The sequence below is a fragment of the Oribacterium sp. NK2B42 genome (assembly GCF_000424445.1).
Lineage (GTDB): Bacteria > Bacillota > Clostridia > Lachnospirales > Lachnospiraceae > Oribacterium.
The window spans coordinates 1-57,671 of sequence record NZ_AUJX01000020.1 but is presented as its reverse complement, the minus strand read 5'-3'; the positions used below and the strand labels follow the sequence as shown (position 1 = coordinate 57,671).

45 protein-coding genes, 2 tRNA genes and 1 other annotated feature (1 of these 48 running past the window's edge) are annotated in these 57,671 nt (G+C 44.7%); of the genes, 1 reads left to right on the top strand and 46 read right to left on the bottom strand.

Features of this window, described 5'->3' with window-relative positions; translation table 11 throughout:
• The 38 genes from plsX to G625_RS0107650 form a co-directional block, all read right to left on the bottom strand.
• Positions 1 to 939 carry the 5' portion of a phosphate acyltransferase PlsX gene (gene plsX / locus G625_RS0107840; protein ID WP_029200686.1) on the bottom strand. It extends 108 nt beyond the left edge of the window, so only the first 939 of its 1,047 coding nucleotides appear in the window; the start codon lies at positions 937 to 939; the stop codon falls past the left edge of the window.
• Positions 940 to 1,124: 185 nt separating this feature from the next.
• Positions 1,125 to 3,218 carry an elongation factor G gene (locus tag G625_RS0107835; RefSeq protein ID WP_029200685.1) on the bottom strand — a complete coding sequence of 698 codons (2,094 nt, stop codon included), beginning with the start codon at positions 3,216 to 3,218 and terminating at the stop codon, positions 1,125 to 1,127.
• A 423-nt stretch (positions 3,219 to 3,641) separates the two neighbouring features.
• Positions 3,642 to 4,739, bottom strand: coding sequence for a prephenate dehydrogenase (locus tag G625_RS0107830; protein WP_029200684.1), 1,098 nt, complete (start codon positions 4,737 to 4,739; stop codon positions 3,642 to 3,644).
• A gap of 184 nt (positions 4,740 to 4,923) precedes the next feature.
• Positions 4,924 to 9,513, bottom strand: coding sequence for a PolC-type DNA polymerase III (locus G625_RS0107825; protein WP_029200683.1), 4,590 nt, complete (start codon positions 9,511 to 9,513; stop codon positions 4,924 to 4,926).
• Positions 9,514 to 9,734: 221 nt separating this feature from the next.
• Positions 9,735 to 10,799, bottom strand: a complete 1,065-nt coding sequence (gene ispG, locus G625_RS0107820; RefSeq protein ID WP_029200682.1) for a flavodoxin-dependent (E)-4-hydroxy-3-methylbut-2-enyl-diphosphate synthase — start codon at positions 10,797 to 10,799, stop codon at positions 9,735 to 9,737.
• Entirely contained in the window at positions 10,799 to 11,995 is a 1,197-nt protein-coding gene (locus G625_RS0107815) for a M50 family metallopeptidase (RefSeq protein WP_029200681.1), read from the bottom strand. The genes ispG and G625_RS0107815 overlap by 1 nt, the downstream gene beginning before the upstream one ends.
• A gap of 14 nt (positions 11,996 to 12,009) precedes the next feature.
• On the bottom strand, positions 12,010 to 13,167 hold the full coding sequence (locus G625_RS0107810; protein ID WP_029200680.1) for a 1-deoxy-D-xylulose-5-phosphate reductoisomerase: 1,158 nt from the start codon (positions 13,165 to 13,167) through the stop codon (positions 12,010 to 12,012).
• A gap of 16 nt (positions 13,168 to 13,183) precedes the next feature.
• Positions 13,184 to 14,038 carry a phosphatidate cytidylyltransferase gene (locus G625_RS0107805; protein WP_044932010.1) on the bottom strand — a complete coding sequence of 285 codons (855 nt, stop codon included), beginning with the start codon at positions 14,036 to 14,038 and terminating at the stop codon, positions 13,184 to 13,186.
• A gap of 184 nt (positions 14,039 to 14,222) precedes the next feature.
• Entirely contained in the window at positions 14,223 to 14,975 is a 753-nt protein-coding gene (locus G625_RS0107800; protein ID WP_044932008.1) for an isoprenyl transferase, read from the bottom strand.
• A 1-nt stretch (position 14,976) separates the two neighbouring features.
• Positions 14,977 to 15,531: a ribosome recycling factor gene (gene frr / locus G625_RS0107795; RefSeq protein ID WP_029200677.1), complete on the bottom strand. Its 555-nt coding sequence runs from the start codon at positions 15,529 to 15,531 to the stop codon at positions 14,977 to 14,979.
• Between the two features lie 48 nt (positions 15,532 to 15,579).
• The gene (gene pyrH, locus G625_RS0107790) at positions 15,580 to 16,284 is read right to left on the bottom strand and encodes a UMP kinase (protein WP_044932005.1); all 705 of its coding nucleotides are present in this window, start codon (positions 16,282 to 16,284) and stop codon (positions 15,580 to 15,582) included.
• Between the two features lie 272 nt (positions 16,285 to 16,556).
• The gene (locus G625_RS0107780; RefSeq protein ID WP_029200675.1) at positions 16,557 to 18,215 is read right to left on the bottom strand and encodes a peptide ABC transporter substrate-binding protein; all 1,659 of its coding nucleotides are present in this window, start codon (positions 18,213 to 18,215) and stop codon (positions 16,557 to 16,559) included.
• Positions 18,212 to 19,222: an ABC transporter ATP-binding protein gene (locus G625_RS18920; protein WP_044932004.1), complete on the bottom strand. Its 1,011-nt coding sequence runs from the start codon at positions 19,220 to 19,222 to the stop codon at positions 18,212 to 18,214. Before G625_RS18920 ends, G625_RS0107780 begins: the two co-directional genes overlap by 4 nt.
• Positions 19,222 to 20,286 carry an ABC transporter ATP-binding protein gene (locus G625_RS18915; protein ID WP_084152812.1) on the bottom strand — a complete coding sequence of 355 codons (1,065 nt, stop codon included), beginning with the start codon at positions 20,284 to 20,286 and terminating at the stop codon, positions 19,222 to 19,224. The genes G625_RS18920 and G625_RS18915 overlap by 1 nt, the downstream gene beginning before the upstream one ends.
• A 10-nt stretch (positions 20,287 to 20,296) precedes the next feature.
• Entirely contained in the window at positions 20,297 to 21,352 is a 1,056-nt protein-coding gene (locus tag G625_RS0107765) for an ABC transporter permease (RefSeq protein ID WP_029200674.1), read from the bottom strand.
• Between the two features lie 76 nt (positions 21,353 to 21,428).
• Complete coding sequence (locus G625_RS0107760) at positions 21,429 to 22,346, bottom strand: ABC transporter permease (protein WP_029200673.1); 918 nt, start codon at positions 22,344 to 22,346, stop codon at positions 21,429 to 21,431.
• A gap of 407 nt (positions 22,347 to 22,753) precedes the next feature.
• A complete protein-coding gene (locus G625_RS0107755) occupies positions 22,754 to 24,238 on the bottom strand; it encodes a DUF1846 domain-containing protein (protein ID WP_029200672.1) in 1,485 nt (494 codons plus the stop codon).
• Positions 24,239 to 24,307: 69 nt separating this feature from the next.
• Positions 24,308 to 25,684, bottom strand: a complete 1,377-nt coding sequence (locus tag G625_RS0107750; RefSeq protein WP_029200671.1) for an MATE family efflux transporter — start codon at positions 25,682 to 25,684, stop codon at positions 24,308 to 24,310.
• Entirely contained in the window at positions 25,681 to 26,301 is a 621-nt protein-coding gene (locus G625_RS0107745; protein ID WP_029200670.1) for a hypothetical protein, read from the bottom strand. Before G625_RS0107745 ends, G625_RS0107750 begins: the two co-directional genes overlap by 4 nt.
• The gene (fliB, locus tag G625_RS21170; RefSeq protein ID WP_049895800.1) at positions 26,298 to 27,329 is read right to left on the bottom strand and encodes a flagellin lysine-N-methylase; all 1,032 of its coding nucleotides are present in this window, start codon (positions 27,327 to 27,329) and stop codon (positions 26,298 to 26,300) included. Before fliB ends, G625_RS0107745 begins: the two co-directional genes overlap by 4 nt.
• Before the next feature lie 115 nt (positions 27,330 to 27,444).
• Positions 27,445 to 28,452: a tRNA dihydrouridine synthase gene (locus G625_RS0107735; protein WP_029200669.1), complete on the bottom strand. Its 1,008-nt coding sequence runs from the start codon at positions 28,450 to 28,452 to the stop codon at positions 27,445 to 27,447.
• 15 nt (positions 28,453 to 28,467) lie between these two features.
• A complete protein-coding gene (locus tag G625_RS18905; protein WP_049895798.1) occupies positions 28,468 to 29,283 on the bottom strand; it encodes a L,D-transpeptidase family protein in 816 nt (271 codons plus the stop codon).
• An 88-nt stretch (positions 29,284 to 29,371) separates the two neighbouring features.
• Complete coding sequence (locus tag G625_RS18900; protein ID WP_049895797.1) at positions 29,372 to 30,739, bottom strand: L,D-transpeptidase family protein; 1,368 nt, start codon at positions 30,737 to 30,739, stop codon at positions 29,372 to 29,374.
• A 99-nt stretch (positions 30,740 to 30,838) separates the two neighbouring features.
• The gene (gene truA / locus G625_RS0107720; protein ID WP_029200668.1) at positions 30,839 to 31,621 is read right to left on the bottom strand and encodes a tRNA pseudouridine(38-40) synthase TruA; all 783 of its coding nucleotides are present in this window, start codon (positions 31,619 to 31,621) and stop codon (positions 30,839 to 30,841) included.
• 22 nt (positions 31,622 to 31,643) lie between these two features.
• On the bottom strand, positions 31,644 to 31,997 hold the full coding sequence (locus G625_RS0107715) for an acylphosphatase (RefSeq protein WP_084152811.1): 354 nt from the start codon (positions 31,995 to 31,997) through the stop codon (positions 31,644 to 31,646).
• Positions 31,998 to 32,183: 186 nt separating this feature from the next.
• Positions 32,184 to 33,128: a translation elongation factor Ts gene (gene tsf / locus G625_RS0107710; RefSeq protein WP_029200666.1), complete on the bottom strand. Its 945-nt coding sequence runs from the start codon at positions 33,126 to 33,128 to the stop codon at positions 32,184 to 32,186.
• Positions 33,129 to 33,254: 126 nt separating this feature from the next.
• A complete protein-coding gene (gene rpsB / locus G625_RS0107705) occupies positions 33,255 to 34,001 on the bottom strand; it encodes a 30S ribosomal protein S2 (RefSeq protein WP_029200665.1) in 747 nt (248 codons plus the stop codon).
• Between the two features lie 341 nt (positions 34,002 to 34,342).
• The gene (gene topA, locus G625_RS0107700; RefSeq protein ID WP_029200664.1) at positions 34,343 to 36,337 is read right to left on the bottom strand and encodes a type I DNA topoisomerase; all 1,995 of its coding nucleotides are present in this window, start codon (positions 36,335 to 36,337) and stop codon (positions 34,343 to 34,345) included.
• A 110-nt stretch (positions 36,338 to 36,447) separates the two neighbouring features.
• Positions 36,448 to 38,334, bottom strand: coding sequence for a threonine--tRNA ligase (locus G625_RS0107695; protein ID WP_029200663.1), 1,887 nt, complete (start codon positions 38,332 to 38,334; stop codon positions 36,448 to 36,450).
• A gap of 84 nt (positions 38,335 to 38,418) precedes the next feature.
• Positions 38,419 to 38,620, bottom strand: a binding site (T-box leader).
• Positions 38,621 to 38,698: 78 nt separating this feature from the next.
• Complete coding sequence (gene dprA, locus G625_RS18895; RefSeq protein WP_242826614.1) at positions 38,699 to 39,601, bottom strand: DNA-processing protein DprA; 903 nt, start codon at positions 39,599 to 39,601, stop codon at positions 38,699 to 38,701.
• Positions 39,598 to 41,298, bottom strand: a complete 1,701-nt coding sequence (locus G625_RS18890) for a YifB family Mg chelatase-like AAA ATPase (RefSeq protein ID WP_084152810.1) — start codon at positions 41,296 to 41,298, stop codon at positions 39,598 to 39,600. Before G625_RS18890 ends, dprA begins: the two co-directional genes overlap by 4 nt.
• Before the next feature lie 156 nt (positions 41,299 to 41,454).
• Positions 41,455 to 42,600 carry an RluA family pseudouridine synthase gene (locus tag G625_RS22730; RefSeq protein ID WP_044932002.1) on the bottom strand — a complete coding sequence of 382 codons (1,146 nt, stop codon included), beginning with the start codon at positions 42,598 to 42,600 and terminating at the stop codon, positions 41,455 to 41,457.
• Positions 42,601 to 42,686: 86 nt separating this feature from the next.
• Positions 42,687 to 43,475: an SDR family NAD(P)-dependent oxidoreductase gene (locus G625_RS0107675; protein WP_029200662.1), complete on the bottom strand. Its 789-nt coding sequence runs from the start codon at positions 43,473 to 43,475 to the stop codon at positions 42,687 to 42,689.
• A gap of 173 nt (positions 43,476 to 43,648) precedes the next feature.
• Positions 43,649 to 43,732, bottom strand: a tRNA-Leu gene (locus G625_RS0107670).
• Between the two features lie 130 nt (positions 43,733 to 43,862).
• On the bottom strand, positions 43,863 to 45,740 hold the full coding sequence (locus G625_RS21165) for a PIN domain-containing protein (protein WP_049895796.1): 1,878 nt from the start codon (positions 45,738 to 45,740) through the stop codon (positions 43,863 to 43,865).
• Between the two features lie 174 nt (positions 45,741 to 45,914).
• Positions 45,915 to 45,999 (bottom strand) — tRNA-Ser (locus tag G625_RS0107660).
• A 416-nt stretch (positions 46,000 to 46,415) separates the two neighbouring features.
• A complete protein-coding gene (locus G625_RS0107655) occupies positions 46,416 to 48,287 on the bottom strand; it encodes an ABC-F family ATP-binding cassette domain-containing protein (protein WP_029200661.1) in 1,872 nt (623 codons plus the stop codon).
• Positions 48,288 to 48,290: 3 nt separating this feature from the next.
• Positions 48,291 to 49,421 carry an MBL fold metallo-hydrolase gene (locus G625_RS0107650; RefSeq protein ID WP_029200660.1) on the bottom strand — a complete coding sequence of 377 codons (1,131 nt, stop codon included), beginning with the start codon at positions 49,419 to 49,421 and terminating at the stop codon, positions 48,291 to 48,293.
• Positions 49,422 to 49,546: 125 nt separating this feature from the next.
• Here G625_RS0107650 and G625_RS0107645 point away from each other — a divergent pair, with 125 nt between their 5' ends.
• Positions 49,547 to 49,951 (top strand): type II toxin-antitoxin system HicB family antitoxin, encoded by a 405-nt coding sequence (locus tag G625_RS0107645; protein ID WP_029200659.1) that lies wholly within the window; start codon positions 49,547 to 49,549, stop codon positions 49,949 to 49,951.
• A gap of 98 nt (positions 49,952 to 50,049) precedes the next feature.
• Here the strand turns inward: G625_RS0107645 and G625_RS0107640 are convergent, their stop codons facing one another.
• From G625_RS0107640 to G625_RS0107600, 8 genes are all read right to left on the bottom strand, one after another.
• On the bottom strand, positions 50,050 to 50,859 hold the full coding sequence (locus tag G625_RS0107640) for a tyrosine-protein phosphatase (RefSeq protein ID WP_198014878.1): 810 nt from the start codon (positions 50,857 to 50,859) through the stop codon (positions 50,050 to 50,052).
• Between the two features lie 50 nt (positions 50,860 to 50,909).
• Positions 50,910 to 52,199 (bottom strand): STAS domain-containing protein, encoded by a 1,290-nt coding sequence (locus tag G625_RS0107635; RefSeq protein ID WP_029200657.1) that lies wholly within the window; start codon positions 52,197 to 52,199, stop codon positions 50,910 to 50,912.
• Positions 52,200 to 52,761: 562 nt separating this feature from the next.
• Positions 52,762 to 53,418 carry a M15 family metallopeptidase gene (locus G625_RS0107630; protein ID WP_044932000.1) on the bottom strand — a complete coding sequence of 219 codons (657 nt, stop codon included), beginning with the start codon at positions 53,416 to 53,418 and terminating at the stop codon, positions 52,762 to 52,764.
• Between the two features lie 150 nt (positions 53,419 to 53,568).
• Positions 53,569 to 54,780, bottom strand: a complete 1,212-nt coding sequence (locus G625_RS0107625; protein ID WP_029200655.1) for a MalY/PatB family protein — start codon at positions 54,778 to 54,780, stop codon at positions 53,569 to 53,571.
• 357 nt (positions 54,781 to 55,137) lie between these two features.
• On the bottom strand, positions 55,138 to 55,395 hold the full coding sequence (locus G625_RS0107615; RefSeq protein ID WP_029200654.1) for a type II toxin-antitoxin system RelB/DinJ family antitoxin: 258 nt from the start codon (positions 55,393 to 55,395) through the stop codon (positions 55,138 to 55,140).
• 303 nt (positions 55,396 to 55,698) lie between these two features.
• Positions 55,699 to 56,058, bottom strand: coding sequence for a DUF5640 domain-containing protein (locus G625_RS0107610; protein WP_029200653.1), 360 nt, complete (start codon positions 56,056 to 56,058; stop codon positions 55,699 to 55,701).
• 41 nt (positions 56,059 to 56,099) lie between these two features.
• Positions 56,100 to 56,246, bottom strand: coding sequence for a hypothetical protein (locus G625_RS22345; protein WP_156885067.1), 147 nt, complete (start codon positions 56,244 to 56,246; stop codon positions 56,100 to 56,102).
• A gap of 86 nt (positions 56,247 to 56,332) precedes the next feature.
• Complete coding sequence (locus tag G625_RS0107600; RefSeq protein WP_029200652.1) at positions 56,333 to 56,623, bottom strand: hypothetical protein; 291 nt, start codon at positions 56,621 to 56,623, stop codon at positions 56,333 to 56,335.
• Positions 56,624 to 57,671 lie beyond the last annotated feature (1,048 nt).

Sequence of the window (57,671 nt, the reverse complement as noted above, 5' to 3'; positions counted from 1 at the left end):
GATCTCGACACCGTCTGTATTGCCATGAACCTTTACAACCAGTCCCTTTAATCCGAGAACCGGTGCTCCACCGTACTGTTTTGCGTCAAATCTTTGCATCGTTCCCTTGAGGGCTTTTTTAATGAGGAGCCCTCCGATCATTGAGATAAAGCTTGACTTTAGGGCAGTCTTTATTTCTCCGAGAAGCATTTTACCGGAACCCTCATAGGTTTTAAGGATACAGTTACCTACAAATGCATCGCAAATTATTACATCACAGGCTCCGAAAGGAACTTCCCTTGCTTCACAGGAGCCTATAAAGTTTATATCCTTTACAGCCTTAAGAAGCGGCATGGTCTCTTTAACCAGCTGGTTTCCCTTTTCTTCTTCTGCACCGACATTTACAAGACCGACAGAGGGATTCTTTATACCCACAACTTCCTTCATATATATGGTGCCCATCTTTGCATACTGGACAAGCCATTCGGGCTTGGCGTCAATATTGGCACCGCTGTCCAGAAGCAGGCTCACACCGTTCTTTGTCGGAATGAGGGCTCCGAAAGGAGGACGCGGAACACCCTTTGCGCGGCCTACTATAAGCTGACCTCCGGCAAGCACTGCTCCGCTGGAGCCGGCTGATATAAAGGCATCAGCATTACCCTCTTTTACAAAATGAAGAGCCTTAACGATACTGGACTCTTTTTTTCTTCGTATGGCGATGACCGGAGCCTCGTGAAGAGAGATGACATCCGGAGCATCGACTATCTCCACCCTCTCTTTAAGGTCTGACTCACTGATACCCCATTCCTTTGCGTGGGAAAGCTCAGACTTTACTGCAGCCTCCGGACCGAAAAGAAAAAGCTTTGTATCCGGAGTGACACTTAAAGACTTAAGAGCACCCTTGACAATGGCAGAAGGCGCGTTGTCTCCGCCCATACAATCTATTGCAATCTTAACCATTATATTACTTAAATGAATCCTTTCATAATAATGCATTCTGAAGGAAATTCTGATAAAAACAGAATTAGCCGAACACTAGCATATTCTAATATGCGTGATGATTCGAGTCAAGTGTATAGGCAGGCAAGAGCCGGAGGGCGCCCTGATTATAATGGATGCCCTCCGGCTCTGAATCATACTATATTTTACTTTTCAGCTTCAGCTGCATTCTCGTCAACAATCTGCTTCTGAACATCGCCCGGAGCCTGCTCGTATCTTACGAACTCATATTCGTAATCGCCGGCACCGCCGGTCATGGAACGAAGATCTGTGCTGTAGCCATAGAGACTTGACATAGGAGCTTCAGCCTGGATGACCTGCTTGCCCTGTCCGATGGACTCCATACCGAGTACTCTTCCGCGGCGCTTTGTCATATCGCCCATGATGTCACCGGTATTGGCATCGGGAACAGTGATCTTTACTGCTGCGATAGGCTCAAGAATTACAGGCTGACACTTCATGAAGGCATCCTTAAATGCCATATTGGCAGCTGTCTTGAAAGCCATATCGGAAGAATCAACAGGATGGTATGAACCGTCCAGAAGAGTTGCCTTGATACCAACTACAGGATAGCCTGCAAGAGGTCCCTTCTCGGTTCCTTCCTGAATACCCTTTTCAACGGCAGGGAAATAGTTCTTTGGAACTGCTCCTCCGAATACCTTCTCTTCGAAGATGTAAGGCGTCTCAAGATCGCCTGACGGCTCGAACTGCATGATAACATCACCGAACTGACCGTGTCCGCCGGACTGCTTCTTATATCTGCCCTGAACCTTGGCAACCTTCTTGATGGTCTCCTTATAAGCAAATCTTGGCTTTTCAAGGATAATGTTTACATTGAAACGCTCCTTGATCATGGAAGCAACAACCTCAAGCTGCTGATCGCCGATACCGTAAAGCAGTGACTGACGGTTGCCCGGATCCGCAACAACCTTAAGGGTCTTGTCTTCATCCATCATACGTGAAAGAGCTGTTGAAAGCTTATCTTCGTCAGTCTTGTTCTCTGCACGGTATGCCTTATAGGTATATGGCTTGGAGATCTGAGGACCGTGATAGATGATAGGCGCGTTTCTGTCAGCCATGGTATCACCGGTTCCGGTAACTGTAAGCTTTGCTACTGCGCCGATGTCTCCGGCCTTGAGCTCATCAACTTCGATATTCTCTTTTCCGCGGAGGATATAGATCTTTCCGATCTTCTCCATCTGCTCTTTATTTACATTGTAAACTTCTGTGTTGGGTTTAAGGGTTCCGGTGCATACCTTAAGGAGTGAATATTTGCCCATGAAAGGATCTGCGATGGTCTTCCAAACCTTAGCGGTAAGTGTTGCATCGGAATTGTATTTTGCTGTGAAACGCTCGCCGTTTGATGCGTCTATACCGACTGTTTCGAACTCGTCAGGAGCCGGGAAGTACTTGTCGATAACCTGAAGAAGGACATTGAAGCCCTGGATATTGATGCCTGAACCCATAAGAACAGGAACCATCTCACAGGTTCTGACACTCTTTCTGAGGGCTGCCTGAATCTCTTCTACGGTAAACTCTTCTCCGCCGAAATACTTCTCCATAAACTCGTCAGAGGTTTCTGCAACCGCCTCAAGAAGAGCATTTCTTGCGATACCGAGGTTCTTCTGAACATAGTCAGGAATCTCTGCAGCTTCATACTGGTTAAGCTTGGTGAACTTACGTCCTTCCATCTTGACTACGTTTACGAAACCTACGAATTTTTCATTTTCTCTGATCGGAATCTGGAAAGGTGCGACAGATCTGCCGAAACGCTTCTCAAGATCGAGAACCAGCTGACGGAATGAAGCATGATCATCGTCCATGTTGGTTACGAAGAAAAGACGTGGAACGTGGAACTTCTCGCATATATCCCAAGCCTTTACTGTACCGGGTTCGATACCTGCTTTACAGTTAACAACTATGATAGCTGCGTCGGCAACTGAGATAGCCTCCTCTATTTCGCCCACGAAATCGAAGTAGCCCGGAGTGTCAAGTATATTGATCTTTAAATCTCCGCTCTCGCCCTTGTATTCTACAGGAATTGTTGATGTGGAGATTGAAAACTTTCTCTTTATTTCCTCTTTGTCAAAATCTGAAACTGTGTTGCCCTCAGGGATGCTGCCCATACGGCTTGTTGTGCCGGTTACGTAAGCAAGTGCCTCGGCTACGGTTGTCTTTCCTGCGCCGCCATGTCCCAAGAGAACAACATTACGTATGTTGCCGGTGTCAAATACCTTCATAAGTCTTACCTCCTGTCTTCTCAAACGCCGGTCACTTATTTATTTTGCCTTAGGCAAGTGATCAGGCGCTGCAATCCGTTTTCACGTTTCCCGGATCCGCTGTATGCATACGAAGTATGTGATATGTAGATATTTTACTAAAAAAGAGCTCACAATACAAGAAAATTGGAAAATATGTATAAAGAATATAAAAAGAAAATGAAGTAATAATCCTTACTGATTATTTTGAAGAGTTCAAAGCTGCATGGCTTTCATGATCGGAAATCGCGGGTAGAAATGAAAAACCTTCGGGCGAAGTGCCCGAAGGTTGATGATGAAATCATGAATGAATAAAGCCAATGGCACAATCACATCATGAACGGAAACCGGGAGGGACGGTTCTCGACGGCGGGAACTGTCCCTCCCGGTTGTAATAGGTTTTTATCATCTTATGTCATACATATATCTCTTCAGTGTGGTAAGGGCTTTTTCCTTTGCCTCTTCCTCATAGAAGGAAATGCGGAGAGCGCCCTCGCCATGGTCACGGGCATTGTTGATGCCGATGTTCTTAATGGATATGCCTTTCGAAGCAAGGATGACTGATATGGTGGAGATGGCACCTACCTCATCCGCGATATCAACTGAGAAGCTGTAATCCGGTGTAAGGGCACCCTTATTCTTTGAGTCAATGGAATTCCTGTAGGCACGGGAGCTCTCGAACATATGGAGGATCTTCTGGTCGGAAACCTCTTTTTTGAGTGAAGTCGAAATGTCCTGCAGGGACTCAATGTAGCTGTCCAGAAGTGTCACAAGTGGAACTGAGTTTGTATCACAGATCTGTTCCCACATCTCGGGGCTTGAGCTTGCGATACGGGTAATGTCTCTGAAGCCGCCGGCTGCGATGGTCTTCATAAGATGGGATTCGTCATCGGAATCCTTTACGATATTTACCAGTGAGCTTGCGATGATGTGCGGCAGGTGTGAAACCGCAGCCACTGCCCTGTCGTGACGCTCCGCAGGAACTATGATGGGGATGGCTCCGAGAGATGTTGCCACCTCTCTGAGGCTGTCCACCAGTCTCGGATTACGGTCGGATATCGGTGTGATGATATAGTAAGCATTGGAGAAAAGATAATCTGTAGCAGCTTTATAGCCGGTCTGTTCTGAGCCTGCCATGGGATGTCCGCCGATGAACTTGTCTTCGAGACCAAGCTCGAGAGCTTTATTGCAAACCGCTGTTTTTGTGGAGCCAACGTCTGTAAGGACCGCTCCGTCCTTCAGAAGCTTACCGATGTTTTCCATGTAGGAAATGTTGGTCTCTACAGGTGCGCAAAGGAATACTATGTCGGCCTCGGAAAGTCTCTCGCTGTCGGGAGCATCCAGAACCACATTTACGATTCCTTCCTCCTGGGCTACTTCAAGATTGGACTTGTTCCTTGCGTAAGCCATGATACGCATGGTTGGATCCTTTTTCTTGAGTCCCTTTGCTATCGAGCCTCCGATGAGGCCAAATCCTATAAATGCTGCTGTTTTCATAATCATCTTCCTCTTCTCATAATAATTTAAAACACTCACACACTTTAACGCGTTTAAGTGCAAAAGTCAATGTCTGAATATATACTCGTTAAGGAAAAACTCTCCGTCACATTTATTGTATAACGAGTAAACGCACGCTGAACATATTTAGAAACGGCAGTATATAGCGTTTACGAGTCTAGAAGTTCTCTTAGTTCATGAAATCGAAAATACTCATCTGGTTCGACTCCGGTATATCTCCCAGAAGTCCAAGCTCGCTGAACTTCTCTACGAAGCCCTTCGGGCAGTGTGTCCTGTTAATGAAGTCGTCCTTACTGAGATATCTGACTCCGCTCTTACCGCCGTCCTCGATGCCCTGGGCAACGGCTTCACCGAGACCTGCCATGGAGGTGAAGCTAGGCATGATCTTTTTGTCAGGAGTGATGGTGAAGTCCTTCGCCTTTGCTTTATAAATGTCAAGAGGCGCGAACTCTATGCCTCGGGCATACATTTCCTCGCAGATACGCATGTCCCGGAGACACACGGCTTCCGTGTTGGTAGGCTTCGGGATCTTCAGATATTCATCCATATGATATCTTAGCTTATCTATTCCTCCGCACATCTTGTCATAGTCGAAGCCGTCTGCACGGATACTGAAGTAGGCGGTATAGTACTCAATAGGGTGGAATACCTTACACCAGGCAACACGCCAGGCCATCATAACGTAGGCTGCGGCATGAGCCTTCGGGAACATGTACTTTATTTTTTTGCAGGCGTCAATGTACCACTGAGGCACATCGTGATCCAGCATGTCCTGACACCATTCGTCCTTAAGAGGCTTATGCTTACGGGTGGCCTCCATGATGCTGAAGGATTCTCCCGGATCCATGCCCTTATGCATAAGGTAAACCATGATATCGTCTCGACAGCAGATCGCCTGCTGCAGAGTGGTTATGCCATCCTTAATGAGATCCTGGGCGTTGTTGAGGTATACGTCAGTTCCGTGGGACAGGCCTGAAATCCTGATGAGATCGGAAAAATACTTCGGTTTTGTATCCTCAACCATCTGCATGGCAAATGAGGTACCGAACTCAGGGATTCCGAGACAGCCCAGCTTCACTCCGTGAATATCTTCCGGCTTAATGCCGAGGACTTCCGTTGACTGGAACAGGCTCATTACCTCTTTACAGTCAAGAGGGATATCCTTTACAGGGTCTATGCCGATAAGATCCTGGAGGCGACGTATCATGGTGGGATCGTCGTGTCCCAGGATATCCAGCTTCAAAAGGTTATGGTCGATTTTATGATAATCGAAATGGGTGGTGATGATGGGGGATTGCATATCATTAGCCGGATGCTGTACCGGTGTAAATGTATTGATCTCCTCACCGTGAGGAAGTACTACGATTCCTCCGGGGTGCTGACCGGTGGTACGGCGCACTCCCACGCACCCCTGAACCAGACGGTCTATTTCTGCGGTTCGTTTTTCAATTCCCTTTTCTTCATAGTATTTTTTGACCATTCCGTAGGCTGTTTTATCTGCAAGGGTACCTATGGTTCCTGCCTTAAAGGTGTGGCCCTCTCCGAAAATGACTCCGGTGTAGGCATGAGCTTTTGCCTGGTATTCTCCCGAAAAGTTAAGGTCGATATCCGGCTCCTTGTCACCTTTGAATCCAAGGAAAGTCTCGAATGGTATATCATAGCCCCAGCGATTTAACTCGGCTCCGCACTTCGGACACTTTTTCGGTGGCATGTCACAGCCTGCCATACCTGAGAACTGCTTTACCTCAGGTGAATCAAAATCATACCAGAAGCATTCCGGGCAGACATAGTGCGGACTCAGAGGGTTAACCTCCGTGATATGTGACATGGTGGCTGCGAAGGAAGAACCTACGGAACCACGGGAACCAACCAGATAGCCATCCTCGTTTGATTTGTCAACAAGCTTCTGGGCGATAATGTACATAACGGAGTAACCGTTTGAAATGATTGAATTAAGCTCCTTTTCCAGTCTGTCTGAAACAATCTGAGGGAGGTCCGGTCCATACATTTTATGGGCGGTTTCATAACAGATCTCTCTCAGAGTTTCATCAGAGTTTTCGATAACCGGCGGGCACTTGTCGGGACGCACCGGCTTTATCATGTCACACATATCCGCTATGAGATTCGGATTGTCAATAACTATTTCCTTTGCTTTCTGCGGCTCAAGGTATGAGAATTCCCGAAGCATTTCATCGGTTGAACGGAAGTAAAGCTTGGCATCGCTCTCTTCTTCGTCAAAGCCACGTCCTGCCTGTATGATGGCTCTGTATATATCATCCTCAGGGTTAATGTAATGACAGTCACAGGTTGCACATACCGGTTTTCCCAGCTGGTCCGCAATGGATATGATCTTATTGTTGTAATCTATGAGATCCTGCTCTGTGGTTGCAGTATACTTTTCATTTCCCAGCATAAAGCTGTTGTTTCCGAGAGGCTGGATCTCAAGGTAATCGTAAAATGAAGCAACATCCAGAAGCTGCGCATCGTCCACACCTCGTATCATGCTCTGGAACACCTCTCCCATGACACAGGCGCTTCCGATGATAAGTCCCTCTCGGTATTTCCTTAGTAAGGACTTGGGAATACGGGGCCTTGACTTAAAGTAGTTAAGATGACTTTCGGATACCAGTCGATACAGGTTTATGCGTCCGATGTCATTCTTTGCCAAAAGGATGATATGGTAGGTGGGAAGCTTCATTACATTGGCGGCATGGTCAAATTCCAGCTTGTCGATGTCTGAAAGCCTTGTGCAGCCACGCTGCTTTACCATGTCCATCTCTTTGATATAGATTTCGGCAGTACATCCCGCATCATCCACAGCGCGGTGATGATGCTCGAGGGAGACATTAAGCTCCTTCGCAACGGTATCAAGCTTGAATCTGTTGAGCTTAGGAAGCAGCAGTCGGCTGAGGCTTACCGTATCGATGATGGTAGGGTCATAGGAAAGCCCGAGACGTTTTGCATTTTTGCTTATAAAGCCGGTATCGAAGGAGGCATTGTGAGCGACTATCACTGCGTCTCCGCACCACTCCAGAAATTTCGGCAGCACCACTTCTATGGGATCCGCATCCATGACCATGGAATCGTCGATGGAGGTGAGCTGTGTGATACGGAACGGAATAGGAACACCGGGATTTATGAAAACGTCCATGCGGTCCACGATCTCGTTGTTGTGAAGCTTTATAGCACCGATCTCGATGATATGGTCTGTCTCGGCATTGAAGCCTGTGGTCTCGATATCGAAAACCACGGTGTCATGGAAAAGCTCCTGACCTTTATCATTGACAACTATGGTCTCCTGATCATCCACCAGGTATCCTTCGCAGCCGTAAATTATCTTGAAATCTTTATCACGGCCCAGTTTTTTCAGATAAATGCTTGCATCCGGGAAGGCCTGGACCACACCGTGATCTGTGATGGCCATGGCATTCATTCCGAAGGAAATGGCGGTGTCGATATAATCGCAGACATCTGAAACTGCGTCCATATCTGACATTTTTGTATGGAGATGGAGCTCCACTCGCTTTTCCGGATGGCTGTCGGTCCTTTTGGCGCGGCTTATCTGATGTTTCAGGATACCGTCGATAAAGCTCATTTCCACCTGCTTGTCAAAGGAGTCAAAGGACACCGATCCCTTTATGAGAAGGTCTGTTCCGGGCTTTATAAATGAGGCTGCAAGCTCCATATCTTCGTCATCTACGAATATCTTGCAGGTTATGGAATCAGTGTAATCTGTTATATCAAACTTAAGTATATTTTTGCCGGTTTTGGTATGAACCGGATCATGTACCAGGAAGATGGTTCCTGCCATGATGATGTTTCCGGATCCGGCGTCCACATCCTTTAGAGAGACAGGTTCTCCCTCAAAGTATCTTCCGTAAAGGACTTCGGCATTTTCAGACATTTTGAAGGCGCGCTTTTTACGCTGGAACTGGGTATTGCCTACTCCGAAACGACTGCTGCCATTCTGAGATCCCTGGTTTTGAGCCTGGTTTCCTCTGTAGGATCCCGAACTCTGGTTAGCCATATTGAGGTCGGCACTCATGCGGGCATTTTGTGCTTCTAAAGCTGCAGCGGCTGCGTCACGGTCGTTGGCATTGGCAGAACTATCCCTGTCGGGAATTGCGAAGCTGTGGTCACCCTTCATGAAGCCTTCTGATTTCTGCAGCTCTGCTCTCCGGCGTCTTGACTCGTCGGTGTCTCCCCTGAGCTCCGGAGGAATGTAGTTATAGCCGGGATCCTTTGATGCGGGAGTCTGCTTTTCTTCATAAAGCATGTTGAGATTAAAGGCTATGGAACAACGATCTTCAAAAAGGCGTTTAAGGGCATGAAGAAGTTCCCTGCTTGCCTCTTTGTATAAGTGGGTATTTGGTACCTTGAGATCCATGGTGTCATCGTCCTGCCATGAAATCTGACCGGTAGTCATCATGTTATAGAGGATGATGTTGAAGTTCCTGAGCTCTATCAGGATACTGTCACGGTACATGTCAAACAGAGTTCTGGCGTTGTACTGTGCGCTGAGACGGAAATTCTCTTTGATACTTACAGCTACCTTCTTTTTGCCGAAAAGCTGGTCTTTGATGAGTTTTTCCATACGAAAAACAGTCCTCTTATCAATAAGATGAGGACTTGAGAGGTAGATTCGTATCTGTGTATGATCTTTTGTGATGGTGACACGGGTTACAAAGGTGTCACGAAATAATCCCTCGAGGTCATCGCTGACCTCCAGAGTTTCAAAAACTTCAAAAAATTTCTTCATTTTTGGTGCACCGCCCTCGCATTCCACGGTATCTGCGGCACAACCCCCTCTCTGATATAAAAGTTCAAAGGGAAACACCGATACTATCGGCATTCCCTGAAGATTAATGGATAGATAACTGTTTCATTCAGGAAAATTCTGTCACATCTTCTTGGATTCTGTTACATCTTCTCGAATTCTGTCACATCTTCTTGAATTTTGTCATATCATCTCGGATTCTGTCACATCTTCTCGATCTCAGCCTTAAGGGTAGACAGAAGCTCTGCCTCCGTGACTTTACGGATGATCTCACCCTTCTTTATAAGGAGACCTTCGCCTTTTCCTCCCGCGATTCCGATATCTGCTTCCTTCGCTTCTCCGGGACCGTTTACAACACAGCCCATAACAGCAACCTTCAGATTTTTATAGTCATACTCCTCCACAAGAGTCTGTACTTCATTTGCAAGGCTTATAAGGTCAATGTTGGTTCTTCCGCAGGTCGGGCAGGAAACAACTTCTATGCCTCCGGTTCTTAAACCGAGGGTCCTTAAAATAAGCTTTGCTGATTTGATCTCTTCCACAGGATCCGCGCTCAATGAAACACGGATGGTGTTGCCGATGCCCCGGCCCAGGATCAAGCCGAGACCTATTGAAGATTTAATGTTTCCGGACCACACGGTACCGGCCTCTGTGATTCCTACATGAAGAGGATGGCGGGTCTTGTCAGCGATAAGCTCGTGAGCCCTTGCACACATGAGAACATCCGAGGACTTAATGGAAATCACCAGATTGTCATAGCCCATATCTTCGATGAGCTTTACCTTCTGAAGAGCTGACTCCACAATGCCCTCTGCCGTCACATGACCGCCGTACTTTTCGATGAGGTCCTTTTCAAGAGATCCGGAATTCACTCCCACACGGATGGGAACGTTGTGGGATTTAGCACAGTCAACAACAGCCTGTATCTTTTCGTTTGAGCCGATATTTCCTGGATTAATACGGATTTTGTCGGCACCGTTTTCAATGGCGGCTATGGCCATCTTGTAATCAAAATGGATATCCGCCACAATGGGGATATGCACCTGCTGCTTTATCTCCTTAAGGGCCAATGCTGCCTCATTTGTCGGGACAGTACATCTGATTATCTCGCATCCTGCTTTTTCAAGTCTCAGAATCTGATCAACAGTTGCTTTTACATCTTCTGTTTTGGTATTGCACATGGACTGGATCGCAACGGGATTGTTCCCGCCGATCTTTACGTTTCCAATGTTTACAACTTTAGTGTTCTCTCTTGGTAACATTTTCATTAACCTCCAAGTATAGAAGCATAGGCTCCGGAAATGATATTCCAGATATCGTTTGACAATATGACAAGCATCAGCATAAGCAGGGCTGCCATGCCGATCTGGTTGATGCGTTCCTCGATGGAAAAAGGAAGCCTGCGCCTCGAGATCATCTCGAAAAGTATAAATAGCAGTCTTCCTCCGTCAAGGGCAGGTATGGGCAAAAGGTTCATGATGCCGAGATTCGAGGACAGCATGCTTAAAAGCTCCAGGAAAACCAGGAAGGCATTGAAAATACCGTATTTAGAGGACTTCTCAACAGTAGTACTCATGACGCTGACGGTACCAACGGGTCCCATGACTTCATTTCTGTGTACTTTTCCTTTGGCAATGAGTTTCAGGCTCTGGATCACGATGGTGAGATCATACCGGAATTCATAGTAGGAATACTTTATGAACTCCATGGGGGTTGATGCAAGCATCCGACCACCGTAAAATGCAAGCCCAAGCTTGTAAGCTTGCTGCTCTTCATTGTAGTAGGGCTTAAAGGTGATAGTTTCTTTTCTGCCATTACGGAGAACCACAACGTCAAGCAAGGTGTTTTCATCAAAGTCCTCAGCATTGATATACATCCACATGAAAAGATCCCTGTATCCGGGCATCCTGGATAAGTGTTTATCATGAAGACCGAGATATATGAGATTGTCATCCTGTTGGAAACCTGCTTCTGCAGCAGGAACATTTTCAACTGTATCGGTTATATACAGAGGATCAAAACCGCAGAAAAAAACCAGCACAGCTGCAAAAACTGCAGCCAGTATAAAGTTGTTCATTACTCCTGCGATACAAATGAAAAATCGCTGTATGGCAGGCTTCTGCTGGAAACTGTATTTAACGATTTCGGATTTTCTGAAACGGACACCGTCATAGTCGATCCATGGATCACCGGTATTTTCACGGTCCGGCAGTTCTTCCCCATATGCTGTAGAAAAATCACCGGAACCGGCTGAGTCTTCCCCCAGCATGGCACAGCTTCCGCCGAGGGGCAAAAGCTTCAGTGAATATCGGGTATTGTTTTTTACCCGGCTTATAAGTCTCGGCCCCATGCCTATGGAAAACTCCAGGACACCCACATGGCAGAGCTTGGCAGCCAGAAAGTGTCCGAGTTCATGGAAAAATATTAAAAAACTCAAGCCCAGAAGGGCGACAATTATTCCCAAGTTTATATCTCCTGTCAGCGTACTATTTTTGAATTATTCTTTACATAATCTCTTGCCCATTTTTCGATGGAAAGGATCTCTTCCACAGAGGGAGAAGCCACTACGTGTGCTTCGTGAGCATTCATGGCCTCTTCGATAACATCGGCTATTTCGAGGAAATCTATTCGGTCCTCAAGGAACATGGCCACCGCTTCCTCGTTGGCTGCGTTGTAAACAGTCGGCATGGATCCGCCTGTTCTTCCGGCACGGAAGCCAAGGGCGAGACCCTTAAAGGTATCCATGTCCGGATCCTCGAAGGTGAGCTGACCTAGTTTTGCCAGATCCAGCCGCTGATCCTCCGGAAGTGCACGGCGGTCAGGTGCATAAAGGGCATATTCAATCGGGATCCTCATGTCCGGAAGACCAAGCTGTGCCTTAACAGAACCGTCCACATACTGAACAGCTGAATGGACGATGGACTGAGGCTGTACAACAACCTTTATCATATCCACAGGAACATCAAAGAGCCAGTGGGCTTCCAGTACCTCCAGACCTTTGTTTACCATGGTGGAGGAATCTATGGTGATCTTTCTTCCCATAGCCCAGTTAGGATGCTTAAGGGCATCCTCTTTCGTCTTCCCTCTGAGTTCCTCACGCTTTTTGCCTCTGAAAGGACCGCCTGACGCTGTCAGAAGGATCTGCTCTATACGTTCATGAGGTTCTCCGGTGAGGGACTGCCATATGGCACTGTGCTCCGAGTCTATAGGCTTAATGTCTATACCGCACTCTGCTGCCAGGGGCATGATGATATGTCCTGCGCATACAAGAGTTTCCTTATTGGCGAGAGCCACCTGTTTATGGGCTTTAAGGGCTGCGATGGTAGGCTGGATTCCTATCATTCCCACAACGGAAACAACAACCTCATCACAGTTTTCCATGGTTGCAATCCCGATAAGTCCTTCCATTCCGGAAAGAACCTTCACAGGTAAGCCGAAGCCTTTGAAGGTCTCAGCTTTTTTCTCGTCATATATGCAGACTACTTCGGGATGAAGTGTCTCTACCTGCTCTTTTAATTTATCAATGGAACCGTAAACAGCGAGACCTGTGACTACTATCTCCGGGTCACCATTTATGACATCGATAGTCTGGGTTCCTATGGAACCTGTGGAACCAAGTATTACCAATCTTCTCATAAACATTAATCCTCTTTCAGATATTTAAAAATGTTAAGGCAAAATAAACTGCAGGTGCAGTGAAAATCAGTGAGTCAAATCTGTCCATGATACCGCCGTGACCGGGGATCAGGGTGCCGTAATCCTTTACCTCATAATCTCTTTTGATGCCGGAAGCGGTGAGGTCTCCCACCATGGAGATGAGTGCTCCGATCGCGCAGGCAATGGCACATGTTGCTCCCGGATTAAGGATATAGGTGAAACGGCTCTGAAGGATCGTGGCATAAACAAAACCAAGGAGCGCAGCTCCTATGACACCTCCGACTGCTCCTTCCACGGTTTTTTTGGGACTCAGTATAGGAGTCATTTTGTGCTTTCCTATGAGCATCCCCGTGCAATAAGCAAAGGTGTCGGAACCCCAGCTGGCAATAAAAATGAGCCATACAAGATACACTCCGTCAGGCATGGCACGGGTCTGATACAGATAACTCATCATGATACCGGCATAGCAGACGCACATAAAGGCTTTTGCCACTGCTGTGATCTTATAGGTCGGATAAGTAATGACATAGAAAGACATGAGGGCCATAAGGCTCAGCACAACCATAAGCGTAAAGTATTTATCCAGATTGAACCAGACAATAACATAATAGGCTATGGTAGTGAGGTATCCCACAAGTCCCAGTGAATTTTTTTCTATTCCGAAAACCCTGTACAGTTCAAAAAGACCTATCATGGAAATGAGGAAGGTCAGAAGAAACAGGGGCAGACCTCCCATGGGCACTATTATTGCCGCGAGAATAACCAGAATTATACCGCTTATAAGTCTCGTGATGAAGGAACCGGGTTTCTTTTCATTATGATCTTTTTTTAAATTATCTGTAGCTGACATATGTATTCCCATTGATCATATAAGGTTCCGCAGGCTGCAATATGCAGAACGGCAGAACTTTATACAACAAAGACAGGCTTCTTTTCTATCGCAGGTGCGTCGAAATAAGCTGTCGACACATCGCGGGCAGGTAAAGGGATATCATTGCCCGAACCCGATTGGTAAAAGAAGCCTGAGTCAAAATTTATTTTTTTAATCTGCCGCCAAAACGACGTTCGCGGCTGTTGAAGTTATCGATGGCCTTCAATAACTCTTCTTTGTTGAAGTCGGGCCAGAGAACCGGAGTTATATAATATTCCGCATAGGCACTCTGCCAAAGAAGGTAGTTTGAAATCCTGAATTCACCTGAAGTCCTTATGACGAGATCCGGATCAGGCATCCCGCTTGTATCGAGATAACCGGAAAATGCCTGTTCTGTCAGAGCTTCGATCTCCTCTTCGGATTTACCTTCTCTTATAGCCTGAAGGGTATACTTTCTTACTGCACGGACAATTTCATCCCTGGAACCGTAGTTTACCGCAAAGACAAATGTCATTCCGGTGTTTTGAGCGGTTTCCTGCTCAAGCTTTTCTATGCCTTCCCGGATGTCGGGGGCAAAGCGGCTTCTTTCGCCTATCATACGGGCCTTGACATTGTGCTCGTTGGCAACCTTTATGAGCTTCACCATATACAGGCGGAAAAGCTTCATCAGGGCGCCCACTTCCTCCTCCGAACGTTTCCAGTTTTCAGTGGAGAAGCCATAGACGGTCAGATACTTTACTCCCAGTCTTGCGCAGTCCGCAACGATGGTTTCAAGAGTTTCGCAGCCCTGCTTGTGCCCCATGGCTCTGGGAAGTCCCCGCCTTTCGGCCCATCTTCCGTTTCCGTCCAGTATGATGGCGATATGGGCAGGTATATTGCGGCCTTCGTTGTTAATGATATCGTTATTGTTTTCCATATTAAACTGTTAAGAGTTCCTTGTTCTTTGCTTCAACAGACTTGTCGATCTTCTCGCACATGTGGTCTGTAAGCTCCTGAATGTCCTTTGTGGCACGGGTAAGGTCATCCTCTGTCATCTCAGATGACTTCTCAAGCTTCTTTGCAAGATCCATGGCATCACGACGGATATTTCTGATGGCGATCTTCGCCTCTTCGCCTTTCTTCTTAACATCCTTTGTGAGTTCCTTACGTCGCTCCTCTGTAAGCTCAGGGAAAACGAGACGGACAACAGTTCCGTCGTTTGTCGGGTTGATACCAAGATCAGACATATTTATAGCCTTCTCGATCTCTTTAAGTAAGCTCTTGTCCCACGGCTGGATCTGGATAAGACGAGCCTCGGGAACGGAAATGTTACCTACCTGCTGAATAGGTGTAGGTGTGCCGTAGTAATCTACCATGATACGGTCCAGAACATGAGGGTTTGCACGTCCTGCACGGATAGTTGCAAGCTCTGACATGAGGTTATCATGTGTTTTGTGCATCTTCTCGATATAAATGGTAAATTGATCATCCATAATTAAATCCTCCTGTTTAAACCCGATTTTTCGGGATAATGTATAAATTTATGTAGTAACTCTGGTGCCGTTTATCTGACCCTTAAGAGCATTGGCGATACCATTTTCCTCGTTAAGAGAAAAGATAGCCAGCGGCATATGGTTTTCCATGCAGATAACTGATGCAGCCAGGTCTATAACACCTAAACGCTTGTCTACCACTTCCTGTATGGAAAGCTCATCAAACTTCTTTGCGTCAGGGTTTATCTTTGGATCTGAGTCATAGACACCGTCGATGGCCTTGGCAAGAAGTATCTCGTCACATTCAAGCTCAACTGCACGGAGCACTACGCCGGTATCTGTTGAAAAGTAAGGGTGACCAGTTCCGCCTGCGCAGAATACAACTGTTCCCTCTGCCATGGCATTGAGAGCTTTGTCTTTATTGAAAAGATCTGCCATATCCCCAATCTGTATCGAGGACATGACCATGGTTTTCATACCCTGTGTTCGGAATATTTCAGATACATATATACAGTTCATGACTGTGGCAAGTATTCCCACCTGATCGGCTTTATAGCGGTCTACAGCCTCGGACTGGCGGCCTCTCCAGAAATTTCCGCCGCCGATAACTATGGCGATCTGTACACCTTCGTCTACTGCTGACTTAACTTCTCTGGCAACTTCCCTGATGGTATCATCATCAAAACCGAAATGTTTTTCACCGGCAAGTGCTTCGCCGGAAAGCTTCAGCATAACTCTGCGTTTATCTGACATAAAAATAATCTCCATTCTGCCGATTCTCAGGCATATGGTTATGAAGGGGCTCCTTCATACCTGTATAAGTGATTTTAGATAAAATGAGACAGCTTTAATAGCGTCTGCATTAGATTTTATTCTAGCATATTACAATGTCATGGGCAACAGAACTGAATCATACAACTCCTATAATGATATCAGAAGCAGTAACAGTTCAGCCGATTCATACAATTCTGAAAGAAAAAAACCCTGCGGTTTTTGCCGCAGGGGAAAATATAAAATATCAGATTTTACTCAAGTGAACCGTACATGAAGTACCAGTAACCGTAAGGTGAATGCCATGTTCCCTTGAGGTTTGGCTTCTGGAGCCAGAACTCATTGTAGTATGCGATAGGAGCCATAGCAGCGTCCTTAAGAAGAACCTGCTCTGCCTGATGAAGAAGATCGTAATGCTTGTCAATGTCAGTTGTGCTTCTTGCTTCATCTACAAGCTTATCAAACTCTGCTGATGAGTACTTACCATCGTTGTTTCCGTTGGTGGTCTCAAGAAGGTTGATCATGTTTGAAGGATCATCCCAGTCATATACCCAACCGTTACGTGCAACGTCGAAGTTGCCTGAACGACGGTCAGCTGTAACAGTCTTCCACTCCTGGATGTTTACATTCATGGTTAATCCAAGCTCAGCCCATGCAGACTGGAGATACTCGGCAACTGCCTTGTGGTATCCGGCATCATTTGTAAGGTAGTCAAATGCAGGGAAACCTTCACCATTTGGATAGCCTGCCTCTGCAAGAAGCTCCTTTGCCTTTTCAAGGTTGGCGTCGTAGTTCTCGATATCAAAGTGATCGCCGTACTTTTCCTTTGTTACATCTACAAAAGAAGAACCTTCAGCTGCATCAGATACGCCGGCACCTACAAAGTTTGTAGCAGGTGAATATGTACCCTGCATGATGGTATCTGCAACATACTTACGGTCGATGGCAAGTGAAAGTGCCTCACGCACCTTGGCGTCATTGAAAGGCTCCTTCTGTGTATTGAAGGTTACATAGTAAGTTCCCATAAGAGGCTCTACATGGAACTCTTCGTTACCATCAAGAGTAGGGATCTCTTCAGTAGGAACATCCTTAATCATATCAAGCTCGCCCTGGTTGTATGCGGTGTATGAAGTATTGGAATCCTCGATAAGATGCCATACAATCTTGTCGAAAGTGATGTTTTCTGCATCCCAGTAGTACGGATTCTTCTCAAATACGATCTGAGAACCGTCTGTGAACTCAGTCATATAATAAGGACCGTCTGTGATATAAGTTGCAGGATCGGTTGCCCAGCTATCTCCGGCAGCTTCGATGGTTGCCTGCTGTACAGGAACCATAACTGTAAATGCAGCAATCTTGTCAAAGTAAACACAGGGATTTGAAAGATGAACAACAAAGGTGTTGTCATCGGTAGCTTCTACCTGAAGGGCGTCAATGTCTCCCTTTGAAGCTTCTTCATAACCGGCAACAACATTAAGAAGGTCATAGCCGTAAGGTGCAGCAGTATTAGGGTCTGCAACTCTCTTCCAGGAATAAACAAAGTCATTGGCTGTAAGAGCGCTTCCGTCTGACCATTTAAGATCAGGTCTCAGATGGAAAGTCCATGTAAGACCGTCCTCTGATTGTTCCCAGCTTTCTGCAAGACCTCCTACGATATCGTTGTTCTGATCGAACTTGAGAAGACCTTCAAAAGCATGAAGAATCATGTTTGCACCATCAGATGCAGAGTTAAGTGCAGGGTCGATGGTCTCAGGTGAAGGACCTCTCTGTACATTAAGTACGTTTTCGGTACCTGTTGACTCTGAAGAACCGGCTGGTGCAGTTGCCTCAGGAGTGGTGCTGGAACCACAGGCTGAAAGTAAAAGTGTTGCAGATACAGCTGCTGCAACGAGGGTTGTGATTTTTTTTCTCATAATATTCCTCCTTTAGATAAATTACTTGTTAGATCCAGGTGATGACATGCTGCATAGTGACCTGGTTTAACTTCTTTGAATTCCGGTTTTTCCTGTGAACAGAGCTCATCAGCATAAGGGCATCTCGTGCGGAACGGGCATCCTGAAGGAGGGCTTACCGGAGAAGGTACATCTCCGTTCAGGATGATACGCTTGGAGGCTCTGGCAGTCTTTGGATCTGCTATAGGTATGGCAGAAATAAGTGATCTCGTATACGGGTGTATAGGGTGGAAAATAAGCTCATCGGAGTCTGCAAGCTCTACCATATGTCCCAGATACATAACACCGATTCTGTTGGAAATATGATTCACGATAGAAAGGTCATGAGCAATGAAAAGATAGGTGAGACCCATCTTCTTCTGCAGATCCTCGAACATATTTACAACCTGCGCCTGAATGGAAACGTCAAGTGCAGAAACCGGCTCGTCACAAACTATGAACTGGGGATCAACAGCCAGGGCCCTGGCAATGCCTATACGCTGACGCTGTCCGCCGGAGAACTCGTGAGGATAACGGTTTGCGTGCTCACTGTTGAGACCTACTGTTGAAAGGAGTTCAAGTATTCTGTCTCTGCGTTCTGCTTTTGTCTTGTAAAGTTTATGTATATCCAAGGCCTCTCCAACGATATCTCCTACTGTCATACGGGGATCAAGGGATGCATAAGGATCCTGGAATACGATCTGCATCTTACGGCGGTATGGGAGCATGTCTGCCTTTATATTGTTTTCTGAATCGAAGATCACTTTTCCGTCATAAACTATCTTTCCGGATGTGGGCTCTGTTAGTCTCAAGATAGAACGACCGGTGGTTGTCTTTCCGCATCCGGACTCACCAACCAGGCCAAAGGTTTCGCCTTTCTTTATAAAGAAGCTGACATCGTCAACGGCCTTTACAAATTTGTTTGAGCCTGCCACAGGGAAATGCTGCTTGAGGTGGGATACTTCAAGTAAGATATCTTCTTTATTCATTAGTTTTCACCTCCTGCGTTTAATGTCTCCCTTATGACGATGCCTCGGTCATCTGTGGAAACGGTGGTCTTCCCCTTTTCAAAATCTTCCTTCTGCTGAAGCCAGCATCTGGAATAGTGGATTCCATCATAGTTGTTTCTAAGTGGCTTTTTATCAATACAGATCTTCATGCAGTTCTTACATCTCGGAGCAAAGCCGCAGCCCTTTGGAGGGTTAAGGAGATCCACGGGCTGACCTTCGATAGGTACCAGTCTTTCGTAATCCTTTTCTGCAAGGTTCGGGATGGACTTAAGAAGTCCCTTTGTATATTCGTGCTTTGGATTGTAGAAAATGTCGTCGGTGGTTCCGTACTCAACGATCTCTCCGGCATACATAACGGCGATATGGTCGCACATGCTTGCAACAACACCGAGATCATGGGTGATCATGATGATTCCCATGCCGAGCTTATCTTTCAGCTCCTGCATGAGTTCAAGGATCTGAGCCTGGATGGTAACATCAAGTGCTGTTGTAGGCTCATCGGCGATAAGAAGCTTTGGCTCACAGGCAAGAGCCATGGCAATCATGACACGCTGACGCATACCACCTGAAAGCTCATGAGGGAACTGCTTTAAACGCTTATCGGGCTCATTGATTCCTACCAGTTCAAGAAGCTCCCTTGCTCTTCCGGTAGCTTCCTTTCCCTTTTTATCGGTATGGAGCTTGATGGCTTCCTCCAGCTGGTTTCCTATGGTCCATACAGGATTAAGGGAGGTCATGGGATCCTGGAAAATGATGGAAACCTCCTTTCCACGGATCTGCCTAAGCTCCTTTTCTGTCATTTGGTCGATACGATGACCGTTAAACTCAATAGAACCGCCCATGATCCTTCCGTTTTCTGCAGTAAGACCCATGATGGAATAGGCTGTAACGGATTTACCTGAACCTGACTCTCCAACGATGCCGAGGACTTCACCCTCCTTCATCTGTATGGTTACATCATTTAAGGTCTTGACCTCTCCGGCCGGAGTGAAAAAGGAAAGACGTTCATGCTGTATATTAACTAAGTATTCTGATTCTGCCATGTTGATCTCCTTACTTCTGCTTCATCTTAGGATCGAAGGCATCACGAAGACCGTCACCTAAAAGATTGAAGCTCAGGATAATGATAAAGATAAGTGCAGCAGGTGCGAAAAGCTTTTCCGGATAGGTCTGGAAGCCGTTGAGCGCAGCACTTGCAAGGGAACCCAGTGAAGGCATGGGAGCCTGAACACCGAGACCAAGGAAACTGAGGAAAGACTCAGTAAAGATAGAGCTTGGTATCTGAAGTGTTGTGGTAACGATAAGTGTTCCCAGACAGTTTGTGATGAGGTGCTTTCCTATGATGCGCTTGTCATCTGCACCGAGAGCCTTTGCTGCTGTTACATACTCAGACTGCTTGAGAACCATGATCTGTGAACGGACTATACGTGCCATACCAACCCAGTAAAGGAGGGCAAACACTATGAACATGGAAATCATATTTGGTCCAAGCTTCTCTATCCATCCAAAACCCGGAGCTGCACCAAGCTTTTCCAAAGGGAACTTAAGGGTCTGGGCAAGAAGGATGATGATAAGGACATCAGGCACGGTATAGATGATATCGACTATACGCATCATGATCATGTCCACCATACCGCCAAAGTAACCTGCTATGGCACCATATATAGAACCTATAAAGAGGATAAGGACGGAGGCTACGATTCCGACGGTCATGGATACTCTTCCGCCAACGAGAACTCGGATCATATAGTCACGTCCGTTCTGGTCTGTTCCCAGAAGATGCGGGAAAATGTTTTCGCCGGCAGCTATCCTCTGCTGCTCCATCTTTGAAAATGCCATGGGAGCAAGTCTTTCGGAACCCTTGATCTGTTCCTCATATCCATAAGGATAGAACATGGGAACTATGTAACAGAAAAACATGATGATGAGCACTATGGTAAGCGCTGTCATGGCGATCTTATTTCTGCGGAAACGCTGTATACCGTCTTTAAAGAAGCTTACAGATTCACGCATCACATTTAATGACTGCTTCTCCTCTGTAGAGGCAGGAGCAAAGTCGTCAACATTGAGCTGAAGGCTCAATGGGTTTTTAGTTTTATTTTCAGACATATGAGAACTTTTCCTTTCGGTGGTTTATCCTATCCCCAAAGCATCAGGAATCATTCCGGGGAAAGGACTTTGATGATCACTTAAGCTTGATACGTGGATCGATTACTGCGTAAAGTATATCTACGATCACATTCATACAGATAACGAAAACCGCCAGGAATATGGTGGTTCCCATGATCATTGGATAGTCACGGGAGGTGATGGCTCCTACGAATTCAGAACCAAGTCCCGGGATGTTGAAGATCTTTTCAATAATGAAGGATCCAGTCATAAGTGATGCAAGTAATGGTCCAAGGTAGGTGACTACCGGCAGAATGGCATTACGCATGGCATGCTTGAAAATGATAAGGAATGTACTTACGCCCTTCGCTCTTGCTGTTTTCATGTAGTCCTGTCCGATGACATCAAGCATGGAAGAACGCATGAGACGAGCTATGTAAAATGTAGGATAAAGAGCAAGTGCCGTTACCGGCATGATATAGCTTTCGGGAGTTGTGAGTCCCAAAGATGGAAGCAACTGGAGCTTCGTTGTAAATACGTACATCAAAAGTGTTGATGAAAGGAACGATGGTATGGCTATTCCTGCCGTTGACAATACCACCAGAATATTGTCTACAAGCTTTCCACGATTAAAGGCTGCAACGGATCCCAGAGGAACTCCGATGCAGACTGCAACAATAAGCGCACAGGCACCAAGGCGTGCGGATACAGGGAATTTGGTTGAGATGATCTCAGCTACAGTACGTCCTCTCTTTTTCAGTGATAAACCGAAATCGCCGTGAAGAAGACCACTGAGATATGTTAAATATTGCTGCGGCAGCGGCTTGTCGAGACCGTACTTGGCTTCCATCGCAGCCTGAGCCTGCGGTGTGACCGCCTTTTCTGCCAGGAAAGGTCCGCCGGGAACCAGATTCATGATACAGAAAGTCAGAGTTGCGACAAGGAATGCCGTGACCACAGCCATAATTACTCTTTTCGCTATGTATTTTGGCATAATAAAAAACCTCCTTGATAATCAGACATAATGAGAAATATACATTATAGTTATCTCTATTTCAAGGACAAAATTTAATGGTTTAAAGTATATGATGTTTAAATCGCTAAATATGTTTGTTCACAACGGACAAACATTTGTCCATTGTGCGTGTACACTAAAAAACAGAAGCTTTGGAGGCAAGGTATGAGAAAACAGTATAATAAACGGCTTTGATATGATAAGCACGAATATCAAAATGATAAGTATTTATAGTAATAGCCAAGTATTATCGATTTTTCTACTATTTTGCCTGAAAACAAAAACCGAAGCTTTGTCATGCAGTCATGCAAAGCTTCGGTTGAAACCGGGTCAAATATTTAAATCGATACCTGCGTATGTCAAGGGAAAGATGCGTCCTTGTATCATCAGTTATGGAACAGCTTTGAAGTCTGGTACTGCGGTTCGCAGGTAACATTGACACCAAGCTTCTTGAAGGTACGGGCATCTACTTCGGAAAGGATAACCGAGCTGTGTACTTCGCAGCCTTTAAGCTTTTCCAGCTGCTGCATGGCAATCTCCGCATTATTGTCTGTGGTTGCACAGATGGTAAGCGCAATGAGGATCTCATCGGTATGGAGTCTCGGGTTACGGTTACCCAAATGCTCGGTTTTTAAATGCTGGATAGGCTCGATGATCTCTCTTGAAATAAGGTTTACAGAGTCATCGATACCGCCCATTACCTTAAGTGCATTCAGAAGCATGGCTGAGCAGGCACCAAGTAAGGTTGATGTCTTTCCGGTTACGATGGTTCCGTCTGAGAGCTCGATGGCCGCTGCGGGCTCTCCTGTCAGCTCCGCCTTCTGTTTTGCTGCGGCAACGGCAGGTCTGTCATCGCTGGAAATATTGGCCTGCTCCATGAGAAGCTGAAGCTTGTCGACTACCTGCTGTGTACCGTCACCCTTACGGAGGTCACATAATGCAGTGTAGTAACGACGGATGATCTCCTGACGTGATGCATAGCTGCAGTTTTCATCATCAACGATGCCATAGCCTGCCATATTTACACCCATGTCTGTCGGAGACTTGTAAGGAGATTCGCCGTAAATGCGCTGGAACATGGCATTCAGAACAGGAAAAACCTCGACGTCACGGTTATAGTTTACCGTGGTCTTGCCGTAGGCCTCAAGATGGTAAGGATCGATCATGTTGACATCATTCAGATCCGCAGTTGCTGCCTCATAAGCAAGGTTTACAGGATGCTTAAGCGGAATGTTCCAGATCGGGAAGGTCTCGAACTTGGCATAGCCTGCCTTGACACCATGCTTGTTCTCCTGATAAAGCTGTGAAAGACAAACTGCCATCTTTCCTGAACCGGGACCGGGAGCTGTAACAACAACCAGGGAGTGGGTTGTGTGAATGTACTCATTCTTTCCGAAACCGTCATCGGAAATGATAAGCGGAAGGTTTCCGGGATACCCCTGTATAGGATAATGTCTGTATACCTTGACACCAAGGCTTTCGAGCTTCTTCTGGTAGGCAACGGCACTTTCCTGACCGTCAAATCTGGTGAGTACTACAGAACCCACGAAAAGACCGTAGCTTCTGAAGGCATCGATAAGACGGAGTACATCCATGTCATAGGTTATGCCGAGGTCGCCTCTCACCTTATTTTTTTCAATGTCTCCGGCATTGATAACAACAACTATTTCAACGTCTTCTTTTAACTGGGTAAGCATACGGATCTTACTGTCAGGCTGGAATCCGGGAAGGACCCTGGAGGCGTGATAATCATCGAAAAGCTTGCCTCCGAACTCGAGATACAGCTTACCTCCGAATTTGGAAATACGCTCTCTGATATGCTCGGACTGCATCTTTATATACTTGTCATTGTCAAAACCTTTTTTAAACATATTTGTGCTCCCTGAAAATAATTGAACGAAAAATAACCTAAGAAAGTATAAATTTACTTAAATAAGATGTCAACGTATCTTTCGTTTACTTACGAATCTGAAATAATAAAGCAGATACAGGATCGATGTTGTCACCCAGGTCAGAGGATAACTGAATTCAATGGTTTCTATCCTGTGCCATACGGGTACGGCCAGGAATATCCATAAAACTCTCAGTATACAGATTCCAAATACTGAAATGATCATTGGTTTCAGGCTGCTGCCCATCCCCCTGAGAGAACCGGATAACAGCTCGATGGTCGTATAAGTAATGTAGAAAGGCGATAGATACCGTATCATAGCGGTTCCGGTATTTATGACACTTTCGTCTGTGGCAAAAAGGTTGAAAGCAAGGAATCCCCATTTGTAGAGAATAAAGGTCATGAAAACGGTAATGAGAGCCATGATTACAGCACTTTGTCTTATGCATTGCCGTACTCTTTTATACAGCCCGGCTCCGTAATTCTGCCCTACGAAGGTTGTTACTCCTATGCCGAACGAACTTGAGATCATCCAGTATACCGAGTCTATCTTGGAGTAGGCAGCCCATGCCGCCACTGCGTCAGTCCCGAATTCGTTTATGGCTGTCTGGATAAAGACATTGGACAGGGAATACATGAGGGACTGGATTCCCGCCGGCAGTCCTATGGCAATGATACGAAGAAGCTGCTTTTTGTGGAGTGTCAGTTCTCCTCCGGTCAGGCGGTAGCTGCTGCTCGACTTGCTTAATGTGTATAGAACCATCACGGCACTGATGAGCTGGCAAAGAATCGTGGCAAGCGCGGCTCCCATAACTCCGAGTCCCATCTTAAGAACAAAGAAATAGTCAAGTATTATATTGGAAATGCAGGATACAACAAGGAATATTAGAGGCCGTTTGGAATCTCCCACTGCTCTCAGAATACCGGCGCCCATGTTATAGATGAGGTTTGGTATCATTCCCAGGGAATATACGCGAAGATATGTGATGGTTAGATTCAGAACTTCAGGAGGGGTCTTCATCCATACACTGAAAACAGGCATCATGAAGTAGCCTATCAGTGTGAGAAGTGCTCCGCTGATTATGGAAAGCAGCATAGCGGTGTGGACAGCTTTTCTGACCGAGGTCTCCTTATTTGCGCCATAATACTGGGCGGTTACCACACCTGCCCCTGATGCTACGCCAACAAAGAACCCCACGAAAACATTCACCAGCATGGCAGAGCTTCCGCCTACTGCGGATAAGGCTTCCTTACCTACAAATCTTCCTACCACAACGGCATCCACCGTGTTGTAGAGCTGCTGAAAAAATGTGCCCATGATAAGAGGCAGCACATAAAGAATGAGAGTCTTCCATATCACACCCTGAGTAATGGCATTATATGAAAGACTATCGTTGTTGGAAATGGTTTTATCGTTGGATTTCATTTTACCTGTTTGATAAGTTCTTTAAGAGTCTTTTCATCGATTCCGCTTTTGGAATAAATGGAATAAGCATTTCCGGCCTCTTTCCAAAGCGCATCATATATTACGTCATCTTTAAGGCTGAGGTTTACTTTCTTACCATCGATGGTTTTTGTTGTACTGGTAGTATCAGTTTCGGAAGTCGCTTCTGAAAGAAGGTCGGACAGAGTTTTGCTGTCAGTACCCTTTCGGATAATGATATCATTTCCGTCGGTGGTAATGTAATCCGCTTCGAGAAGGGTGCCTGCAATGGCCTTGTAATAGGGCTCCACACCTGAAATATCCTCAGGGAATACACCCTCGAAGCCGGCCTGTTTTGCTGCGTCGGAAAGAATCTGGATGGAGGTCTCGGGATTATCAACCACGTAATTTACAAGGTTGGATAAAATCCTCTTTTCTCTTTCGGTAACATTGATCTCGCCGTTTTTGAAACCTTCGGCTATTCCGGATATGATCTCCTGTGTCAAATCCTCGGATGATACAGACTCATAAGGCTCCTTGCGTTTTCCGCAGGAACAGATAGTAATAAGAGATAAAAGTACCAAACCGGTATATATAGTTTTTCTGAATTTTTTGATCATATTCTATCCTCGTTTCCGGATTTCTTTATCCTGTCTACATTGTCGTCGTCATGCTCTACTTCCTTTGAATAAAGATGGGCCGCATAAATCATATCTGACACATCGATATTTCCTTTATTTACCCATTCAGCAAAAAGCATGAAAAATATAAGCTTAAGACTTCGATGAATGAAACATAATTCATATTCTATGTCTCCGTCAGTTATTGTATCGATAAAATATCTGAAAACAAAATATACTCCGGTTTTGGGCAACCATTCATCAAGCTTTTCGGAATATAGAGAGGTGAATTCAGGTATCCTGTCAAGCTCTGATGGACTTTCGGATAATTCCTTATAGTAAGAAAGCTTTTCAGACCATTTTTCGTTAATGGAATCCAGAGATTCATAAAGAAGGATAAGATCTTTGCAGCTTTCCTTAAGGAAACCCCGGGATTCATCCTTTTCCACTGGATCTTCGCCTTCGGCATAGGAAACCAAAGCCCTTACATCCCGGAACTTATCGTTAAAGGAGTGGACGGTATCCTGCAAAAGCGAAATACATTTGTTTCTAAGTGACAGGATCTCAACCAGAGTATCCCGATCATCTTCGGTCAGAGTCTCTCCTTCCACCGGATTCTCGGACCGGACATATTCTATTACAGGGGTTTCTGTGTAGAATATCCTTCCAAGTTCCATACAGCTCAGGCTCATGTCGGTCTGTTCATAATTACCGATGTCCATAAAATATCTTGGATATTCGGTACAAGTCTGGCAAAGACTTTCTTCCCCCAGGTTAGTGTATATATCGCATAGATTCGCTTTATTTAAAAAGGGACACCGCTTATCCTTTGTGAGCGGGAAATAGCATCCCTCGCCATCTTCACAAATATGCTCTTTGAGTCTTTTTCCAAATTCACCGTCAACACTTTTATAGTATTGTGAAGACTCCCTGTCTACATCCACCTCCCAGCCTGCGCAGCAGGTATCCGGACAGTCGCCGCCTATACAACGAAAACGTTCATAATATTCAGGATATTCCAGTATCATAAGGATTTAAACTCCTCCTCTGTAAGTGCCGATCTTGACACTTGAATCTTTAATGCAGATGAAAATCTATTCAGGGATGTAAATACGCTGCTTATGCCGCTTATCTCTGTCATACTCAGAAATTTTGTCTGTGTTCAAGTTTACAGTTTGCCATGAGGTTTCGCACGGCGGCTTTATATTCCGGCAGGCTTTTTGCTTTTCTTATATCCTTCATGTATCTTTCTGAGCCCGTAAAGGATCTGCTAAGCCAGCTCCAGTACTCTTTTACTTTGTATAAAAGATTTGCGTCGCTGCCCATTTCGGGTATATAGGATTCTATCAATGCTTCGTGGAAGGCTTTTATTTCCTCAAGGGTGCAGGGGTCTCCACCGTTAAGCTCCCTTATCAGTGAAGGATTTATGAGTAAACCTCTGCCTATCATTACGGTATCTATCTCGGGAAACAGTGCTTTTACTTTTTCATAGTCTTTTTTTGTAACGATGTCTCCGTTATATACAAGGTGATGCTTTGAACCTTCAATGAATTTTCTGAAGTGATCATAGTGTATCTCGCCTTTATAGAACTCCTTTTGCACACGGCTGTGAACTATAACATCACTTAACGGATATCTGTTGTAAATAGCCATGAGCCGGTCGGATTCCGAAGGGTCATGTATGCCAAGCCTGGTCTTTACGGAAACAGAGATCTGCTTTTCGCTTGAAGTGGAAGCATTAACCGAAGAATCATAGGATATATTTTTTTTATCCAGGAGTTCAAAGGTCTCTTCCAGAAAAGCGTCAAGCCTGTCAGGGTAACGCAGCATTCCTGAACCCTTGCCCTTTGCCACAACTGTACCCGAGGGGCAGCCAAGGTTCAGGTTCATTTCCTTATATCCCAGTTCGGTCATTCTTTCTATGGCCCACACGAACATTTCGGCGTTGTTTGTGATGATCTGGGGGACCAGGTCGGGTACCTTGTTGAGTGCAGGGTCAGTATCTCTCTTCTCTCTTGTTGTAAAGGAAAATGTATCGTTTGCCGAGAGAAATGGCGTGTAAAAACGATCTGTCCCCGGAAAACACTGTTGGAAGGCATTACGAAAAGGGTATCCTGTAATGCCTTCCATAGGTGCAAAATAAAATTTCATATGATGATGTAAGTATTAAAAGTTTGAAATGGCGTCAGTATCCGGAACTATCATGATATAGCAGCCGTCATGACATTTTTGTAAGAGCTTAAGCATATCTTCTTCGAGCACTGATACACAGCCGGCAGAACCCCACTCGGCAGGGTTTTTGCAATGAAGGAAAATTGCGGAACCACGCTTGTAAACAGTAGGATTTATATTGAAGCCGATAGCCATGGCGTATTTATAGCAGATGTCATATTCGATGAGATGCTCGCCTCCGACGTGGGTTGCGCTCTCTACCCAGGTGTTGTAGGTGGCTTTCTCTCCTGACCAGTAAGAGTTTTCTGTTATCTCTCTCCAGGTCATGGCAGTTCCCGGATTTGAACCGAATCCGAAGGCATGAAGTATGGGGAAGGAGCCTATGGGAGTTGTCTGATCTCCTTCATGTCTTTCGTTAAAAGGCTTGAGACCGTTTCTTCCGTAACCACAGTAAACGTCCATATCTTTAATCCAGTTTCCGTCAGACTGTTTGTTCCATAAGGTGAGGTTGTGGTCAACAACAAGGATGATCTGGTCTGTTATCTGGGCGGTAAGACTTGATTTAAGCTTCTCGTATAAAGCATAGGTATCTTCTGTGGGGATTTCATTGCTGATGATCGTCCCGGCAGTTGAGGAAGCGGCGGTTTCAGTGGCAGAAGCACCGTCGGAAGCATTTGCGGCACCGGTATAGGAGGTAAGCTCCGATTCCGGTATTCCGGGACCGAATTCCGCGAACGAAGTAAAGGCTGTGCATGATACTACAGTCAGTGTGAGAACTGCAGAAATAAATTTCAATTTAAACTTTTTCATAAATCTCCTCTTTATTGCATAATCTGTGGACGCCTGAAAACAGAGTCCACAGATTAAATTTAAATCAGGGTTAAGTACGATGGAAGCTTTAATAGTATGTGATTACAGGCATGCCTGCTTCTACCAGTGAGTAAAGCTCCTTTGCTTTAGGAATAGGCATGTTTACACAGCCGTGGGATCCGCTGTAACGGTAGATGGAACCGCCGAAGCTTCCGCGCCAGGAGGCATCGTGGAATCCGCAGCCATTATAGAACGGCATCCAGTAAGTAACGGGAGAAGCATAGTCACGTCCGCGTAATACCACATTTTTTGCTTTATACATGATACTGAAGATACCCGTGGGGGTTCCTCTTCCGCGACTTGTATTTCCGGTCACACAATCGGAAGTGAAAACAATATTTCCATCCTGGATGAAATAAACCTTCTGGTTAGACATATCAACTTCCAGATAAGTATTGCCGTATTCGTTTCCCGAACGCTGACAGCCGGAGGTTGTGTATACAGGCTCGCGTTCTACCGGCAAGCCTGAAAGGATATCCTCTTTAAGCTGTTCGATTTCCTTTTTCTTTGAAATGTTGTAACCGTAAGGACCCTTGACATTGATTATACGTCCTGAAACAGTTTTGAAGCTTCTTGTGGTATAAGCGGTATCCGTGGAGGATTTAAGTTCGGTAACATATTCATCTACCTTTTCATCATTTAAAGTAACGGTACCGTCCTCCTGCTTGTCAAGCCATGGATAATAGGTGTCTGAATTCAGTATTATCTTCTGGTTTCCGAAATCATAGGTTATGGAGGCAGAGAGAGCTTCGTTCAGGGTTGCTGCTCTCTGGTTAAGGAGGGTATCATTTGAACGGATGTCTGCTGTCAGGTAGCAGTCTTCTTCGTTAAGATCCACAAAAACCGCTCTCTCGGTTATGGCATCCTCAATAACAGCTGTAACCTTATCGGGATCAGGTGTGTCGCCGTCCTCTTCCGCTGCAATGGTATAGCCGGCTCCGGGAATATAGGCTGTCAGAAAGGCATCGACAGGAGCGTCTGTGCTTCCCTCCGCAGGTAAAAGATCATGGTTTATGATAGACTTTAGCTTTTCTTCATCAAAGGAAACCGAATCTGGCTCTAAAAAGTAGTTTCCAGGATTCAGCATATAGTATGGATAGATCAGAGGATTCTGCACGCGGATCTTCTCCACAGGGAACTCTGCATTGAGATCAATGTCTGCTCCGTTGATTGTTAATTCGTTTTTGTGAATGTCTCTTACGGTGATGGCATAGGCATCTCTTTCCATTGCTGAAAGCCGGTCGTTCAGCTCAGACCTCGGAACCATGGAAAAATCTGCACCATTAATTACGGTGCCGGGCATGATCTTGCCGGACATGTACAGAGTACTTGCCAGATATCCGGCCAGAAGTCCGGTTGTAACTCCTAAAATGATGCCAATACTTTTATCTTTCAAAACTAATCCCCTCCCTAAAGCTTAGTGAAATTTTATTTATGAGTCATGTATATAAAACTGAAATGCATTATTTATTAAAAGATATATGATAGATGACCATCAGTCATAATCCACCTTCATGAGACATAATCCTCTGGCTTCTGCTGTATATCCAGCTTTTTGACGGTCTTTACTGTTGAGTATGTCTGACATTGAATCCGGTGTTCTCTTTCCAAAACCTATTTCCAGAAGCGTGCCTGTCATGATACGCACCTGATTTTGCAAAAAGCCTGTCCCGTGAAAGTAAAACCGGATGTAAGGACCGTTTTCTGTGATTTCTACATGGTCTATCACTCTGACCGTGGATTTTTTAAAATGTGAGTTTCCGCAAAAGCATTTAAAGTCGTGCTCTCCAAGGAGATATCCTGCAGCTTTGCGCATTGCCTCTATATCAGGTTTATTCTCAAGGACTGTTACATATTTTCTTTCAAACACCGGCTTTTGTTCATCGCACCAGCAGGTATACCTGTAAGTCTTTCCGGTGGCCTTAAACCGGCTGTGAAACCGTTCCCCGCAAGTCCTGACTTCGTTAATACTTATATCATCGGGAAGATATCTGTTCATATAAGCCCTGATCTCTGCTTCTGTCACTTCATTTTTGAGATCAAGGATCACATTGGCGGTCATGGCTCTGGCGTGAACACCCGCATCTGTTCGCCCGGCCCCTATTACGGTAATTGGGAAAGAGGCAAAATCCTTAACAGTATAATCTTCTCCGTATATCATACGGGTCAGCACCTGTTCAAGCTTTCCTTGTATGGTTAATTCTGTATTTGGCTGATGTTCCCAGCCGTAATAGCGGGAACCATCATAGCTAAGTGTGATTTTGTAATTTTGCTTCATTACTGTTAAAGATCTGATCCTTTCAGTAGAGTACCCTAAAGGAACGTTCTTCATTGATAACCTTAATATTGCGCTCCTCTTTATCTGTAATCTCTATAAAACGCTGATTTCCTATTCTGTTCATGAATTCCTGTATGGCATCACGGGAACCCTGAAGCTCACAGGTTACCGATCCATCATCTTCGTTTCTTGCCCATCCGGTAATCCCCAGGGTAGTGGCAAGATGATATGCGGTATATCTGAACCCTACTCCCTGAACGGTACCGTAAAATACAATGTGCTTACGTATGGTATTTCCGGCATCAGGTGCCGGGGCTTCCTTTGAGGAAGAGTTATCAAGCTGATCAGAGTATTTTTTAAGGAAATCAAAAAGCATATTTATGACCTCATGTTTTACATGATTTTTATTGTAGCATAAATATTAAACAGAAAAAATAACTGTAATATGTGGGAATTATGAAAATTGTTTAACGGAATTTTTTGGACAACAAAAGAGCAGGAAGAAAACTTCCTGCCCTAAACGTAAGATTATAAAATTCAAGCTATATTAAAGACTTTATAATTAAGCCTTCTTTGCAGCAGCCTGCTGAGCAGCAACCTCTGCAGCGAAATCCTCGTTCTTCTTCTCGAGACCTTCACCTGTCTCGAAACGAATGAATGTAACGATCTCGATTGTAGCATTCTCTGCCTTAGCAACAGAATCAACATACTGCTGAACTGACTGCTTGCCATCCTCAGCCTTAACGTATGTCTGGTCAAGGAGACAGATCTCCTTAAGCTCCTTGTTGATACGTCCCTGAACCATACCTGCGATAACCTTCTCAGGAGCGTTTGGCTTCTCGTTCTTAGCTGCAGCTGTAAGGATTTCAGTCTCGCTTGCAAGATAAGCCTGGTCAACTTCCTTACGTGATGTGAACTTAGGCTTAAGAGCAGCAACCTGCATAGCAATGTTCTTTGCCATCTCTGTAACAGCGTCATTAACTACTGTTGACTTAACCTGAAGAAGAACACCGATACGTCCGCCGCCGTGTACGTAATCCTGTACGAAACCATCGTTCTCTGTAAGCTTCTGGAAACGACGGATGTGCATGTTCTCACCGATGATTGAAATCTCCTCTGAAAGCTGCTCTGCAACTGTTCTTGAGTTGTCAAGATCCCACTTCTCAGCAAGGAAAGCGTCGATATCAGCTGCTTCTGAATGAAGAGCCTGAGCTGCTACCTCAGTAACATATGTCTGGAACTTCTCGTTCTTAGCAACGAAATCTGTCTCAGCATTAACCTCTACAACAACACCTGAGTGCTTGTCATCGGAAAGCTTTGTGAAAGAAACACCCTCAGCTGCGATTCTGCCGGCCTTCTTCTCTGCACCTGCAAGACCCTGCTCTCTGAGGAAGTCTACTGCCTTGTCCATATCTCCGTCAGTTGCAGCGAGAGCCTTCTTACAAGCCATCATACCTGCACCTGTCATGTCACGTAACTCTTTAACCTGAGCTGCTGTAATTGCCATTGTTGTATCCTCCTGGATTTATTTTATTATGGAAGAATTATCTTCACCTATTGTTTTGTAATTAAATAAACCCGGCATTTAGCAATCTATTAAATTGTCTAATGCTGGGTTTATGTGTTTTCTTAATTAAGCCTCTGGAACTACAGAATCGTCACCAGCTGTAGCAGCTGCTGCCTCTTCCTCAGTCATCTCGCCCTGCTTAGCCTCGATAACAGCATCAGCCATCTTGCCTACGATAAGCTTGATAGCGCGGATAGCGTCATCATTTCCCGGGATAACATAATCAAGCTCCTCAGGATCAGCATTTGTATCAGCGATACCGAAAAGTGTGATTCCAAGTGTGCGAGCTTCCTTAACGCAGATCTTCTCCTTCTTAGGATCAACTACGAAGATTGCATCAGGAATCTGCTTCATATCCTTGATACCACCGATGTTAGCCTCAAGCTTGTCCCACTCCTTCTTGATAAGAGCTACTTCCTTCTTGGGAAGAACATCGAATGTACCGTCCTCAGCCATCTTCTCGATCTCCTTAAGACGATCGATACGAGTCTGGATTGTCTTGAAGTTTGTAAGCATACCGCCAAGCCATCTCTCGTTTACATAGAACTCACCGCAACGAAGAGCCTCTGACTTAACTGCATCCTGTGCCTGCTTCTTTGTACCAACGAAAAGAACAGTACCACCGTCCTGTACAAGCTTAACCATAGCGTTGTATGCATCGTCAACCATCTTTACAGTCTGCTGAAGATCGATGATGTGGATACCATTACGCTCTGTGTAGATGTAAGGAGCCATCTTAGGGTTCCATCTTCTTGTCTGATGACCAAAGTGTACGCCAGCCTCAAGGAGCTGCTTCATTCCAATTGCACTCATTTTAAATACCTCCTGGTTAAAATCTTCCATCCGAACGTGTGTGCTCACCGTCGTCGCCTGTACTCTCAGGTACCATTCCGGTTTTCGTTCAGATGTGCTTTATAATGTTACTTTTGCAGATACACAAAAGTCGCGCCTTTTAAACGCGACTTGTAATATAACATAGTATTTAATTTTGTGTCAACTTAAATTTCAGGTCATCGTTCAGCCGTAAATTCAAGGTCACTGTTCAGCCGTGACATGAGTGCGCCGGAGCCCGGAGAGCATCCATTTAAAACCTGGACGCTTCGGCATTGATCCCGGCTGAAGGATTATAAGTGGTTAAAACGGAGCTTTCCTCATCAGCACATGATCTCGCCGTCCTTCTTCTCCCCTGCTGTTGCATCTTTAGGTTTGTTCCAGGTCATGTAATTGCACTCCGGATAATTTGAACAGCTGTAGAAAATACGACCCTTCTTTGAACGACGTTTTACACATTCGGATCCGCAATCAGGACATACAAAACCTGCGTATTCCACATATGGCTTGGTGTTCATGCAGTCAGGGAACCCGGGACAAGCCAGGAACTTGCCGTGAGGTCCGTATTTTATAACCATCTTTCGTCCGCATTTATCACATTCAATATCTGTTTCTTCATCACGGATGGTGATCTTTTCAACCTCCTGATGAGCCTTTTCAACTGCCTGTGACAGATCCGGATAGAAATTCTCAACCAGGGTCTTCCAGCTGATGTTGCCGTTTGCAACAGTATCCAGAAGTGATTCCATGTTGGCAGTGAAAGCTGTATCCACAATGGTCGGAAAATTCTTTTGCATCATGTCATCTACAGCCTGTCCAAGCTCTGTGACGAAGATATTCTTCTTTTCCTTCGTGATATATCTTCTTGCCAGCAGTGTGCCGATGGTAGGAGCATAAGTAGAAGGTCTGCCGATACCGTCTTCTTCCAGTGTCTTTACAAGAGAAGCTTCTGTGTAGTGGGCAGGAGGCTGGGTGAAATGCTGTTCCTTATCAAAACTCTGGAAACTGAGCTTTTCACCTTCCTTCATTTCCGGAAGGGATACATCCTTATCGGCCTTATCCTCTTCTGACATATATACAGACAGGAAACCGTCAAACTTAAGTTTTGATCCGTTTAATGTAAAGACATAGCCTTTGGCATCAAGCTTTACGGATTCAGTGTCATATACGGCAGAGGTCATGCGACTTGCGAGAAAACGCTTGTATACAAGAGTATAAAGACGGGCTTCATCTCTCTGGAGTTTTGATTTAGCTTCTTCCGGTGTCAGGTCAAGATCTGTAGGACGGATAGCTTCGTGAGCATCCTGGATCTTTACTTCCGGTTCCTGAGGCTTGCTGGCATCCTGCGAACCGCCGTTTACGTACTCTTCACCGTATTTATCGGATATGAAGATTTTTGCTGCTGCATCAGCTTCAACCGAGATACGGGTACTGTCGGTACGAAGATAGGTTATGTAACCATCCTCGTAGAGAGTCTGGGCAAGCTTCATGGTTTTGCTTGTTGCAAATCCGAGAGACTTGGCAGCCTCCTGCTGCATGGTACTTGTGGTAAAAGGCAGAGGGGCTTTCTTTCGGCGTTCGGATTTTTTGATATCGGAAATAGTGAAATCTGTTTTGCTGATATGCTTTATGACATCGTCAACGGATGCTTCATCCGGCAGAGCCATTTTTTTATCTTTGCCGTAAAAAGCAGCGGTTAATTTCTTTTTGCCATGAAGAAGGTGGGCATCAAGAGACCAGTACTCTTCAGGTGTGAAGGCTGCAATTTCTGCTTCACGGTCGCAGATCATACGAAGAGCTACAGACTGTACACGTCCTGCTGAAAGTCCTTTGCGGATTTTCTTCCATAGTAAAGGGCTTATGGTGTAGCCCACCAGTCGGTCTATGACTCTGCGGGCCTGCTGGGCATTAACGAGATCCATGTCAATCTCTCTGGGACTCTTGATCGCGTTCTTAACAGCATTCTTTGTGATCTCGTTAAAGGTTATACGGGATATTTTGTCTTTGTTGGAGGCATCCTTATCAAGCTCGTTTTTGAGATGCCAGCTTATGGCCTCTCCCTCGCGATCCGGGTCGGTTGCGAGATATATCTTATCGGCTTTTTTGGCTTCTTTTTTCAACTTGGAAAGAAGCTCACCTTTACCGCGGATGGTTATGTACTTCGGTTCGTAATCATTATCTAAATCTACACCGAGAGAACTCTTCGGCATATCTATGAGATGACCCATGGTGGCATCCACAGTATAAGTTTTTCCAAGAAATTTTTTTATGGTCTTAACCTTTGCAGGAGACTCAACAATGATTAAGCTATTTGACATCTATGAATTACCTTTATATCTATTAGTGTTACGGTATTATGTATAAATCCTATATGGGCAGAAAATCATTTTGCCCATACAGGATTAAATATCTAAATTTACTTAAGGTATCAGTCGAAGTTCTCCGGAAGCTCAAGAGTATGTTCTGCATTAAGCTTCTTACAGATCTCAACGAACTTATCAAGAGGAACATTCTGAACCTGCTTGTTGGTTCCGCGGATATTGATGGAAACAGTATTCTCCTCTGCCTCCTTATCACCGAGAACAAGGATATAAGGATCCTTGAAGTTCTTGAAGCCTTTGATCTTGGTCTTCATGTTGTTGTCTGAGTAATCAGCCTCAACACGAACACCTGCTGCTGTAAGAGCTTCTTCAACCTTCTTTGCGTATTCATTGTGGCTCTCACGGATAGGAACGATACCCACCTGATACGGGTTCAGCCAGAATGGGAACATTCCCTTGAAGTTCTCGATGACAATACCGATGAATCGCTCAAGTGAACCGTAGATAGCGCGATGGATAACTACAGGCATAACTGACTCACCCTGGTCATTGATGTAGGTGAGACCGAAGTTGTGAGGAAGCTGGAAGTCAAGCTGGATAGTTCCGCACTGCCATTCTCTTCCGAGAGCATCCTTGATCTGAAGGTCGATCTTCGGACCGTAGAAAGCTCCGTCACCCTCGTTGATCTCGAAACCGTCTTCACCGTACTGCTCTGTGAGGATTTCCTTGAGATCAGCTTCTGCCTGGTTCCAAACCTCGATATCGCCCATGAAATCATCAGGACGGGTTGAAAGCTCTGCACGGTATGTGACACCAAAGGTTGTGTAGATTTCATCTGCGATTGAGATGATATCCTTGATCTCATCCTTGATCTGAGATTCCATTACGAATGTATGGTCATCATCCTGACGGAACTCCTGAACACGGAAAAGGCCGTTCATCTGACCGGACTTCTCCTTACGGTGAAGAACGTCATACTCGCTGTAACGGATAGGAAGCTCCTTGTAGGAACGATTCTTGCGCTTGAAGGTCATCATGGCATTGGGACAGTTCATAGGCTTTGCTGCCATGGTGTCAAGGTTCTCACGGTTGTAAACAACGGAACCTGCCATGATCTTTACAGCCTTAGGTGCCTCTTCCTGGTTCTTAAGGTTCTCGATGACGCCGTTTATGTCAGCGTCTGCTGCGAGGTGGCCTTCGATACCGGGAACAATGAACATATTGTTGAGATAATGTGCCCAGTGTCCGCTGATGAGCCAGAGCTTCTTGTTATTGATAAGCGGAGCTGAAATCTCTGTGTATCCGTGAGCCTTCTGAAGTTCGCGGCTGTACTTAAGGAGAGTCTGATACATCACCCATCCGCGCGGGAGCCAGTATGGCATACCTGGAGCCGTCTCGTCAAACATGAAAAGCTCGAGCTGAGCACCGATCTTCTTGTGGTCACGCTCTCTTGCTTCCTCGATGAGCTTGATGTGCTGCTTGAGCTCATCCTTGTTTGGGAATGCATAGAAGTAAACTCTCTGAAGCTTGTCTCTCTTCTCGTCGCCTCTCCAGTAAGCCATGGAAGCTGCGTGAAGCTCGAAGGCTGCGCTCATAAGCTCCTGTGAATTGTCTACGTGAGGTCCGCGGCAGAGGTCAACATAATCTTCGCCTGTATAGTAGATGGTAATGATCTCGTCCTCAGGAAGATCATTGATAAGCTCGGTTTTGAACTTCTGATCCTTGAATATATCAAGAGCTTCAGCCTTGGATACTTCCTTACGGGTCCAGTCTTCTCTTCTCTTTATGATCTCGCGCATCTTGCTCTCAATCTGCTTGAAATCCTTGTCGGTTATTGTCTTGCCCTCGGGTAATGCAAAGTCATAGTAAGCTCCGTCCTCGATCTCGGGTCCGATAGCGTACTGTACTTCTTTGCCGTAGATTTCGATGACAGCTTTTGCAAGGATGTGTGCAAGAGAATGACGATACACCTTTAAAATCTCTTCTTTTTCCATTTTGGTTCTCCTTTGTTTAGATAGAAAAGCCCTTTGGGGAAGCTTTTTTATAATGAAACGTCCCAACCCATGACTGTAGTCATAGATTGGGACGATAAGTTCGCGGTTCCACCCAAATTGCTGCTGCGTTATGCAACAACCACTTTTACTGATTATAACGTGATCAACGGGTCTGATTAAAGACCTCTCGGAGGTGGTTTTCGCATTTTCTTCTGCGAAGCCTCGCACCAAACGGCTCCTCTCTGAAGCAGGCTGAAAAAGCTACTGTCCTCGTCAACGATTTAAGGCACTTCCGGTTCGGAAGTTAAAATTTAAAGACGGCATTATTCTATTGCTCTGAAAGAGTCTTGTCAATAATTTTCATTTATAACGAGATTTTTCTTCTGTAGAATCCTGTTTTTGTGCATTCGGAAAAACCGAGAATCTCCAACTCCAGTAAAATTGCGGTTAGTTCGGGAACCGGCATGCCGCATTTCGGGACGAGGGTGTCGAGGTGGGCAGCGTCAGTTTCAAGGATATCGTAGACGGCTTTCTGTTTTGGGTTCAGAACCGAGGTGTCTTTTTCCAGGATCAGCTGCTCGCCCCGGGTTTTCAGGTGAAGGTATTCCAGAAGGTCTTCAGGTGAGGTCAGGATTTCGGCACCTTCTTTGATGAGTTGGAGACAGCCCTTTGACATGGGGTCCGTGATGCGCCCGGGAAGGGCGAAGATTTGTTTACCCTGTTCGAGAGCGTTGTTGACGGTAATGGAGGTGCCGGAGCGTTCTCTCGCTTCTATTACTACCACGATATCGGATAGTGCCGAGATGATCCTGTTTCTGGAGGCGAATTGTTTTGGAAGAGGCGGTGAGTCCAAAGGGACTTCCGACATTATCCCTCCGTCGTTTTTCAGTATTTCATCATAAAGCCTGTAGTTTCTTGCGGGATAACAGATGTTTATGCCGCTTCCGAGAACTGCATATGTACTGCCTTTTCCGTCAAGGGCGCCCCACTGTCCTGCACTGTCGGCTCCCAGAGCCATGCCGCTGACGATGCCTACACCCCGGGATGCCAGTACTCTGCCAAAGGTTCTCGCTACATCAAGTCCGTATTCCGTTGCTGTTCTGGAACCGATGATGGCAACTGTCGGCTGGTCATCGGGAGGCAGCTTGCCTTTTACATAAAGAGTTGAGGGAGGATTTGGTATCATGCGTAAACGTTCAGGGTATTCTCTGTCCAGTGGTGTCAGCTCCCGTATCTCGTTTTTGAAATTAATGTCCCGGGCTGTCATAGGCTGCACCTCTCTTCCGATAAATCTGTGATTCCGGAAACAGATCGCTTATTCTGCCTGACTTTTGAATCGGTTTTTTGGGTGTTTCTTACGGTCACCTTAGTAAAGACTTTTCCGTAGGTTCCCGAAAAACCTGAAGACAGTACTCCTGTTTCTACTGCACCATACAAGTGATCCTCCAGTCCTCTGTAGCTCACTGCTTCGCTCAGGTGGCTAATGCTTATGTCTGCTACTCCCTCAAGATCCGCTATGGTTCTGGCTACCTTCAGAACCTTGTGATAGGTTCTCATGGACAGGGATTTAAGTTCAAATATCTTTCCTATGAAGCTTTTACTTTCATCATTCAGCGGACAGAATTTTTCTATATCCTTTGCACTCATGTCAGCGTTAACATGCAGATGACTACAGTTTTCAAAACGTATTTTTTGGATAGCGCGGGCTTTCTGAACCTTATTCCGGAGCTCCGCAGAGCTTACAGAGGCTTTACTGCTGGTGGCTTCCTCGAAGCTTACAGGGGATGCTTCAACGCAAAGATCGATTCGTTCCAGAATGGGTTTGGATATGCCTCTCTGATAGTGACGGATCTGGCTTTCGGTGCAGTGGCATTTGTTTCTGTCCGGGTAATAACCGCAGGGACACGGATTCATGGCTGCCACCAGCATACAGTCTGCGGGATACAGAAAGCTGCCGTTCAGACGATTGATGACCACCTTTTTTTCTTCCAGAGGCTGCCTCAGGGCTTCTATGGAAGATTTTGAAAAAAGAGGAAGTTCGTCCAGAAAAAGCACACCCTTTGATGCCAATGCTATCTCCCCGGGCACAACACCTGAGGGCGAGGATCCGCCAACGAGAGACGGTGTGGTAATGGTGTGATGAGGGGTTCTGAAGGGACGACGGTTCATAAGAGCCGAACCTTCGGGAAGGAGTCCTGCTATGGAATAGACTTTGGTGATCTCGATATTCTCTTCTCTTGTGAGTTCGGGAAGTATGGTGGGGATCCTTCTCGCGATCATGGTTTTGCCGGAGCCGGCTACACCGGAAAGAAGCAGGTTATGTCCGCCTGAAGCGGCGATAAGTGCTGCTCTCACCGAGAATGACTGGCCGTGGATATCTGAAAAATCCACATCATAGGACTCCTCTGATTTTTGTATCATGGGTGTTTCCCTGGGATGACCGGAAAAGCTTTCTCTGCTTGCGATGATGGTGCAGAGATCGATGAGATCCTCCACACCCAGGATATCCATCCTTGAGACTACCAGGGCCTCCTGGACATCGGTCTTAGGGACAACTGCACCTTTTAATCCGGCCTTTTTCATTTCTGTAACAATAGGCAGGATTCCGTTCACATGTCGTATCCTGCCGTCAAGCCCCAGTTCTCCCACAAAGCCATAATCCTCCAGGGAGAAATCATTATCCAGAAAGATTGATTTAAGAATGCCGGCGGCTATGGCCAGATCAAAATGGGTTCCGTCTTTCCGCCTGTCGGCAGGTGCCAGATTTATGGTAAGTCTTTTGGGAGGAATATTTATGCCCGCATTTCGGAGGGCTACCTGACAACGGTCCAGAGCCTCTCTCACCGAGGCGGAAACATTGCCGACGATTATGGATTTAGGAAGGCCGTCACTTTCGTCCACCTCGACAGAAACAAGAAAGCCATCCATGCCGGATAAGCCGGCACTGTTTATTTTTGCTAACATTTAACCTCTTTCCGAGGGATGTGTTTATAACCAAAAAGAAAATAGCACATAATCGCAAAAAGCGTAAGGTCTGAAAACAGACTAGAAAAGTCCTTATACAAAACATATGCGGAATTGATCATTCCACTTGAAGACTATATGTTTTGTGTCAGGGCTTTACAAAAATGATTTAAATTCTGCAGGCGGGTCAGCCGTCAGGGTTTTGCCGGCCAGGGGTTCCAGAACGCCGCTGAGATTCCCGGGAAATGCCAGCTGCCAGGAATGCAGCAGCTGATGATCCAAAGAAAGATTCTTTTTGTAGAAACTATTCACCTTCGGGTCACCGTATTTCGGATCTCCGATTATGCAATGTCCTATGGAGGAAAGATGCGCACGGATCTGGTGGGTTTTCCCGGTTATAAGGTGAACCTTTAAAACCGTGTAACTGTCTGAAACCTTCAGGGGTTCATAGGCTGTGTTTATCTCTGACGAACCATCAAAAGGCTCCCTCCTTATGGTGACCTTGTTGAGCTTTTCATTTTTTGAGAGATAACCCTTTATGGTTTTGGGTTCCTCCAGCCTCCCGTTCACAATGGCAAGATAATATTTTTCTGCCGTACGTTTTCTCAGAAGCTCCGAAAGACTTTGGAGTGCCGGCAGGGTTTTTCCGAAAAGAATAAGTCCGGAGGTGTTTCTGTCGAGACGATTGGCGATACCCGGTTTAAAGGTCTCAAGCTGCTTTTCGGTAAGCTCACCTTTATCCATAAGATACATAAGGCAGATCTCATTGACAGACCGGGCGCCGGAATCATCACTTTGACTTATCCAGCCTGGGGGTTTATCGATGACCAGGAGATGCATATCCTCATATACTATACGTTTTTTCAGGATATCAAGCTGAGAGCCTGTTGCCTTGGAGAATTCAAGGAATTCTTTTTTGGAAGCAGTGTTTTTGGCCTCCTTTTTGGAAACAGACTTTCTTTGGAGTCTTGCCTCCCGGTTTCCGGCTTCGTACTTTCCCCTAGGTTCTTCTCGGGTTCCGGATTCAGACTTTTCCCGGATACCTGCTTTCCGGTTTCCGGCTTCATAGGTGCCCTGCTTTCCTCCGGTCATAAGAGCCAGGGTTTCATCTGAAAAATAGATCTTTACAGAGTCCCCCTCCTTCAGGATTTCTTTTCCTTCTGCCTTTTTGTCATTTAAAACGATATTCTTTTTTCTTAGCATCTTGTATATGAAGCCGGTATTTGCCTTGGACAGATATTTATGTAAAAGCTTATCGAGACGCTGTCCGGATTCGTTTAGGGATATATGTAATTCTTTCAAAGATAACTCCTTATGATGTATATGTTCGGCATCTGCATAGGTGATTAGCTCTGATTTTTAGAGGCGGAGACATTAAAAATAAGCAGCTAATGCTTCTTTTTTGCTTTGGCGAGAAAATTCATAACCCTTAGGGCCAGAAATATGAGTGGCACCGGTGTGATCTTGGAGAGGATCATGACCAGCTTCATGCCCATACCATATACTGAAATATCTGCTTTGTTTATGCTGTCAATAAGGGCTTTCCTGCAAACTTTTTTCGGGTCTGCCATGAATATATACTTATAAAACGGAATTTTTCCGGTGGTTTCGGCAATGTCGAAAAATTCAGTTTTTACGGGCCCCGGACAAACGGCAGTTACATGACAGCCTGTGCCCCTTAGTTCTTCATTAAGACTTCTTGAGAAACTGAGCACATAGCTTTTTCCGGCAGCGTACACTGCAAATGCAGGCTGAGGGAGAAAGGCGGCGCTGGAGGCAAAGTTTATGATCCTGGAATTCTCCGACATAGAAGGGAGGCTCAGCTTGCAGATGCCTGTAAGAGCACGGACATTGAGGTCGATCATGGAAAGCTGATCCTTGAGGCTTAGATCACGGATATTTCCAATCTTGCCGAAGCCGGCGGCATTGACAAGAAATACGATATTGGGCTTTTCATCAGATAAAAGCCGTTTATATTTTGAAAGAAAGTCACTGCTTGTGAGGTCCTCGTCAAAAAGCCGGCAGGGCTTACGAAGAGTCTTTTTTAAAGCCTTAAGCCTGTTCTTACGGCGGCCGAAAAGCCAGTATTCCTGAACGTTTGGTATCTGGTTTCTTATTTCTATTGCCATGCGATGTCCCATGCCGGAACTGGCACCGGTAATGATTGCAACATTCATGATGGTTTCTCCCTTTGCGTTATCGGGTTACAGGACTGCTCTGAAAAGAGATCCCGGAATGGTTCTTCGAGAATCTGCCTGAATTTACCCATTACGGATGAATTTATGATGTATATATTATTTTACCGTATAACGAAAAAAACGGAAGTCATCTGACTTCCGTTTTTTTAATCTGCGGAGGATGGGACTTGAACCCACACGTCCTACCGGACACAAGATCCTTAGTCTTGCCTGTCTGCCAATTTCAGCACCTCCGCGCAACAAAAAGTATACTAGCACAGAGATTCAGGTTTGGCAAGTGGAAAAATAAAAAATTTTGTTTTAACTATCCATGGCGGTACTGTTACATAAGCATATTAATTAAAGATCAAATAGTTTATCAGGTGATTAGTCATTACTGGCCTTCCTCTTTTTGATGTCTTCCTGAACGGCTTTTTTACTGACATCATAAAGTTCGCGGCCCTGCTCCCTGCCATAGGCTTTCATGAGACGAACATAGTAGGTATGAAGTGTATTGGCAGTAAGACCATATTTTGTCAGGGCTTCTGTCTGTAAGGCCTCCATATCAGGGGAAACCGCAATTACTTCCTTCTCCTTTGATTCTTTTTTTGAAGAAGATCTGTTTTTTGAAGAGCTGGATGAGTCTTTGCTTTCAGCTGCTTTTCCGTCACTCTTTTCCTTTTCGGAAGCTGCAGCGGAATCTGTTGTTTCCCTGGTTTTACTCTTGGCCGGTTTTGACTTGTCGGCGGTCTTTTTAGTGTTCTTAACGGGCTGCTGCTTTTCCTTCTTTTCAGTTTCATCTTTTAAAACGGGAGCAGCTGGTTCTGGATTTTCACCGGAGTCCTTTGAGGCTTCATTGGAAACAGGCTCTGACTTTACAGCAGCTTCAGCTTCTGTTTTCTTGGAAGTTTTTCTGCCGGTTTTTTTGTTCTCGGACTTTTTTGTTTTTGCTGATGAAGATTTTTTGGAGGACTTCTTCTCTGGTTTCGAAGAATCTTCAGTCTGAACCTGAAATGTATTTTCTTCGGTAGCAGCACCGGATGCCATAATTGCATTGGTTGTATCATCGGTGGTTTCAATCGTTATTTTTTCTTCATCAGGTTTCCCGGACTTTGCATTAGCAGATGGGGACTCATCAGTTGCTGCAATGGTAACCGGTGTATCGGCCTCCGGTGAGGTTTCTGCAAGGGGGATTGAGCTATCCCCGGCAGTTGCCTGTGCCTCTGCTTTTACATCAGTGGTCTGAGCTTCGGTTTCCTGCTCCTTTTTATCAAAAACGCTTTCCACCCTCTTCATGGAATGGGAAGCCGGATCATAAACGAACTGAACACGGTTCGGATCGAATTTCGGTTCTGTTTTTGCGAGAGCGGTTCTCTGTTCGGGTCTCGGTATAATAGCCGTTTTCTCGGGCGCAGATTTGATCAGAGCTTTTGGCTTTTCCTGAGCTGATTCTTTTTTCAGGTTATCACCGGAGTTTGAAGCGTTGGCCTTGTCTGAGGCATCCTTAATACCGGTCTTGTCTGAATTCTTTGAGTTTTTCTCGGATCTGACACGATTTTTTTTATCTGATCCTCCTGCTGATTCTCCGGCAGCTTCTTTATTTGAATTGTTATCGGGATTTTTGTTCCCGGAAGACTTGCTTTCCTGAGCAAGTTCTGCGGCCTGATCCTTCATCTGTTTGGCAAGCTGGTCAGCCGGTGTTTCCATCATAAGCGGATTCGGAATAAGAGAAGCAGGTTCTGTAACCTCTGTAAAGTTAATGCTCTGTCCTCGTCTTCTACGGTTTGCCTTACTGAGGGTAGGTCTTGTGGGTATGGTATTCATGGTTGCGAATGCATCCACAAGATTTGTTTTCTGGGATCTTTCCTTACAAAGGCGGATACGCTCGTCATCATTCTTCTCTGAACTCAGGAGACATTCCTTGATGGTTTCTCCCAGAAGTATCTCTGCTCCTCTCAGGCTGTGCCAGAAATCACGTACAGCTGCATAACCCTTGTCTTTTGAAACTATGCAGATCTTCTCACCGGATTCAAGGAACATTCCGGTGGTTGAGGCAATGTACATGTCGAGAGCATTACTGTGCTGCTTCAAGAGCTTTACAAGGCTGACATGAACATTTCGTTTCTTCAGGTCATTTACCATGCCCTTTGTTACGGCACTGTTGTCATCACTGTAGTACATTACCAAAGTATCATTGTCGTCAAGGTACTCGTATCCTTCAAGCCCGGATACATGGGTGTTTTCAAAATCAACTAAAATAATCACGTAAGATTCTCCTGCTTTTACGGCATAATGCTTTAGCCCAAAACCATGAATGGAAAGTCTGAGACCCGGAAATGGGTCGATGGATTTGAACCTGTCTCTTTATGCCTTTTATCTATACAAATTTTTAAATGATTATAACAAAAAAACCGGTTCTTTTGAACCGGTTTCTTTAAGCGACGAGGATGAGACTCGAACTCACAACCCGTAAAACGGGCACCAACTTTCCAGGCTGGCCGACTACCAATTATCACACCTCGTCAAAATTGCTCCATCATAATAGCAAAGCTGGAAAGGTTCGTCAAGATGTTTTTTGAATCATCAGGTACACATAAGCCGGTATCGGGGAATATCCATTTTCAAACGGGATACCTCAAAAAGTTTTAGAAACAGGAAGACAGCCCCGAGGGGCTGTCTTCTTGAAAAGAAAGGAAAAAAAGAAATAGAACTAAAATAGGTTTCCCCACTGTTCTGATTTGTTAAAAAAGTCAACTTTTGTGACTAATGCCATTGTAATCTTAAGAATAGTGGTGTGTCAATAGATTGGGAGAAAATAATTAAAAATTAATAATTATTTGTAAAAATATGCCCGATATTTAATTTGACGCAGATCGGACCCCGGCACTACGATTTTCGAGGAGCCACAACTAAGCCTGCGCCTTTTTAATAAAAGCATTTTCACTGTGACTGTATTCTCTCATTAAGATCAGACAGATATTCCCATCGGTCCATCTTTTCTGCCAGAAGGTTTTCAAGCCTTTCTTTTTCCTGAGTCAGTTCATTTAACTTGATGAAATCCTTGGCATATTTAAGGATTTCTTCGTCCAGTTCCGCAACCTTTTCTTCGGCGGCTTCGATGTCGGCTTCAATGGTCTCCCATTCTCTTTGTTCTTTATATGTCATCTTAAGCTTTCGCTCGCCGACAAAACGCTTCTGTTTACCATTGCCCTTAGCTGTATCGGGGTTATCTGATTCATCACCGGAATTTTTTACGGATTTACCGACACCTGAAATAGAACCGGCGCTTGCAAATACGCTTTCAGCATCGGGATTTCTCCGGAGGTACTCTACCTGATAATCGGTATAGCCACCTTCGTATTGAGATATATGACCGTTTCCTTCAAAGGAGAATATCCGGTTCACAACACGGTCAAGGAAAAATCTGTCATGTGATACTGTGATGACTATTCCGTCAAAGTGGTCGAGATAGTCTTCCAGGATGGTCATGGTGCGGATGTCAAGGTCATTGGTAGGCTCGTCCAGGATCAGGACATTCGGTGCAGACATTAAAACCCTCAGAAGGTACAGGCGGCGCTTCTCGCCTCCGCTCAGCTTTTCAACCTTCATGTATTGCTGTGAAGGTGGGAAAAGGAATTTATCCAGCATGTTGCTGGCGCTGACGAGACCATCGGTGGTATGGACGTACTCTGCGATGGAGGTCATGGCATCGATTACACGCTGATTACCATCTAGCTCTTCATTTTCCTGAGAAAAATATCCTATCCTTACGGTCTGGCCGATACGGATTTCTCCGGAATCCGGAGTCTCCCAGCCGGTGATCATTTTTATAAGAGTTGATTTTCCGGCGCCGTTGGGACCGATGATGCCGATGCGGTCATTCCGGAGGAAGTTGTAGGTGAAATGATCGATAAGGGTCTGTCCGTCAAAGCCCTTTGTAACATCATCAATCTCGATGGTGGATTTACCGAGACGGGTCTTAATGGAGCTTAGCTTGATCTCTTCCTCTTCCGTTGGACCATGCATCTGGGACAGCTTTTCGTAACGCTGCAGACGACCTTTTTGCTTCGTGGTTCTCGCCTTAGCGCCGCGCATTACCCATTTAAGCTCGTTACGGAGGATGTTTTGCCGGGTGCGTTCCTGTGCCCGGGCTATATCCATTCGCTCTGCCTTAAGCTCCAGGTATCCCTGATAATTGGCCTTATAACTGTAGAGCTTTCCCTGATCAAGCTCCACGATACGGTCACAGATCTCATCAAGAAAATATCTGTCGTGGGTTACCATAAGGAGGGAACCCCTGAAGCCTTTCAGGTAACCCTCCAGCCACTCGGACATGGCTCCGTCAAGATGGTTTGTGGGCTCGTCAAGGATCAGAAGATCTGCCGTTGACAAAAGAGTGCTTGCCAGTGCAACGCGTTTTTTCTGACCTCCCGAAAGGGTGCCTATCTTCTTTTCGTAATCATTCTCCCCAAGCTTAGACAGGAACTTTTTCGCTTCAGTTTCCAGATTCCAGACATGCTCCTTGCCCTCATTGTCATGGAGAATGGCTTCAAGTATGGTGTCCTCCGGATCGAATTCCGGAGTTTGAGGAAGGTAGCGGACAGAGAGGTTTCTCCGCTTTGCTATATTACCCTCGTCAGGCTCCTCTATTCCCGCAGCAATCTTCAAAAGCGTTGATTTTCCGGTTCCGTTAATGCCTATGAGGGCCACCTTTTCACCCTCCAGCATGGAAAAGTCGGTATCCTCAAAGATCTTTCTTTCTGTATATACTTTGGATAAATGTTCTATAGTGATGATGTTGTTTTGTGCCATGTTTTATTTAAGACTCCAATAAAAAATACCGTCCTTCAGCTCTCTTTCTATAAAGCCGATTCCGTATAGATATTCCAGCAGACTGTAGGTTTTGGTCACAGTCATTTTATATAGGAAGAACTCGTCGTCGTTCTCGGGAGGGCGGGTGAATTTGTATATCTTCTCCGAGATTTCATGGGTGGTTAGACTGTGATTTTTTGCTGTGTGAACAGATTCGTCCCGGCGATGATTCATTGCATCATTTGAGGAACCCGTTTCTGTTTGGCTAATGCTTTTCAAAAGGTCTCTCACATCGGTTGCCTTGCTGAGATAGCTGAATACAGTCTTATCCACGTCTCCGCTTATATCCTCGATTATCTCGCCGTGGGAAGGGATGATGGTCCAGTCGTGACATTCTTCTTTTATATGCTTTAGTGAATCAAAGAATCCCTGCAAAAGGTGTTCGTCGGGATAGGTGGTGGCAACGATGGGGGAAACTTTATGAATCAGCTGATCCGCTGTGAAGAACAGTTTATGCTTATAGTCCTTAAGGCCCATCTGTCCGTAGGTGTGACCCTTCAGCGGGAAGGCTTCGAACTCGTAGTCTCCGTACCGGAACACATCTCCCGGTTCCACATCATTGTAGGGAAAACCCCAGATGGCAAGAACCCACTGACCGTGCTTCTGTACCCGGTCGGAAACATTTCTGAAAGCTTGCCATACTTCCGGAGTCTTGTCAGGGGTGATGCCGCAGGAATATAAAACTTTTTTCTGAGCCTCCACTGACTCATCACTTACTTTGTAGGCGAGACAGTCATAAGGATGGCGCTCTTCCATCCGGTTCATAAAGAGGCGTGCTCCATTCTTGGCGAACCTGCCTGCCAGACCGCAATGGTCATGGTGTCTGTGGGTGAGAAAGACATCGAGCTTTTCAGGGGAAATATCAAGCTCCAAAAGTGCATAGGTAAGCTTTTCCATGCAGGCATCATTGTTAAATCCGGTATCGATCATGATACTTCTTCCGTCATGCACGGATTCCTTCCCTTTTATGATGAAGATCTGTATTTCGCTGACACCCTGCTCAATGGTTCTGTCTGTCAGGGTGACTCTGTAAATTCCCGGTAATATTTCTTTTGAAAATTCAAGTTGTTCCATTTTATCACCTGATTGTATTTTGCTTTCAAAGGATTATAGCAGACATTTGATGTACAGAAAATGAATTTTTGCGATTTGACCAGTGTGTATGAAATGTGTATAATATTGAAAATGGAGGGCGTGAAATGACTACAGTATATCCGGTGATTTTAACAAAAGACAAAGATGATATTCTTATTGAAGTACCTGATCTTGAGATATTAACTGAGGCTAAAAATATTCAGGAAGCCATCGTTATGGCAAGAGATGCTATAGGTTTAACCGGGATTTCAATGCAAGATAATGGAGACTCGGTTCCTGAACCGTCTGATATTGACGATATAGATGTTTCGAAGGGAACATTTGCTGATGTTGGTAAAGGAATCAAGACTCTTGTAGATATTGATTTTGACGAGTATCGCAGAAAGAATGACAACAAAATGGTAAGACGTAATGTAACTCTTCCTAACTGGATGAATCGGCGTGCTGAGCAGGAACATCTTAATGTATCCCGGTTTTTGCAGGATGCTTTGGCAGAGAGATATGCTTAAGGTTTGAGAACATTAATACCCCTTAGGTCAATCGATCGAAGGGGTACATCATTCTGTCCCCATGGTCCACCGGCTGAACTGTTACTTACTGTAAAAGATCATTCCAGAAATTTATTCTGTAATTCTTTACATTCTGATTTTCCTACACCAAGTTCCTCTTTGAGATATTCGGAAGGAGAACCGTAGTTTTCGTCCATTGCTTTAAGAGCATTCAACATGTAATACTCATAAACCGCTCCACAGCCAAAAAGTGCAACATCACGGAAATCATCTGAAACAGACATTTTTGCCAACCCAGCCCTTGCCTTATCAAGTTTTTCTTTATTATAAAGATTAGTCAGCATGTAATCTTCCATTACGGTTTTTCTGTCAGCTCCCAATGCAGTGAGTATCAGCATAGAGGCCAAACCGGTTCTGTCTTTTCCATCAGTACAGTGCCATAGTATGGAACGATCCTCCGGAAGATTCAAAAGGCATTCAAAAAAACCGCAGAATGCATTCTTTCCCCGTTCAGAAAGAATAAGTTTCACATAGAAATCATCATTAAAATATCCGGTATCGTAGGCCATATTCATGAGTTTAATCCTGTCTGCATTTGGATCGGATATGATCCTGATAAATTCCGCTCCCAATGTCGGATAATCCTGAAGATCCATTACCGGAAGAAAGTGATTTTTGACATCATGAATTACCGGGTCTGGCTGACTGTCTCTTTCATCTTTCATGCGAAGATCCACTATGCAGGAGAGCTTGTAATCATCAGTCAGAACCTTCATATCTTCAGGTGTAAGACCTGAAAGAGAGGCGGTACGGAGCAAACACCCGTGCCTTATTTTTTTGCTGCCGATCAAAAAACCGCCAAGTTCTCTTGCGTTTCCGAGGTTTGATGTATTGAGTGAATGCTCCATGATCATGGGTATCCTTTCTATGATAAGCTGTGTTGTTGTTTGGCTGAGTATTATTTCAAAAAAAACTGGTCAAAACCTGTTGTTTCCATGATTTCCCTGACTGTAGCATTGGCGCCTGTCAGTTCAAAACTATCCTTATCCTTCAGGGACTTGTACATAATAAGGAGTACACGAAGCCCTGCTGAAGAAACGTAGGCCATCTTGCTGACATCGATATGTATTCCGGTTATGGCACTTCCGGCTTCCTGGAATTTTTTTAAAAGCTCCGGAGCTGTCAGGGTATCCATACGCCCCTGAACGCTTACATCAAGTAAACCGTCACTGACAGAGCATTGTACATCAAAAGGAAGATCTGGATCCATGAGTATTTCCGAAGGAGCATCGGCGCCGGCAACAGGCGCAGACTCCCTGAAATCAGGGTCTACGGTGATTTTCCAGATGTTTACATGCTTGGTATTTTCCTTCAGCTTTTCTATTTCCTCATCAGTCATGGCATCGAAAAGCTGAAGCTTTAAATCATCTCGATAATAAGGCACTTTTTCTACCAAAAGACCTCTTGATTTATACAAGGCTTCTATCTTTTTGTAATCCGGAGTGAGTTTTCCGGCGGATTCTTTTACTACATTTGAATTGTTTTTATGAAGATCGGTATCTGCCTGCCCACTAAATCCTTTTCTTGATGCAAGCAGGAGCTCCATCGCCTTATCACCTGCCACAGCTCTGTATACAGCCATATAATATTCTAAGGTTTCGACGTCGGCATTGAGCCAGCATCCGCCTTTTTCGCTGAGGATGCGTCTGATGTTTACACCAAGCTGATGGGTCTCGTCCGCTGTAAGATAAACCGTAAGTCCTTCGGTTGCAATGCAGACAGGACCGTCCACCATATCTGCGGCAGCCTTCATGCTTTCATAATTGGTTACATCAACAACCCGGAAATTGATCTTCTTTTTCTGCTCATCATCTGTCATTGAAGCAATGATTGGGGAAAATTCATTTATAACAGCAGGAAGATCACAGCCTATATATTGCATTCCTTTCTCTGTGAAATCAAAAACCTTAGGTGTATAGCCGCAGGGAAGATCCATGAGAGTTTTGAACCCACTTTCCTCTATAGTTCTGTTTAGCGCAACATATCGAAGTTCTCTGACGATGTCAGAAGGTCTGTTTATCATGTCAGAACTATCAACACCATGAAAAATCTTCTCCTTTTCGATACCCATTTTTTCAAGTATTTCCAATGCTTTATCATAGTGAGCATTTGCCAGCATGATAAGTGTTGTAATGGCTGTGTTGGAGGTGGGATTTACAGCGATATTCAGTTCCTGGTTTTCATTCATTACATTAAATCTCCTGTAAGTATTTTTTTATGTGTCAGAATAATGCCTACACATATCACTACCTGTATACTTCGACATTGAACGATGGAAATATAAAAAGAGTGAAGTTTTTTTGAAAAAAAGGATTATAACAGTTCAGCCGGTGGACCATGGGGACGGAGTTAGTGGTCCACCGGCTGAACTGTTACAAGGGTTTAAATCCCAATTAAAATAAAAATTATTTTCATGTTGACTGATTGTATGAAAAACGATACAATAATAACAAGTTAAAGAGATGTGGCGAGTGCTTCACAGATCTGAAACGATTCGTGATGAGAAAAGAACCTTAGATGAGATGGCGTGTGCTTCATCGATTCAGGGTTCTTTTTTCGTGTATAGAAAACCGATTTCCTCTGTGTAAGCGTTTAAAATATGCTATAATCAAATAATTTTAAAGGGTGTTCTCATGCAGCTGATATCTTCACCTACGGACGTATCGCAGGAAAGAATGTTGCTACACAGAATTGATAGGATTATCTGGAATTAAAAAAGAATGCGGGCGACTGTCCGCATTCTTTTTTGATTACTTTTTCAGATACTCTGATGATACCGGAAATTCAAAATAGGTCTCCGGGTAGGGTTCATCCCTCAATGTAAAGTGCCACCATTCATATGGGAAAGTATTGAAGCCGTTTCTGACCATGACATCCTGAAGGAGCATTCTGTTTTCAAACTGCTCTTCTGTTATTCCTTTGAAATCCGGGTGTGACAACTCTCCGAAGAAGTCAAAGGGTCCGCCCATATCAACTTCCTTTCCGGTTTTCATATCAAAAAGGGTAATGTCTACTGTACTGCCCCTGCTGTGGCTAGATTGCTTTGCTATGTAGCCCGTGGAGAAAAGCTCCTGCTTTTCAAGATCCGGATAAAAATAAGGTTTCATGCGGATATCTGTATCTTCTATTCCCCACAAAATAAAATGCTTAACTGCTGTTGTCGGACGGTAGGCATCAAAGACTTTGATGCGGTAGCCCTTGACCATTAGTTCATCAGCGGCATTCTTCATTGCCCTTGCGGCTTCTTTCGTTATGATGGCGCAGGGCTCTTCATAACCGTTTATACGGTCTCCAACGAAATTGTAGGTAGAAAAATATCTGATCTCCTGTATGACACCGGGAACATAATCTGAAAGAAGCACAAAATCTGAAGGGTCTGTTGTTTCACTTATATAATCTGCTTTCATAATTCTCCTCTATAAACTAAAGGTTTTTGCCGATTATTTTCCTCATACAGAGACAGATCTAATTGGCTCCATTTTTAGTTTATTAAAACAAAAGTAACCCTATTATACTATGAAATCGTATATGGTTTCCATTGGTAAAATCTCTCAAAGTCAGGCATTAAACACATAGTTGTCTAATCTTTTCAATGCCTCTTGAACCCTTGACAGTGGAAGTGCAAGATTCATTCTGAGGTGACAATTGCCGTGGAACATTCTTCCGTCCTGAATGGCTACTCCAACGTCCCATGCCGCATGTTCAATGTCGTCAATGGTTTTTCCGTGCTTTTCACACCACTTTGTGCAGTTGACAAAAAGCATATATGTACCCTGTGGTTTACAAACCTCCACGCCCTCGAAGTGATCCTTTATATAACCGCACGCATAATTAATGTTTTCGCTGAGTACCGCTTTTAATTCATCTACCCATTCGTATCCCTCTGGCTTGTAAGCTCCGATGAGGGCGTGCATTGATAATACATTCATCTCATTGTAGTGAGATAATGAGGATTCCTTCTCGACACGGTCTCTTATCCATTTGTTGTAAATTATGTGATAGCTGCCCACAAGTCCTGCAAGATTGAAGGTTTTAGAGGGGGCATACAATGCTACCGTACGCATTCTCGCTTCTTCCGAGACTGACTGAGTAGGAATATGCTTGTGATTATTCAGAATGATATCTGACCATATTTCATCAGAGATTACGAAGACATCATGTTTTTTGAAAAGCTCCATGGCCTTTTCTATTTCCCACTTCTCCCAAACACGCCCGCAAGGGTTATGGGGAGAACAGAAAATAGCGGCATGAATCTTATTCTCGATGATCTTCTTTTCCATATCATCGAAATCCATTCGCCATATGTTTTGATCATCAATGTAAAGCGGACTATGCACGATATTGTATCCGTTGTTTTTTAGTGACATGGTGAAACCGATGTATGTGGGACTGTTCACGAGAACATTATCACCCTTGGAACAGAATACGTTCAGCGCACTTATCACTCCTCCTAAAACTCCGTTTTCATAGCCTATAGCATCTTTTGTAAGTCCGGAAACAGAATTTCTTGTTTCATGCCATTTGATAATTGAGTTAAAGTATTCATCTGTTGCATTGAAGTAACCAAATGCAGGATGCTTTGCTCTCTCAATGATGGCTTCCTGTATTGTGGGCACAGCAGGGAAATTCATATCCGCAACCCACATCGGAATGATATCAAAACCCTCTTTTGGCAGTTCAGGAGTAAATCCCGGCATAGTGCCGAGACCGTCAACGGCAATAGAATCTCTGCCTTTCCTGTCCATAATGGAAACAAAATCGTAATTCATTAAAACCTCCTGTAAAGTCCGGAGTATTTTCCGGTTCTTCAAGTATACAATGATTATACGCCAGAAACTGGGAATCGTGTATGATTTAGATGGTTTCTTAGATGCAAAAGAAAACAAAAAAAGATTTCCTTATCAGGAAATCCTTTCTTCTGCACTATGGAGCAGGGGTTGAGGGATTTGAACCCCCATGAGCGGTTTTGGAGACCGATATCTTACCATTGGATTTCCTAAGGTTTTCGGCATTGGTGACCAAAAATGAGACCAAATTGAATTATAAATTAATGTTGAATTGTAGATAGAGAAAGTGGTTGGTGATCCCATAATCGTCCCACGCTTCTTCATCCCATATGAGTTTCATCAGTCTTCAATAAGGTCGTGCTCCTGACCTTTACCTCCTTCAAGTCTTTTGATAGCTTTTTTTAGGTGCTTTTGATTAGCTTCTGAATAAAAAGGATCTTCGTCAGGAACTGTTATATCAAAAGGAATACGCTTTTCTCTTAGGAATTTCTTGGTGTATATTGAGTAAAAAGTAGTCACATTCATACCGATTGCTTCAAGAGCCTTATCAAGTTCTTTCTTTTCTTTATCATCTATGCGAAGAGTAATTGCAGCCATAATATCTATCCTCCAAATCAAAAACAATACAACTATCTAAAATATACATCAAATGATTGAATGTTGCAATCAAATGACTGCATATTGCCTAAGCATATCCTGCACGTACCGCGTTCAGAGATTTCCCAGAAGATGTGACAGATAAGTGGTAGATAAATGGTTTATTTCAAATTAAGCAAAACCTTTAAAAAGATCAAAAAAAGACAGCTATGTTTCCTGCCAAAATGCAGATAAAACATAGCTGTCTTTGTTTTTAATCATCCATTGTTATGGTGTGAATGACATCATATACCATTTTTTGAATCAATCCTCAGCCTTGTGAAGCTCATACTCATTCTCGAAATACTCATCCAGACACTGAAGGTTCATGACTCCGTCCACGATGGATACCTTGAAGGTTGAGTCCCTGAGGTTACTCTTCTCGAAATCTACCTTGAGAGTATCTTCTTCTAGCTCATAGTCGAAGCTGTAGCTGTGCTCCGGAAGTACCAGAGCCCCTGATCCGCTCTTTGTGAAGCGGTAGGAAGTGATGTCATCGATGCTCCAGAGCCCTTCCATGTCCTCCATGGTAAGGTACTCCTTTTTCTTTTCTGCCAATGTCTCCGCCGGTGCCGTCGTCTCTGCAGGAACAGTTTCTTCTATCAGAGCTTCTGTCTCAGCCAATGTTTCCTCTGCTGTAGTCTCTTCAAGGTCTTCTGTTGATGCTACAGTTTCTTCGGACTCAGGAACTTCGCTGGATTCATCTGTTTCACCATCGGTTTCTTTATCTGAATCATCCTTGTCTTTATTTTCTGAATCTGATCCATCTTCCGAAGCAGCTGCTTTACCTTCTTCAATCTGTTCCGTATCATCAGTTGAATCCTTATCTGCGTCTTAGTTTACAGATTCTGAGTTGTCTGTATCAGAGCCCTTTTTATCAGTATCATGATTCCCGGTATCAGTATTCTTCTCTTCCGACTCCATTAAAGTTAAACCAATAATTAATGTTCTGAGTCATTTCGTCGTATTCAGCCGTAATGTCATTCACATCATCCATTTCCAGAACCACATCACACATGTCGTTTCCTAATATTAACGCTGTGTGCTCACGGTCGAGTTCATACTTTGTATTTTCAAATTCAAATGTTGAGCCCCCAGGTGCAGCCATGAAGCAATATACGCTGCTTTTGTTTTCTGTTACCTCACCGATCGCTGTGCATAACTGATCAAATGTTACTTCATCTCTCATAAACTTTTTGAGCACTTAATGTGGTTTGGAATATGGAGCGATTTTAACTCACATTTTCCAAACTGTTTTTTCTAGCATAACTGTCTGATTGTGAGGGCAATTATACCATGGTTCGAAGGTACAGTTTTGTTCCCGCACAACTCGTTACATTCATAATATGTAAGATTTTAGTCTTCATATACACATCTCACCGAACCACTGTCATAAACCAGGATGATCTATCTGGTTTACAATACAGATTGATAATCCTTTCTTTGTTACCAACGTGCAGCTTACATCTAAAGACATAATCCTTAAACCCTATAAATACACCATCTGGCATCGTACCTTCTTGAGTTCCTGTAAGATCGGTATAGCCTTTTATTGTGTACTCTTGTTTCTCCCCTTCTTCTGAAGTGAATCTGATTCTATATGGGATAATTGTACTATCTACGTTGTGTTGCAGTATTACATCCACCGGAAATCTCTTATTCATTGTAATTACGCCTCTCTTATGCAAACTATTGTTCTTTTTTATTATTATAGCGTGATTTCTTGACTTTTCAAGAACAATTGTTTTGAATTGAGGCATCAAAAAACCGGAGGTTTAATAACCTCCGGTTCTCTTTATTTTATTCACTTCTTCTACAGCTTAACATCCAATAAGTTGCTGAAGCCACTACACAAGCTACTATAATATGAATTGGCATATCGTACCTCCTAGTATAGTAATGATGTAGTCATTAAGGACTACAGTTAATAGTTTCAATTTCCAAATCTAAGTAATGATTGAAGGGAGGATTCCCCTCTCATCAGATATCATCAAGGAGCTTAACTAACAGTTATACATGTCTGTAGCTCCCATATACTCCAGACAGATCAAAAGGTATATAATCATCGAGGCAGGATCATTGACGGTTCCTCCTTGGGAGCCAACTTCGGTTGGTGATACCTCGAACAAAGTCTGTCAGTCCATTCGGTGGTGATTTATGTTTTGGCTGGTTGGGAGCCTCAGGCTATACCTGTATAAGCCGCTAGGTTGCGTATCCACCCTGTGGGGAAATGGATG

Excerpts from the sequence above, each read along its gene's own strand:
- G625_RS0107835 (WP_029200685.1), bottom strand. The coding sequence starts at position 3,218 with ATGAAGGTATTTGACACCGGCAACATACGTAATGTTGTTCTCTTGGGA.
- G625_RS0107830 (WP_029200684.1), bottom strand. The coding sequence starts at position 4,739 with ATGATTATGAAAACAGCAGCATTTATAGGATTTGGCCTCATCGGAGGC.
- G625_RS0107825 (WP_029200683.1), bottom strand. The coding sequence starts at position 9,513 with ATGAAGAAATTTTTTGAAGTTTTTGAAACTCTGGAGGTCAGCGATGAC.
- ispG (WP_029200682.1), bottom strand. The coding sequence starts at position 10,799 with ATGAAAATGTTACCAAGAGAGAACACTAAAGTTGTAAACATTGGAAAC.
- G625_RS0107810 (WP_029200680.1), bottom strand. The coding sequence starts at position 13,167 with ATGAGAAGATTGGTAATACTTGGTTCCACAGGTTCCATAGGAACCCAG.
- G625_RS0107805 (WP_044932010.1), bottom strand. The coding sequence starts at position 14,038 with ATGTCAGCTACAGATAATTTAAAAAAAGATCATAATGAAAAGAAACCC.
- G625_RS0107800 (WP_044932008.1), bottom strand. The coding sequence starts at position 14,975 with ATGGAAAACAATAACGATATCATTAACAACGAAGGCCGCAATATACCT.
- frr (WP_029200677.1), bottom strand. The coding sequence starts at position 15,531 with ATGGATGATCAATTTACCATTTATATCGAGAAGATGCACAAAACACAT.
- pyrH (WP_044932005.1), bottom strand. The coding sequence starts at position 16,284 with ATGTCAGATAAACGCAGAGTTATGCTGAAGCTTTCCGGCGAAGCACTT.
- G625_RS0107780 (WP_029200675.1), bottom strand. The coding sequence starts at position 18,215 with ATGAGAAAAAAAATCACAACCCTCGTTGCAGCAGCTGTATCTGCAACA.
- G625_RS18920 (WP_044932004.1), bottom strand. The coding sequence starts at position 19,222 with ATGAATAAAGAAGATATCTTACTTGAAGTATCCCACCTCAAGCAGCAT.
- G625_RS18915 (WP_084152812.1), bottom strand. The coding sequence starts at position 20,286 with ATGGCAGAATCAGAATACTTAGTTAATATACAGCATGAACGTCTTTCC.
- G625_RS0107765 (WP_029200674.1), bottom strand. The coding sequence starts at position 21,352 with ATGTCTGAAAATAAAACTAAAAACCCATTGAGCCTTCAGCTCAATGTT.
- G625_RS0107760 (WP_029200673.1), bottom strand. The coding sequence starts at position 22,346 with ATGCCAAAATACATAGCGAAAAGAGTAATTATGGCTGTGGTCACGGCA.
- G625_RS0107755 (WP_029200672.1), bottom strand. The coding sequence starts at position 24,238 with ATGTTTAAAAAAGGTTTTGACAATGACAAGTATATAAAGATGCAGTCC.
- G625_RS0107750 (WP_029200671.1), bottom strand. The coding sequence starts at position 25,684 with ATGAAATCCAACGATAAAACCATTTCCAACAACGATAGTCTTTCATAT.
- G625_RS0107745 (WP_029200670.1), bottom strand. The coding sequence starts at position 26,301 with ATGATCAAAAAATTCAGAAAAACTATATATACCGGTTTGGTACTTTTA.
- fliB (WP_049895800.1), bottom strand. The coding sequence starts at position 27,329 with ATGATACTGGAATATCCTGAATATTATGAACGTTTTCGTTGTATAGGC.
- G625_RS0107735 (WP_029200669.1), bottom strand. The coding sequence starts at position 28,452 with ATGAAATTTTATTTTGCACCTATGGAAGGCATTACAGGATACCCTTTT.
- G625_RS18905 (WP_049895798.1), bottom strand. The coding sequence starts at position 29,283 with ATGAAAAAGTTTAAATTGAAATTTATTTCTGCAGTTCTCACACTGACT.
- truA (WP_029200668.1), bottom strand. The coding sequence starts at position 31,621 with ATGAAGCAAAATTACAAAATCACACTTAGCTATGATGGTTCCCGCTAT.
- G625_RS0107715 (WP_084152811.1), bottom strand. The coding sequence starts at position 31,997 with ATGCTTTTTGATTTCCTTAAAAAATACTCTGATCAGCTTGATAACTCT.
- tsf (WP_029200666.1), bottom strand. The coding sequence starts at position 33,128 with ATGGCAATTACAGCAGCTCAGGTTAAAGAGTTACGTGACATGACAGGT.
- rpsB (WP_029200665.1), bottom strand. The coding sequence starts at position 34,001 with ATGAGTGCAATTGGAATGAAGCAGCTCCTTGAGGCTGGCGTACACTTT.
- topA (WP_029200664.1), bottom strand. The coding sequence starts at position 36,337 with ATGTCAAATAGCTTAATCATTGTTGAGTCTCCTGCAAAGGTTAAGACC.
- G625_RS0107695 (WP_029200663.1), bottom strand. The coding sequence starts at position 38,334 with ATGGAAAAAGAAGAGATTTTAAAGGTGTATCGTCATTCTCTTGCACAC.
- dprA (WP_242826614.1), bottom strand. The coding sequence starts at position 39,601 with ATGACAGCCCGGGACATTAATTTCAAAAACGAGATACGGGAGCTGACA.
- G625_RS18890 (WP_084152810.1), bottom strand. The coding sequence starts at position 41,298 with ATGTTAGCAAAAATAAACAGTGCCGGCTTATCCGGCATGGATGGCTTT.
- G625_RS0107675 (WP_029200662.1), bottom strand. The coding sequence starts at position 43,475 with ATGAATGTTGCAATCATTACCGGTGCCAGTTCCGGCATGGGACATCGC.
- G625_RS0107655 (WP_029200661.1), bottom strand. The coding sequence starts at position 48,287 with ATGGCACAAAACAACATCATCACTATAGAACATTTATCCAAAGTATAT.
- G625_RS0107650 (WP_029200660.1), bottom strand. The coding sequence starts at position 49,421 with ATGGAACAACTTGAATTTTCAAAAGAAATATTACCGGGAATTTACAGA.
- G625_RS0107645 (WP_029200659.1), top strand. The coding sequence starts at position 49,547 with ATGACTACAGTATATCCGGTGATTTTAACAAAAGACAAAGATGATATT.
- G625_RS0107640 (WP_198014878.1), bottom strand. The coding sequence starts at position 50,859 with ATGGAGCATTCACTCAATACATCAAACCTCGGAAACGCAAGAGAACTT.
- G625_RS0107635 (WP_029200657.1), bottom strand. The coding sequence starts at position 52,199 with ATGAATGAAAACCAGGAACTGAATATCGCTGTAAATCCCACCTCCAAC.
- G625_RS0107630 (WP_044932000.1), bottom strand. The coding sequence starts at position 53,418 with ATGAAAGCAGATTATATAAGTGAAACAACAGACCCTTCAGATTTTGTG.
- G625_RS0107625 (WP_029200655.1), bottom strand. The coding sequence starts at position 54,780 with ATGAATTACGATTTTGTTTCCATTATGGACAGGAAAGGCAGAGATTCT.
- G625_RS0107615 (WP_029200654.1), bottom strand. The coding sequence starts at position 55,395 with ATGGCTGCAATTACTCTTCGCATAGATGATAAAGAAAAGAAAGAACTT.
- G625_RS22345 (WP_156885067.1), bottom strand. The coding sequence starts at position 56,246 with ATGATACGGAACAGATTGAAGAAGGTAAAGCAGCTGCTTCGGAAGATG.
- G625_RS0107600 (WP_029200652.1), bottom strand. The coding sequence starts at position 56,623 with ATGAGAGATGAAGTAACATTTGATCAGTTATGCACAGCGATCGGTGAG.